This window comes from Amycolatopsis sp. NPDC006131 (assembly GCF_040614175.1).
In the GTDB taxonomy this organism is placed as follows: domain Bacteria; phylum Actinomycetota; class Actinomycetes; order Mycobacteriales; family Pseudonocardiaceae; genus Amycolatopsis_E; species Amycolatopsis_E tucumanensis.
The window spans coordinates 1-46,120 of record NZ_JBEXTX010000066.1; the positions used below are offsets into that span (position 1 = coordinate 1).

General features: G+C 70.7%; 51 protein-coding genes, 2 tRNA genes and 1 pseudogene. 21 read left to right on the top strand and 33 right to left on the bottom strand.

The features are described 5' to 3' along the window. Positions 1-137 precede the first annotated feature (137 nt). From ABZ215_RS28185 to tig, 5 genes are all read right to left on the bottom strand, one after another. On the bottom strand, positions 138-542 hold the full coding sequence (locus ABZ215_RS28185) for a hypothetical protein (protein WP_354952869.1): 405 nt from the start codon (positions 540-542) through the stop codon (positions 138-140). Between the two features lie 42 nt (positions 543-584). Continuing rightward, on the bottom strand, positions 585-1,880 hold the full coding sequence (gene clpX, locus ABZ215_RS28190; protein ID WP_020420755.1) for an ATP-dependent Clp protease ATP-binding subunit ClpX: 1,296 nt from the start codon (positions 1,878-1,880) through the stop codon (positions 585-587). Between the two features lie 226 nt (positions 1,881-2,106). Next, entirely contained in the window at positions 2,107-2,736 is a 630-nt protein-coding gene (locus ABZ215_RS28195) for an ATP-dependent Clp protease proteolytic subunit (protein ID WP_020420754.1), read from the bottom strand. A 26-nt stretch (positions 2,737-2,762) separates the two neighbouring features. Beyond that, positions 2,763-3,377, bottom strand: coding sequence for an ATP-dependent Clp protease proteolytic subunit (locus ABZ215_RS28200; RefSeq protein WP_020420753.1), 615 nt, complete (start codon positions 3,375-3,377; stop codon positions 2,763-2,765). Positions 3,378-3,517: 140 nt separating this feature from the next. Beyond that, positions 3,518-4,909, bottom strand: a complete 1,392-nt coding sequence (gene tig, locus ABZ215_RS28205; protein WP_020420752.1) for a trigger factor — start codon at positions 4,907-4,909, stop codon at positions 3,518-3,520. A 219-nt stretch (positions 4,910-5,128) separates the two neighbouring features. Between tig and ABZ215_RS28210 the strand changes: the two genes are divergently transcribed. After that, the gene (locus ABZ215_RS28210; protein ID WP_354952871.1) at positions 5,129-6,673 is read left to right on the top strand and encodes an FAD-binding oxidoreductase; all 1,545 of its coding nucleotides are present in this window, start codon (positions 5,129-5,131) and stop codon (positions 6,671-6,673) included. 4 nt (positions 6,674-6,677) lie between these two features. Here ABZ215_RS28210 and ABZ215_RS28215 read toward each other — a convergent pair whose 3' ends face one another. Further along, positions 6,678-7,007: an SRPBCC family protein gene (locus tag ABZ215_RS28215; RefSeq protein WP_020420750.1), complete on the bottom strand. Its 330-nt coding sequence runs from the start codon at positions 7,005-7,007 to the stop codon at positions 6,678-6,680. A gap of 51 nt (positions 7,008-7,058) precedes the next feature. Here ABZ215_RS28215 and ABZ215_RS28220 point away from each other — a divergent pair, with 51 nt between their 5' ends. Further along, the gene (locus tag ABZ215_RS28220; protein ID WP_354952873.1) at positions 7,059-7,466 is read left to right on the top strand and encodes a MarR family transcriptional regulator; all 408 of its coding nucleotides are present in this window, start codon (positions 7,059-7,061) and stop codon (positions 7,464-7,466) included. On the opposite strand, the gene ABZ215_RS28225 is transcribed toward ABZ215_RS28220, so the two are convergent. Continuing rightward, the gene (locus ABZ215_RS28225) at positions 7,463-8,617 is read right to left on the bottom strand and encodes an MFS transporter (RefSeq protein WP_354952875.1); all 1,155 of its coding nucleotides are present in this window, start codon (positions 8,615-8,617) and stop codon (positions 7,463-7,465) included. The two genes, ABZ215_RS28220 and ABZ215_RS28225, sit on opposite strands and share 4 nt — an antisense overlap. A 90-nt stretch (positions 8,618-8,707) precedes the next feature. Between ABZ215_RS28225 and ABZ215_RS28230 the strand changes: the two genes are divergently transcribed. Beyond that, positions 8,708-9,289, top strand: a complete 582-nt coding sequence (locus ABZ215_RS28230; protein WP_354952877.1) for an XRE family transcriptional regulator — start codon at positions 8,708-8,710, stop codon at positions 9,287-9,289. 83 nt (positions 9,290-9,372) lie between these two features. Here ABZ215_RS28230 and ABZ215_RS28235 read toward each other — a convergent pair whose 3' ends face one another. Together ABZ215_RS28235 and ABZ215_RS28240 are read right to left on the bottom strand one after the other, a co-directional pair. Next, positions 9,373-9,609 carry a PASTA domain-containing protein gene (locus tag ABZ215_RS28235; RefSeq protein WP_354952879.1) on the bottom strand — a complete coding sequence of 79 codons (237 nt, stop codon included), beginning with the start codon at positions 9,607-9,609 and terminating at the stop codon, positions 9,373-9,375. A 389-nt stretch (positions 9,610-9,998) separates the two neighbouring features. Next, a complete protein-coding gene (locus ABZ215_RS28240; protein ID WP_354952881.1) occupies positions 9,999-10,571 on the bottom strand; it encodes a hypothetical protein in 573 nt (190 codons plus the stop codon). 156 nt (positions 10,572-10,727) lie between these two features. Between ABZ215_RS28240 and ABZ215_RS28245 the strand changes: the two genes are divergently transcribed. The 4 genes from ABZ215_RS28245 to ABZ215_RS28260 all read left to right on the top strand — a co-directional run bounded on the left by ABZ215_RS28245 (position 10,728) and on the right by ABZ215_RS28260 (position 15,376). Further along, positions 10,728-12,242, top strand: a complete 1,515-nt coding sequence (locus ABZ215_RS28245) for a HAMP domain-containing sensor histidine kinase (RefSeq protein ID WP_354952883.1) — start codon at positions 10,728-10,730, stop codon at positions 12,240-12,242. Beyond that, positions 12,239-14,125 (top strand): glycosyltransferase family 39 protein, encoded by a 1,887-nt coding sequence (locus tag ABZ215_RS28250; protein ID WP_354952885.1) that lies wholly within the window; start codon positions 12,239-12,241, stop codon positions 14,123-14,125. The genes ABZ215_RS28245 and ABZ215_RS28250 overlap by 4 nt, the downstream gene beginning before the upstream one ends. Positions 14,126-14,203: 78 nt before the next feature. Further along, complete coding sequence (locus ABZ215_RS28255; RefSeq protein ID WP_354952887.1) at positions 14,204-14,923, top strand: protein phosphatase 2C domain-containing protein; 720 nt, start codon at positions 14,204-14,206, stop codon at positions 14,921-14,923. Between the two features lie 12 nt (positions 14,924-14,935). Continuing rightward, the gene (locus ABZ215_RS28260) at positions 14,936-15,376 is read left to right on the top strand and encodes a YbjN domain-containing protein (protein ID WP_020423305.1); all 441 of its coding nucleotides are present in this window, start codon (positions 14,936-14,938) and stop codon (positions 15,374-15,376) included. A gap of 5 nt (positions 15,377-15,381) precedes the next feature. On the opposite strand, the gene ABZ215_RS28265 is transcribed toward ABZ215_RS28260, so the two are convergent. From ABZ215_RS28265 to ABZ215_RS28280, 4 genes are read right to left on the bottom strand one after another with little or no spacing between them, the layout of a single operon-like run. After that, positions 15,382-16,794: a GH1 family beta-glucosidase gene (locus tag ABZ215_RS28265; RefSeq protein WP_354952889.1), complete on the bottom strand. Its 1,413-nt coding sequence runs from the start codon at positions 16,792-16,794 to the stop codon at positions 15,382-15,384. A 2-nt stretch (positions 16,795-16,796) separates the two neighbouring features. Continuing rightward, positions 16,797-17,639: a carbohydrate ABC transporter permease gene (locus ABZ215_RS28270; protein ID WP_354952891.1), complete on the bottom strand. Its 843-nt coding sequence runs from the start codon at positions 17,637-17,639 to the stop codon at positions 16,797-16,799. Continuing rightward, positions 17,636-18,616, bottom strand: a complete 981-nt coding sequence (locus ABZ215_RS28275; protein ID WP_354952893.1) for a sugar ABC transporter permease — start codon at positions 18,614-18,616, stop codon at positions 17,636-17,638. The genes ABZ215_RS28270 and ABZ215_RS28275 overlap by 4 nt, the downstream gene beginning before the upstream one ends. Positions 18,617-18,635: 19 nt before the next feature. Beyond that, the gene (locus ABZ215_RS28280; protein ID WP_354952895.1) at positions 18,636-19,925 is read right to left on the bottom strand and encodes an ABC transporter substrate-binding protein; all 1,290 of its coding nucleotides are present in this window, start codon (positions 19,923-19,925) and stop codon (positions 18,636-18,638) included. 124 nt (positions 19,926-20,049) lie between these two features. Here ABZ215_RS28280 and ABZ215_RS28285 point away from each other — a divergent pair, with 124 nt between their 5' ends. Next, positions 20,050-21,099 (top strand): LacI family DNA-binding transcriptional regulator, encoded by a 1,050-nt coding sequence (locus ABZ215_RS28285; RefSeq protein WP_354712501.1) that lies wholly within the window; start codon positions 20,050-20,052, stop codon positions 21,097-21,099. A 12-nt stretch (positions 21,100-21,111) separates the two neighbouring features. Here ABZ215_RS28285 and ABZ215_RS28290 read toward each other — a convergent pair whose 3' ends face one another. After that, positions 21,112-21,657, bottom strand: coding sequence for a CGNR zinc finger domain-containing protein (locus tag ABZ215_RS28290; protein ID WP_354952897.1), 546 nt, complete (start codon positions 21,655-21,657; stop codon positions 21,112-21,114). Between the two features lie 101 nt (positions 21,658-21,758). On the opposite strand from ABZ215_RS28290, the gene ABZ215_RS28295 reads away from it, so the two are divergent. From ABZ215_RS28295 to ABZ215_RS28310, 4 genes are read left to right on the top strand one after another with little or no spacing between them, the layout of a single operon-like run. After that, positions 21,759-22,220, top strand: coding sequence for a VOC family protein (locus ABZ215_RS28295; protein ID WP_354952899.1), 462 nt, complete (start codon positions 21,759-21,761; stop codon positions 22,218-22,220). Positions 22,221-22,255: 35 nt separating this feature from the next. Beyond that, entirely contained in the window at positions 22,256-23,167 is a 912-nt protein-coding gene (locus ABZ215_RS28300) for a pyridoxamine 5'-phosphate oxidase family protein (RefSeq protein ID WP_354952901.1), read from the top strand. A gap of 10 nt (positions 23,168-23,177) precedes the next feature. Beyond that, a complete protein-coding gene (locus ABZ215_RS28305; RefSeq protein WP_020423296.1) occupies positions 23,178-23,390 on the top strand; it encodes a ferredoxin in 213 nt (70 codons plus the stop codon). Beyond that, a complete protein-coding gene (locus ABZ215_RS28310) occupies positions 23,387-24,583 on the top strand; it encodes an FAD/NAD(P)-binding oxidoreductase (protein WP_354952903.1) in 1,197 nt (398 codons plus the stop codon). The genes ABZ215_RS28305 and ABZ215_RS28310 overlap by 4 nt, the downstream gene beginning before the upstream one ends. A gap of 122 nt (positions 24,584-24,705) precedes the next feature. Here the strand turns inward: ABZ215_RS28310 and ABZ215_RS28315 are convergent, their stop codons facing one another. Beyond that, on the bottom strand, positions 24,706-25,374 hold the full coding sequence (locus ABZ215_RS28315; RefSeq protein ID WP_354712499.1) for a QsdR family transcriptional regulator: 669 nt from the start codon (positions 25,372-25,374) through the stop codon (positions 24,706-24,708). A 124-nt stretch (positions 25,375-25,498) separates the two neighbouring features. Between ABZ215_RS28315 and ABZ215_RS28320 the strand changes: the two genes are divergently transcribed. Continuing rightward, positions 25,499-26,515 (top strand): alpha/beta fold hydrolase, encoded by a 1,017-nt coding sequence (locus ABZ215_RS28320; RefSeq protein ID WP_354952905.1) that lies wholly within the window; start codon positions 25,499-25,501, stop codon positions 26,513-26,515. A 45-nt stretch (positions 26,516-26,560) separates the two neighbouring features. Here ABZ215_RS28320 and ABZ215_RS28325 read toward each other — a convergent pair whose 3' ends face one another. Both ABZ215_RS28325 and ABZ215_RS28330 read right to left on the bottom strand, forming a co-directional pair. After that, complete coding sequence (locus tag ABZ215_RS28325) at positions 26,561-27,949, bottom strand: aldehyde dehydrogenase family protein (RefSeq protein WP_354952907.1); 1,389 nt, start codon at positions 27,947-27,949, stop codon at positions 26,561-26,563. 58 nt (positions 27,950-28,007) lie between these two features. Then, the gene (locus tag ABZ215_RS28330; RefSeq protein WP_354952909.1) at positions 28,008-28,541 is read right to left on the bottom strand and encodes a DUF1360 domain-containing protein; all 534 of its coding nucleotides are present in this window, start codon (positions 28,539-28,541) and stop codon (positions 28,008-28,010) included. 85 nt (positions 28,542-28,626) lie between these two features. Between ABZ215_RS28330 and ABZ215_RS28335 the strand changes: the two genes are divergently transcribed. Beyond that, positions 28,627-29,082 carry a GNAT family N-acetyltransferase gene (locus ABZ215_RS28335; protein WP_237339515.1) on the top strand — a complete coding sequence of 152 codons (456 nt, stop codon included), beginning with the start codon at positions 28,627-28,629 and terminating at the stop codon, positions 29,080-29,082. Positions 29,083-29,086: 4 nt separating this feature from the next. Here ABZ215_RS28335 and ABZ215_RS28340 read toward each other — a convergent pair whose 3' ends face one another. Further along, a complete protein-coding gene (locus ABZ215_RS28340; RefSeq protein WP_354952933.1) occupies positions 29,087-30,178 on the bottom strand; it encodes a serine/threonine-protein kinase in 1,092 nt (363 codons plus the stop codon). An 87-nt stretch (positions 30,179-30,265) separates the two neighbouring features. Here ABZ215_RS28340 and ABZ215_RS28345 point away from each other — a divergent pair, with 87 nt between their 5' ends. Next, entirely contained in the window at positions 30,266-31,225 is a 960-nt protein-coding gene (locus ABZ215_RS28345; protein WP_020423288.1) for an ATP-dependent DNA ligase, read from the top strand. 261 nt (positions 31,226-31,486) lie between these two features. Here the strand turns inward: ABZ215_RS28345 and ABZ215_RS28350 are convergent, their stop codons facing one another. The 8 genes from ABZ215_RS28350 to ABZ215_RS28385 form a co-directional block, all read right to left on the bottom strand. After that, a complete protein-coding gene (locus ABZ215_RS28350; RefSeq protein WP_354952911.1) occupies positions 31,487-31,642 on the bottom strand; it encodes a hypothetical protein in 156 nt (51 codons plus the stop codon). Between the two features lie 85 nt (positions 31,643-31,727). Further along, positions 31,728-32,345, bottom strand: coding sequence for a flavin reductase family protein (locus tag ABZ215_RS28355; RefSeq protein ID WP_354952913.1), 618 nt, complete (start codon positions 32,343-32,345; stop codon positions 31,728-31,730). A gap of 41 nt (positions 32,346-32,386) precedes the next feature. Beyond that, positions 32,387-32,974, bottom strand: a complete 588-nt coding sequence (locus ABZ215_RS28360; RefSeq protein ID WP_354952915.1) for an ATP/GTP-binding protein — start codon at positions 32,972-32,974, stop codon at positions 32,387-32,389. Then, positions 32,955-33,317 carry a DUF742 domain-containing protein gene (locus ABZ215_RS28365; protein ID WP_020418244.1) on the bottom strand — a complete coding sequence of 121 codons (363 nt, stop codon included), beginning with the start codon at positions 33,315-33,317 and terminating at the stop codon, positions 32,955-32,957. Before ABZ215_RS28365 ends, ABZ215_RS28360 begins: the two co-directional genes overlap by 20 nt. Next, a complete protein-coding gene (locus ABZ215_RS28370) occupies positions 33,314-33,724 on the bottom strand; it encodes a roadblock/LC7 domain-containing protein (protein WP_237339519.1) in 411 nt (136 codons plus the stop codon). The genes ABZ215_RS28365 and ABZ215_RS28370 overlap by 4 nt, the downstream gene beginning before the upstream one ends. 17 nt (positions 33,725-33,741) lie before the next feature. Continuing rightward, entirely contained in the window at positions 33,742-35,982 is a 2,241-nt protein-coding gene (locus tag ABZ215_RS28375) for an ATP-binding protein (RefSeq protein ID WP_354952917.1), read from the bottom strand. Positions 35,983-36,022: 40 nt separating this feature from the next. After that, positions 36,023-36,751 carry an MHYT domain-containing protein gene (locus ABZ215_RS28380; protein ID WP_354952919.1) on the bottom strand — a complete coding sequence of 243 codons (729 nt, stop codon included), beginning with the start codon at positions 36,749-36,751 and terminating at the stop codon, positions 36,023-36,025. Positions 36,752-37,033: 282 nt separating this feature from the next. Continuing rightward, positions 37,034-37,110, bottom strand: a tRNA-Pro gene (locus tag ABZ215_RS28385). A gap of 82 nt (positions 37,111-37,192) precedes the next feature. Here ABZ215_RS28385 and ABZ215_RS28390 point away from each other — a divergent pair. Further along, a tRNA-Gly gene (locus ABZ215_RS28390) sits at positions 37,193-37,263 on the top strand. A 91-nt stretch (positions 37,264-37,354) separates the two neighbouring features. Here ABZ215_RS28390 and ABZ215_RS28395 read toward each other — a convergent pair. Genes ABZ215_RS28395 through ABZ215_RS28405 form a run of 3 tightly spaced genes read right to left on the bottom strand, consistent with a single transcriptional unit; the run spans position 37,355 to position 39,721 of the window. Continuing rightward, positions 37,355-37,618 (bottom strand): hypothetical protein, encoded by a 264-nt coding sequence (locus ABZ215_RS28395; protein WP_354952921.1) that lies wholly within the window; start codon positions 37,616-37,618, stop codon positions 37,355-37,357. Positions 37,619-37,631: 13 nt separating this feature from the next. Then, positions 37,632-38,588, bottom strand: coding sequence for a hypothetical protein (locus ABZ215_RS28400; RefSeq protein ID WP_354952935.1), 957 nt, complete (start codon positions 38,586-38,588; stop codon positions 37,632-37,634). Beyond that, positions 38,588-39,721: a DUF262 domain-containing protein gene (locus tag ABZ215_RS28405; protein WP_354952923.1), complete on the bottom strand. Its 1,134-nt coding sequence runs from the start codon at positions 39,719-39,721 to the stop codon at positions 38,588-38,590. Before ABZ215_RS28405 ends, ABZ215_RS28400 begins: the two co-directional genes overlap by 1 nt. 292 nt (positions 39,722-40,013) lie before the next feature. On the opposite strand from ABZ215_RS28405, the gene ABZ215_RS28410 reads away from it, so the two are divergent. Together ABZ215_RS28410 and ABZ215_RS28415 are read left to right on the top strand one after the other, a co-directional pair. Further along, on the top strand, positions 40,014-40,649 hold the full coding sequence (locus ABZ215_RS28410) for a YdcF family protein (protein WP_354952925.1): 636 nt from the start codon (positions 40,014-40,016) through the stop codon (positions 40,647-40,649). An 11-nt stretch (positions 40,650-40,660) separates the two neighbouring features. Next, positions 40,661-41,134, top strand: coding sequence for an NUDIX hydrolase (locus tag ABZ215_RS28415; protein ID WP_354952927.1), 474 nt, complete (start codon positions 40,661-40,663; stop codon positions 41,132-41,134). Between the two features lie 286 nt (positions 41,135-41,420). Here ABZ215_RS28415 and ABZ215_RS28420 read toward each other — a convergent pair whose 3' ends face one another. Together ABZ215_RS28420 and ABZ215_RS28425 are read right to left on the bottom strand one after the other, a co-directional pair. Then, entirely contained in the window at positions 41,421-41,867 is a 447-nt protein-coding gene (locus ABZ215_RS28420) for a nuclear transport factor 2 family protein (protein ID WP_237339522.1), read from the bottom strand. An 11-nt stretch (positions 41,868-41,878) separates the two neighbouring features. Continuing rightward, entirely contained in the window at positions 41,879-42,748 is an 870-nt protein-coding gene (locus tag ABZ215_RS28425; RefSeq protein ID WP_020418226.1) for an LLM class F420-dependent oxidoreductase, read from the bottom strand. An 85-nt stretch (positions 42,749-42,833) separates the two neighbouring features. Here ABZ215_RS28425 and ABZ215_RS28430 point away from each other — a divergent pair, with 85 nt between their 5' ends. Together ABZ215_RS28430 and ABZ215_RS28435 are read left to right on the top strand one after the other, a co-directional pair. After that, positions 42,834-43,619: a methyltransferase domain-containing protein gene (locus ABZ215_RS28430; RefSeq protein ID WP_354952929.1), complete on the top strand. Its 786-nt coding sequence runs from the start codon at positions 42,834-42,836 to the stop codon at positions 43,617-43,619. A gap of 45 nt (positions 43,620-43,664) precedes the next feature. After that, positions 43,665-44,450 (top strand): hypothetical protein, encoded by a 786-nt coding sequence (locus ABZ215_RS28435; RefSeq protein WP_354714533.1) that lies wholly within the window; start codon positions 43,665-43,667, stop codon positions 44,448-44,450. Positions 44,451-44,495: 45 nt separating this feature from the next. Here the strand turns inward: ABZ215_RS28435 and ABZ215_RS28440 are convergent, their stop codons facing one another. Further along, complete coding sequence (locus ABZ215_RS28440) at positions 44,496-45,305, bottom strand: zinc finger domain-containing protein (protein WP_354952931.1); 810 nt, start codon at positions 45,303-45,305, stop codon at positions 44,496-44,498. After that, positions 45,305-45,775 carry a ribose-5-phosphate isomerase gene (locus ABZ215_RS28445; RefSeq protein ID WP_017987650.1) on the bottom strand — a complete coding sequence of 157 codons (471 nt, stop codon included), beginning with the start codon at positions 45,773-45,775 and terminating at the stop codon, positions 45,305-45,307. Before ABZ215_RS28445 ends, ABZ215_RS28440 begins: the two co-directional genes overlap by 1 nt. Before the next feature lie 33 nt (positions 45,776-45,808). Between ABZ215_RS28445 and ABZ215_RS28450 the strand changes: the two are divergent. Then, a pseudogene (locus ABZ215_RS28450) lies at positions 45,809-45,994 on the top strand (hypothetical protein); the annotation flags it as partial. Positions 45,995-46,120 lie beyond the last annotated feature (126 nt).

Sequence of the window (46,120 nt, forward strand, 5' to 3'; positions counted from 1 at the left end):
CAAGGCGGGAAAGCGTGCCTTGACACGGCTGGTCGGCGACTAAAGATCGGCTGTGGATCGGGGGCGGGGGAGGTCTGGTTGGGGTAGTCGCTTGCCTTTCGTTGCCGGCTTGCGTTGCGTTTCCCGGTGGTGCTGGGTCAGCTGACCCAGCGGCCCACTACCGACAGCAGCCACAGGCCGATGAGCGTCGCCGCGAAGAGGAGGCTTGACCAGCGCAACAGGGGGCGGTAGTCGCCGTCCGCGGTGCGTACCCGGCGTAGCGCGTAGAACCCGACGCCGAGCACCGGGAGCGGGATCAGGGGCAGCGCCGACAGCCGCACGGGGGCGGCTACCACGCACGCCAACGTCATCAGCCCGAGCAGCACCAGCATGACCTTGTACAGGATCGGACTGCTCAGGTACGGCGCGACCACCCGGAAGGTCAGGTCGCTGATGCCGCGCACATCGTCCCGCCCCTCCGGGACGACGGTGTCCCCGGCCGCCTCGGCCGGAGCGGTGCCCTCGCCGGCACCCGAACGGGGACCAGCCCCCTCCACGCTCATCCGGCTAGCTTAGCGAGCGTGGAGGAGCCGCCTTCACGCAGATCAGGCCGTTTTCTCGCCACGTTCGCTGCTGCGCCGCCGGGACGGCTGACGCGACACGATCGTGGGATTGACGTTCTCGCGGACCGTCTGCTCCGTGATGACGACCTTGGCGACGTCGGTGCGGCTCGGGATGTCGTACATCACCGGCTGCAGCACCTCCTCCATGATCGCGCGCAGACCACGGGCGCCGGTGCCGCGCAGCACCGCCTGGTCGGCGATGGCTTCGAGCGCCGTCTTGGTGAACTCCAGCTCGACGTTGTCCATCTCGAAGAGCTTCTTGTACTGCTTCACCAGGGCGTTGCGCGGCTCGGTGAGGATCCGGACCAGCGAGTGCTTGTCCAGGTGCGTCACGTTCGCCACGACCGGGAGACGGCCGATGAACTCCGGGATCAGCCCGAACTTGATCAGGTCCTCGGGCATGGTGTCGGAGAAGACGTCGCTCTCCTCGATCTCGGCCTTCGTGCGGATCTCGGCGCCGAAACCGAGGCCACGCTTGCCGACCCGCTCGTTGATGATCTTCTCCAGGCCCGCGAACGCGCCCGCCACGATGAACAACACGTTCGTGGTGTCGATCTGGATGAACTCCTGGTGCGGGTGCTTGCGCCCACCCTGCGGCGGCACCGACGCCGTCGTGCCCTCCAGGATCTTCAGCAGCGCCTGCTGCACACCCTCACCGGACACGTCCCGCGTGATCGACGGGTTCTCCGACTTGCGGGCGATCTTGTCGACCTCGTCGATGTAGATGATGCCCGTCTCGGCGCGCTTGACGTCGTAGTCCGCGGCCTGGATCAGCTTCAGCAGGATGTTCTCGACGTCCTCGCCGACGTACCCGGCCTCGGTGAGCGCCGTGGCGTCCGCGATCGCGAACGGCACGTTCAGCATCTTGGCCAGGGTCTGCGCGAGGTAGGTCTTGCCGCAGCCGGTGGGCCCGAGCAGCAGGATGTTCGACTTCGCCAGCTCGACCGGCTCGTCCTTGGCGTCCTTCGGACCGGTCTTGTCCTCGGACTGGATGCGCTTGTAGTGGTTGTACACCGCCACGGCGAGCGTCCGCTTCGCGTCGCTCTGGCCGATGATGTACTGGTCGAGGAACTCGTGGATGTCGAGCGGCTTGGGCAGCTCGTCGAGCTTGACGTCGCCGGCCTCGGCCAGCTCCTCCTCGATGATCTCGTTGCACAGGTCGATGCACTCATCGCAGATGTAGACGCCAGGTCCGGCGATGAGCTTCTTCACCTGTTTCTGGCTCTTCCCGCAGAAAGAACACTTCAGCAGGTCCCCGCCGTCGCCGATCCGTGCCATGACCGTTGACCTGTTCCCCTCCGGTGCGCCTGCCGGCACACCTGATCGTGTTCCTGCCCTCGCCGCCGAGCCAGCGGGAAAAATGGCCGCTGCCCCTAGACGGTACCCGCCCGGAGCGCCGCGCGGGAGGACCAGCGGGCGCCGGGCGCCCCGAGACCCTAAACCGGGGGCCGGGGCGCGCCGGGTAGGACACGCACCGGCCGGGTCAGAGTCCCGGGGCCGGGCCTCAGCCGATCTGCGTCGCCTTGCGGTACGGCAGCACCTCGTCGATGATGCCGTACTCCTTGGCCTGCTCGGCGGTCAGGATCTTGTCGCGCTCGATGTCCGCGCGGACCTCGTCGGCGGTCTTGTTCGTGTGCTTGGACAGCGTGGTCTCCATCAGGCGGCGCACCCGCTGGATCTCGTTGGCCTGGATCTCCAGGTCCGAGACCTGCCCGTAGGTGCCCTCGGTGGCCGGCTGGTGGATCAGCACACGGGCGTTGGGCAGCGCGAGCCGCTTGCCCTTGGTGCCCGCCGCCAGCAGGACCGCGGCCGCGGAGGCGGCCTGGCCCAGCGCGACGGTCTGGATGTCCGGGCGCACGAACTGCATGGTGTCGTAGATCGCCATCAGCGAGGTGAACGAGCCACCCGGCGAGTTGATGTAGATCGTGATGTCGCGGTCCGGGTCCTCGTGCTCGAGGTGCAGCAGCTGGGCCATCACGTCGTTGGCCGACGCGTCGTCCACCTGCACACCCAGGAAGATGACCCGCTCCTCGTACAGCTTGTTGTACGGGTTCGACTCCTTCATGCCGTAGCTCGTGCGCTCGACGTACGACGGCAGGATGTACCGGGACTGCGGAAGCTGGAAGTTGTTCATGAGAGCTTTCTCCTCATCAGGCCCGGTCAGCGGCTGCCGTTGCTGGACGGGAGCTGGTTCTCCCGGGTGAGGACGTGGTCGACGAAGCCGTACTCCCGCGCCTCCTCGGCGGTGAACCAGCGGTCCCGGTCGCCGTCGGCGATGATCTGCTCGACCGACTGACCGGTCTGCTCGGCGGTGATCCGGGCCAGCTCCTGCTTCCACTTGCCGAAGACCTCGGCCTGGATCGCGATGTCGGACGCGGTGCCACCGACACCGGCCGACGGCTGGTGCATCAGGATGCGCGCGTGCGGGAGCGAGTAGCGCTTCCCGGGGGCGCCCGAGGACAGCAGGAACTGCCCCATCGAGGCGGCCAGGCCCATCGCGTAGGTCGCCACGTCCGGCTCGATGAGCTGCATCGTGTCGTAGATGGCGAACCCGGCGGTCACCGAGCCGCCCGGCGAGTTGATGTAGAAGCGGATGTCCGACTCGGAGTCCTCCGCGGACAGCAGCAGGAGCTGCGCGGTGATCCGGTTCGCCACCTCGTCGTTGACCTCGGAGCCGAGGACGACGATGCGCTCCTGGAGCAGCCGCTCGTACACCGAGTCGGTCAGATTGAGGCCCGCGGTCGAGCTGCGAGCCTCTGCCTTGTGCTGCGTCACGTCTGCCTGCCTTTTCACCGCTGTGGCCCTCCCGGAGGGAGATCCACTGTGCACTGTCGAAGATGCTGAGATCTTGTAACCGACCCTAACGAACTCGGGCGGCCCGGCATGCCCGGTACCGCCCAAGTTCGCTGACAGCTTTATTTCTCGGAAGCGGCCGCGGGTTCCTCGGTGACCTCGGTCTCAGTGGCGGCCGCGGGGGCCTCGTCCTCGTCGCCGCCGAAGAGGTCGCTCAGGTCGATCTCGGCGCCGGAGGCGTCGGTGACCGTCGCCTTGCGCACGATCGACGCCAGCGCCTTGCCGCGGCGCACGTCGGCGAAGATCGCGGACAGCTGGCCCGACTGCTGGGCCCGCTGCACGTACTCGTCCGGGCTGATGCCGAAGCGCTGGGCCTGGTAGATGATCCGCTCGGTCAGCTCGGCATCACCCACCTGGACCTCCTCCGCGTCGGCGACGCTGTCCAGCAGCAGCTGGGTGCGCACCGCCTTCTCGGCCTCGGTCTGCAGCTCGGCGTGGAACTCCTCCAGGGTCTTGCCCTGGGTCTCCAGCACCTTCGCGAGGTTCTCCTCGCTGTGGTCCAGGTCGTGGATCGCGTCGTGCTTGCGGTTCTCGACCTCGGCCTCGACGACCTTCTCCGGCAGCGGGACGTCGACGGACTCCAGCAGCTCGTCCAGGATCTTGTCGCGCGCCTGCACGCCCTGCTGGACCTTCTTCATCTTGGCCAGGCGCTCGCGCAGGTCGGCCTTGAGCTCGTCGATGGTGTCGAACTCGCTCGCCAGCTGGGCGAACTCGTCGTCGGCCTCGGGGAGCTCGCGCTCCTTGACGCTCTGCACGGTCACCGACACCTCGGCGTCGCGGCCGGCGTACTCACCCGCCACCAGCTTCGTGGTGAAGGTCTTGGTCTCGCCCTCGTTCGCGCCGATGATGGCCTCGTCGATGCCGTCGACCAGCTGGCCGGAGCCGATCTCGTAGGACAGGCCGCTGGTGGCCGCCTCCTCGACCTCCTGGCCGTCGACCGTGGCCGACAGGTCGATCGACACGAAGTCGCCGTCCTGGGCGGGACGCTCGACGCCCTTCAGGGTGCCGAAGCGGGCGCGGAGGTTGTCCAGCTCGGCGTCGACCTCCTCGTCGGTGACCTCGACGTCGTCGACGCTGACCGACAGGCCGCTGAAGTCGGGGAGGGTGATCTCCGGGCGGATGTCCACCTCGGCGGTGAACTCCAGCACCTCACGGTCCTCGAGCTTGGTGACCTCGAAGTCCGGCTGGCCGAGGGTGCGCACCTCGCCGGCCCGCACCGCCTCCAGGTACTTCGCCGGGATGGCCTCGTTGACGACCTCATCGAGCACCGGCGCGCGGCCGATCCGGCTCTCCAGGACGCGAGCGGGCACCTTGCCGGGGCGGAAGCCCGGGATGCGGACCTGCTGGGCGATCTTGGAGTAGGCGCGGTCGAAGTTCGGTTTGAGTTCGTCGAACGGCACCTCGACATTGATCTTGACTCGCGTCGGGCTGAGCTGCTCGACGGTGCTCTTCAACGTGTTCTCCTCGAGCCGTGAAAACCTGGTTTTCGGGTGGTAGCCGACAAGCGGGCACGGCTGTGCCCAAAGGCCGAGTCTAGGCCAGTGACCCGACAGCACCGGCCCGGCCCTGCCTGCCAGGCGGTGCGGTACGGGCGCGTGCGCTCCGTTTACATTTACGCACGCTTTGTCTACCGTCTTGGTCCTGCCGTCCCGCCGTCCCCAGGAGCCCGGTCCGTGACAGCCGATGCCCAGGTCCAGGGCGTTCCGCAGGTCGTGGCGGAACCCCCGACGCGCCTGCCGATGGTGGTGGCGCCGACCGTCGCGCTGGCCGCCTGCGGGCTGGGCCTGTGGAGCTGGGCGACCCTGCTCGCCCTGGTCTGGCACTCACCGGCCTGGGTGACCGTGCCGCTGCACACGCTCGCCGTGGTCGCCCTGTTCACCGTGCTGCACGAGGCCGCGCACCACGCCGCGGGCAGCCTCACGTGGGTGAACGGGGCGCTCGGCCGCCTGACGGTGCCGTTCGTGTCGCCGTTCGGCGGTTTCCCCGCGGCCAGGTACGTGCACCTCACCCAGCACCGGTCCGGTTCGCCGGAGCACCTCACGCCGTGGAACACGCGTGGACCGGCGTGGACGCTGCCGCTGCGATGGGCCACCGTCGACCTCTGGTACGCGTGGCGCTACCTGTCCACGCCGGGGCGGCCGACCGCGGAGAGCGCCGAGATGCTCGGGATGCTGGTGTTCCTGCCGTGCGTGCTCGCGGCCGTGGTCGGCACCGGGCACGGGTGGGAGCTGGCGGTGGTCTACGTGGTGCCGCAGCGGCTCGCGCTCGCGCTGGTGTCGTGGTGCCACGACTGGCACCCGCGGCGGCGGCCGACCGGCTACCACCGGATGCACGCCGAGCGGCCCGGCCGTCCGTTCTACCGCTACACCGCGATCCCCCGGCCGCGGTCGCCGGAGCCGGCGGCGCCCGCCGCCGAGGCGCCGACGGAGTTCCACCCGCTGACCGTCACCGGCGTGCGCTCGCTGACCGGCGAGGCCGTCGTGGTCACCCTCGCCGTGCCGGACGATCTGCGCGAGGTCTTCCGGTTCACGCCGGGACAGCACCTCGTGCTGCGGGCCGAGGTCGACGGCGAGCCGGTGGAGCGCAGCTACGCGATCTGCGCGTGCCCGGACGAGCCGGAGCTGCGGGTGGCGATCAAGCGGGTGCCCGGCGGGCGGTTCTCCGGGTACGCCATGGGGTTGCGGCTCGGCGACCGGGTCCTGGCGCGGCCGCCGTCCGGGACGTTCACACTGCGCTCGGAACCGCGGCACGTGGTGGCCGTCGCGGCGGGGTCGGGGATCGCGCCGGTGCTGCCGGTCGTGGTGCACCTGCTCGAGAAGTCACCGCGCAGCCGGGTGACGCTGCTGTACGTGAACCGGTCCGGGGACGACACGCTGTTCGCCGACGAGCTGTCGGAGTACACGCGCCGCTTCGAAGGGCGGCTGCGGGTGACGCACTACCGGACCGACGAGCGCGACCCGAGCCTGCGGTACGCGCGGGGGACGCGGCCGTTCGACAGCATCGGCCAGGCGCTGGCGATCTCGTACGAGCGGTACCTGCCGGGCGGGCTGGACCCGGGCCGCATCCGGGGGCTGCTGGAGGCGCGCCTGCACCCGTCGAAGGTGGACGAGTGGCTGCTGTGCGCGCCGCCCGAGGTCGCCGGGCCGGTGCGGTCGGCGCTGGCCGAGCACGCCGTGCCGGACGAGGCCGTGCACGTGGAGCACTTCCACCGGCCCTGACCGGTCATTCGCAGAGCGTGCGGACGGACTCCAGTTCACCGCGCACGACCGACGCCTGCTCCGCGACGACCGTCTCCGGTGTGCCGTCCGGGAAGAACATCGTGAACTGGTACTCGGCACCCTCGCCGTTGGGGAGCACGCGGGTGTAGACGCCGGCGGCCGGGTTGTCGGCGGCGAAGAAGTCGACGGTGCCGTGTTCCCGTGACGCGCGGACGCGCACGCGTGTGCCGTCCACGCCGGGCGCCCACTTCGGCAGCTGGCTGGGGTCGGACACGAGGTCGAAGACGGTCTGGGGCGTGGCGGCGATCGAGACGGACTCGGTAATCGTAGGCATGAGCAGATCGTACGCTCTTGCTTATCGTCTTGTCACTCTACGATTCGGTGCGTGGCAGAACTCGGCGCCTCGCTGGCGCGCATCGTGCGGCGGTTGATGAAGGCGGAGGAGCCCGTGCTGCGCGCGCACGGGCTGTCGATGTGGGCGTATGCGGCGTTGTCGAGCCTCGCCGCGCAGCCGGCGACCTCGCAGCTGGCGCTGGCGAAGGCCATCGGCTACGACAAGACCCGGCTGATCGGCCTGCTTGACGAACTCGCCGAGGAGGGCCTGGTGGTGCGCGAACGCGACCCGGCGGACCGCCGCTCGCACACGGTGCGGCTCACCCCGGACGGCGAGGCCCGCCACGCCGCGGCGCGGGCCGCCATCCGCGCCGTGGAGGACGAGCTGCTCGGCCCGCTGAGCGCCGCCGAGCAGCGTTCGTTCCGCGCGATGCTGGCCCGCGTCGCGGAGGGGGCCTAACGCCGGTCCAGCAGGATCAGCGGCACGGCGGCCGCGGCGAGCGCGGCGCCGATCAGGCAGACCGAGGTGAGCGGGGCGCCCCACGTGAGCGCGGCCGCAGCCAGCGCCGGGGTGATGCTGATCCCCAGCTGGAACGCCGAGACGGTGGTGGCGCCGGCGAGGGTCGGCGCGCCGGCCGCGACGGTGAAGACGCGTCCGTAGATGGCCGGGTTCAGCACGAACGCCGACACGCCGAGCAGGAAGACCAGCGGCACCACCGCCCAGCCGTGCCCGACCGCGGCGGCCATCGCCACCGAGAGCACCACGATCGCGCCGGCGCCGGTCAGCAGCGCCAGGTGCGGGCGGCGGTCGGACACCCGGCCGGCGATCGACAGCCCGGCGAACGCCCCGATGCCGAACAGCGCGAGGATCGCCGGGACCCACACCTCGGGCACGGTGAGCATGGCCGCCAGGTAGTTGAACGTGATCATGTAGGCGGCCGTGGTCAGGATCGTGATCGCGAACAGGCCCCACAGCGCCGGTTTCCGCATGGTGGCGAGTTCACCCGGGACGCTGGGCCTGCTCGCGTGGTTCGGCGTGGCGGGGATGCCGAGCAGGCACCCGGCGATCCCGGCCACCGTCAGGGCCACCACCGCCCAGAACCCGCCGCGCCAGTCGGTGAAGTGGCTGAGCAGCGTGCCCGCGGGCCCGCCGGCGACCATCGCCACGCTGAGCCCGCTCACCACGACGCCGGAGGCCCTGGCTTTCCGGTCGGGGGTCACGAGGCTGATCGCGGTCACCGACGCGACCGCGAAGAAGCCGGCGTAGGCGATGCCGGCGACCACGCGCGTGACCACCAGGACGGGGTAGTCGCCGAGCAGCCCGGCGGCGATGCTCGCGGCGAAGACACCCTGCGCGACCACCAGGGTCGTGCGGCGCGGCCAGCGCAGGCTGAGTACCGCGAACGGCGGCCCGCCGAGCACCACCCCGAGCGCGAACGCGGTGATGAGGAACCCGGCCGAGGACAGCGTGACGTCCAGGTCCGCGGCGACCGCCGGCAGTACCCCGGCCAGCAGGAACTCCGCCGTGCCCATCGCGAACAGGCTGAAGCCGAGCAGGTACACCCCTGCGGGCAGGCGGTTCCGGGTCCGCCTGCCGACCGACATCTCCATTCGGATCACCTCCACCGCGAGGATCCGGAGATCCGCCCGGCTCCGACAACAGACGTTGCCGAAACCGGGACGCACTGGTTCACTGCGCCCGTGGAGTCGCAACCGACCGTCGGCGCCGTCATCGAGCAGATCGCTCCCCGGCTGCGGCGCGCCCGTGAGCGGAAGAACGTCAGCCTGACCGCGCTGGCGCGCGCCACCGGCATCTCGACGAGCACGTTGTCGCGGCTGGAGTCGGGTCAGCGCAAACCGAGCCTGGAGCTGCTGCTGCCGGTCACCGCCGCGCTGGGGGTGCCGCTCGACGAGATCGTCGCCGCGCCCCGGATCGTCGACCCGCGGGTGCCCCAGGAGCCGACGCGGAAGGACGGCAGGGTGCTGATCCCGCTGTCCCGGCAGCAGACCGAACCGCGGGCGTACAAGATGATCATCCCGGCGCACGACGAGCAGCCGCACCTGCGCACCCACGCGGGCCACGAGTGGCTGTACGTGCTGCGTGGACGGCTCCGCGTGCAACTGGGCGGCCAGGACTTCGTGATGGGCGCCGGGGAGGCCGCCGAGTTCGACTGCCAGATCCCGCACTGGTTCGGCGCGGCCGGCCGGGGTGCCGTGGAGGTGCTGAGCCTGTTCGGCAAGCAGGGTGAGCGCATCCACCTGCGCACGCGTGCGCGCGGCTGACGGTTAGGGCGGGGCGTCCCGGTCGACCCACACCGTGACGGTGCGCGGACGGCGCGATGGCGCGCCAGGCGCGCCGCTGGCGGTCAGGCCGGCGCGTCCCGCTCGAGCCAGACCGTCACCGTCTGCGGACGGCGCGGTGTCGTGCCGTGCGGCCCCTGGCGAGCGATGCGTCCGGCGGAAGGCGGTGCGCCGGTCTCCCCGTCGGTCACCACCACGCCGGTTTCGTCGGCCAGCGCGCGAGCCTGCGGGACCGACAGCCCCACGAACTCCGGGACCGGCCACTCGGGCTGGTAGTTCAGGTTCCGCGACGCCCCGCCCATCCGGCGATGCTAACGGCGCAGCCGCAAAGCCAGCGTCGGGCAGAGGCGGGCCGCTCGTTCGGCGTGTGGGACCAGTCCGGGTGGCACCTCGGGCTCCCGGGTGGGCGGCACCGGGTAGCCCCCCGGGTCCCGGTCCAGCGCGCCAGCGCCGTGCGCGAGGCCCGCGTCCCGGTCGGCCAGCGCGGGAAACCCCGTTGCGGCGCGCGCTCGCCCCGCCAGGTAGGCCCTATCCGCGCCGCCGTCCGTGGGACGACAAGTCCCCGCCGCGGAGCGCGGGCACCGTAGCGCTGTCCGAAGTGGACTCCCCCGTCGCTGACGCCTCGTGCACCGTGCCCGCGACCGTGGTCAGCCAGCCGGCCCGCCGCGCGCCGCCCTCCCGCGCGCCCACGTCAGTTCGAGCCCGACGTGCTGTCGTCGCGGCGCGGCAGCACGCCCTGCTGACCGCCCGGGCCGCCCGGGCCTGCCATAGCAGTGCCCTCGGTCAGCGTGTCGGCGGTCGCGGCGTCGCCGGACACCGATGCGACGACCGTGACCGTGTCGCCGGTGGCGATGCTGCTCAGGTCGGCGTTGTCGCCGACCGCGGTGTCGCTGTCGATCGTGTAGGTCTTGGTGTAGCCGTCGTCGCTCCTGGCGGTCAGCGACGTCGCGCTGACCTCGGTCACGGTGCCGATCTGCAACAGCTCGGTGGTGTAGCCGCCGTTGCCGTCGGAGACGACGTACTCGCCGTGCAGCGCGTTCACCATCGCGCTCGGCGAAGCGCCGCCGGGCATCCCCATGCCGCCCTGGCCCATCGCCGACGAATCGGTCGAACCGCTCGCCGCGTAGATCGCCACGCCACCCGCGCCCGCGACGCCGACCGCGACGGCGACCGCGGCGACGGTCTTGCGCGCGGACCACTTCCGCGGCGGCTGCTGGGCGCCCCATTCCTGGGACTGCGGGGCGGTCTGCTGTTCCGTGGTCATCGTGGGTTCCTCTCGCCGGTGCGTCGAGGACCAGCTTCGGCGGCTCCGCTGTGGACCGACTGTGGGACGGGTGAAGGATTCCTGTGCCCGGACGGACACAGCCGCCTCACAGGGACGGCACAAGCACCACACACGAACCCGACGGATCGTCGTGGCATGAACCTGCCCCACCGGCGGGCCGGGACGCGACCGCGGCGCGTCCGCCCGCTGCGGACCAAGCTGATCGCGGCGCTCGTCGCGCTGCTCGCCGTGGTGTGCCTGGTGGTGGGCGTGATCAGCGAGTTCGCGCTGAGCAGGTTCCTCACCCAGCAGGTCGACACCCAGGTGCGGGACGCGGTCGAGCGGACCCGGCACTTCGACGGGCCCGCCGGAAACGATCCGCTGCACATCCCGGGCACCGCGGAAGGCACCCTGTACGCGCAGCTCTCCGGCGGCCGGGTGCTCGAAGCGGCCACCCTCGCCCCCATCCCGGGCTCGCCGGAGAACGAGGCGCAGGCGCTGCCCGCCGCCGACGCCGCGGCCCTGCCGGCGATCCCGGTCGACGGCCACGCCCACACGATCTCGCTGTCCAGCGGCGACTACCGGGTCATCGCGACCATCGACGACGGGGTCGTGCTGGTCCTCGGCCTGCCGATGAACCAGGCCGAGGACACGCTGCTCACCGTCGGGATCATCCTCGCCGCGGTCGCCGCGATCGCCGTGCTGGGCGCGGGGTTCGTCGGGGCGTTCGTCGTGCGCCGGACCCTGCGCCCGCTGGACCGCGTGGCCGCGGCGGCGTCCAAGGTGACCGAGCTGCCGCTGGACCGCCGCGACGTCGCGTTGTCGGTGCGCGTCCCGGTCACCGACACCGACCCCTCCACCGAGGTCGGTCAGGTCGGCTACGCGCTGAACCGGATGCTCGTGCACATCGACAACGCCCTCGATGCCCGCGCGAACAGCGAGATGCGGGTGCGCCAGTTCGTCGCGGACGCCAGCCACGAGCTGCGCACGCCGCTCGCCGCGATCCGCGGGTACGCCGAGCTGACCCGGCGCAGCGGCGGCCGCGTGCCGCCGGAGATCGCGCACGCGATGAGCCGCGTCGAATCCGAGGCCGACCGCATGACGACGCTGGTCGACGACCTGCTGCTGCTCGCCCGGTTGGACGCGGGACGCCCGCTCGACGCCGGCGAGGTCGACCTGACCCGTCTGGTGGCCGACGCCGTCGGCGACGCCCACATCACCGGGCCGGGGCACCGGTGGCGGCTCGAGCTGCCGCCCGACCCGGTCGTGGTGACCGGCGACGCGCAGCGCCTGCACCAGGTGCTCGGCAACCTGCTCGCCAACGGCCGCACGCACACCCCGCCCGGCACGACGGTGACCACGCGGCTGACCGTGTCGGCGGACGGCAGCGCGGTCCTGACCGTCACCGACGACGGCCCCGGCATCGCGCCGGACCTGCTGCCGCACGTCTTCGAACGCTTCGCACGCGGCGACTCGTCACGCTCCCGCGCGGCAGGCAGCACCGGTCTCGGCATGGCCATCGTCGCCGCGGTGGTGCACGCGCACCACGGCACGGTCGGCGTGCACAGCAGACCCGGCCGCACCGAGTTCGAGGTGCGGCTGCCGCGCACAGGTTCCGCACAGGAACGCCACAAGACCGGCCAAGCTCGCGCGGTCACAGTGAACTCATGACGGCCCTCGCCGAGCGCGGCTCCGCGCCCTCGACCCCCGAACCCGCCGATCCGCACCCGCCCCGCCCGGGGTGGGTGCGCCCGGCACTGGGCGGGCTGCTGATCGCCACCGCCGTGCTCTACCTGTGGGGGCTGAGCGCGTCCGGCTGGGCCAACGCGTTCTACTCGGCCGCCGCGCAGGCCGGCGGGGAGAGCTGGAAGGCGTGGTTCTTCGGCTCCAGCGACGCCGCGAACGCGATCACCGTCGACAAGACACCCGCCGCCCTGTGGGTGATGGGCCTGTCGGTGCGGCTGTTCGGGCTCAGTTCGTGGAGCATCCTCGTGCCGCAGGCGCTGATGGGCGTCGGCTCGGTGTGGGCGCTGTTCGCTTCCGTGCGCCGCGTCTCCGGGCCGACGGCAGGACTGCTGGCAGGTGCGGTGCTCGCGCTGACCCCGGTGGCGGCGCTGATGTTCCGCTTCAACAACCCGGACGCGCTGCTGGTCCTGCTGCTCGTGCTCGGCGCGTATTGCGTGACGCGGGCGCTGGAGAAGGCGTCCCCGAAGTGGCTCGCGCTGGCCGGGGTCGCGGTCGGGTTCGGCTTCCTGGCGAAGATGCTGCAGGCGTTCCTGGTGCTCCCGGCGTTCGCGATCGCCTACCTCGTCGCCGCGCCCGCCCCGCTGGGCAAGCGGCTGCTGCACCTGCTCGGCGCGCTGGGCGCGGTGGTCGTCTCGGCGGGCTGGTACCTCGCGGTCGTCGAGCTGTGGCCGGCGGACTCGCGGCCGTTCATCGGCGGGTCGCAGAGCAACAGCATCCTCGAACTGACCCTCGGCTACAACGGCGTCGGCCGGATCACCGGCGACGAGGTCGGCAGCCTCGGCGGCGCGCAGAGCAGCGGCAGCTGGGCGCGGCTGTTCGGCAGCGAGATGGCGGGTGGGATCGCCTGGCTGCTGCCCGCCGCGGCGATCGCGCTCGGCGCGCTCGCGTGGCTGACCTGGCGCGCCCCGCGCACCGACCGGACCCGCGCCGCGACGATCCTGTGGGGCGGCTGGCTGGTCGTCACCGGCGGCGTGTTCAGTTTCATGAGCGGGATCATCCACCCCTACTACACGGTCGCGCTGGCCCCGGCGGTCGCCGCGCTCGTCGGCACCGGCGCCGTGCGGCTGTGGCGGGCGCGGACGCACCCGATCGCGTCCGGGTTGCTGTCCAGCGGGGTCGTGCTCACCGCGCTGACCGCGTACCTGTTGCTGACGCGGGAATCCACCTGGCTGCCCTGGCTGAAGTACGTGGTGCTGCTGCTCGGGGTGGCCGCCGCGGTGCTGGTGCTGGTGTCCGACCGGCTGCCGCGCGCCGGCGCCCGCGGGGTCGCGGTGCTGGCCCTGATCGCCTCGCTCCTCGGGTCCGGCGCGTACACGGTGGCGACCGTCGCCACGGCGCACTCCGGCGCAATCCCCTCGGCCGGGCCGAGCAGCGGCGGGTTCGGCGGCTTCGGCGGCCAGGGCGGCCCGCCCGGTGGTGGTCAGCGCGGCGGGATGCGCGGCGGCGTCGGCAGCCTGCTCACCACCACGACACCGAGCGCCGAGATGACCGCGCTGCTGCAAGCCGACGCGGAGAACTACACGTGGGTCGCGGCCACCGTCGGCTCCAACCCGGCGGCGAGCTACCAGCTGGCGTCCGGCTTCCCTGTGATGGCGCTGGGCGGGTTCAACGGCACCGACCCGTCCCCGACGCTGGCGCAGTTCCAGCAGTACGTGGCGGACGGGCGGATCCACTACTTCATCGGCGAGCCGACCGAGATCAACAGCACCGGCGGCAGCGACGCGGCCGAGGAGATCGCCGAGTGGGTCGCCGCGAACTTCACCGCCACGACCGTCGGCGGCACCACGGTGTACCTGCTGAGCTCATAACCTGGCTTCACGCTGATCTCAGCCTGAGCACAGGCGGGCGGTCGACAGTGGAGGTATAACAGCACGAAGGAGGCCACCATGCACCGCCTCACCACCAGCCCCGTGTGGGCCACCGCGACCACCCGCGGCCCGCGTTCGGTGAACGCCGACGCCACCGCGGCCTACACCGACCCGAGCACCGGGGAGGTCGTGTTCGCCCTCGCCGACGGCGTGGGCGACGAGCCGAGCGCCGCGCGGGCCGCCCAGGTCGCCGTCGCCACCGCCGTCCAGGTGCCCGCGTCGCAGGGGCCTGCCGCCGCGCTGGCCGCGGCGCAGCGGGCGGTCCGCGCCGAGCCGGCGGGCGACTGCGTGCTGGTGGTCGCGACGCCCGTCGACGGCGGTTACCGCGTCGGGTGGGTCGGCGACGTGCGGGCCTACGCCTGGAACGGCGACTCGCTGCGGCAGCTGACCAGGGACCACACGCTGGCGCAGTACTTCCGCGACCGCGGCCAGGTGCCCACCCCCAGGATGGAGCACCTGGTCACGACCAGCGTGCGGACGGCGCGCCCGGACGAGTTCGGCCACGCCGACGCGATGGGTCCCGCGGGGCTGCTGCTGACCAGCGACGGCGTCCACAAGGTCCTGACCCGCGCCGCGATGGCCGAGCTGCTGCGCGTACCGTCGAACAGCGCGCAGGCGCTGGTGGACGCGGCGCTGGCGGCGGGGGGCCACGACAACGCGACCGCCCTGATGGCCGACCTGGCGCCCGCCCTGCCCGACCTGACCACCACCCCGCTGCCCACGGTCACCCCCGCCTGACAGGATCTCCGGATGACCACCGAGATCGTCGTTCCCGACCAGGCCTTCGTCGAGCGGCTGCTGGAGGAGATGGGGCTGGAGTACGGCCTCGACGAGGACGGCGATCTCGGCGCCCCGTGGGAGCACTTCCGGATGTACTTCGTGTTCCGCGGCGCGGACGAGGGACGGACCTTCGCCGTGCGCACCTTCTACGACCGCCGCCACGCGATCGAGGCCAAGCCGCACCTCCTGGAACTCCTCGACGACTGGAACCGCCGCACGCTGTGGCCGAAGGTGTACAGCCACACCGGCGACGACGGTGCGGTCACGCTGGTCGGTGAGGCGATGATGCTGATCGGCGCCGGCGTCACGGTGGAGCACTTCGTGACCACCACCGCCACCTGGATCCACGCGTCCGTCGAGTTCGACACGTGGCTCGTGGAGCAGCACCGCCTGCTCACCGACGAGACGTAGCACCGTCACCCGCGGACCGGCGGCACCGCGTTGTCGCGGATCACGTCGGCGTAGAAGTGGGCGCTGCGCTTCATCGTGCGGACCTGCGTCCGGTAGTCCACGTGCACCAGCCCGAAGCGCTTCGAATACCCCTCCGCCCACTCGAAGTTGTCCAGCAGCGACCAGTACGAGAACCCCCGCAGGTCGACCCCCTGCGCGAGCGCCGCGTGCGCCGCCCGCAGGTGGGCGGCGAGGAACTCGACCCGCTCGACGTCGTCGATCCAGCCGTCCGGCCGCACGGAGTCGTCGTAGGCCGCGCCGTTTTCCGTGACGTACAACGGCACCGCCGGGTACTCGCGGTGCACCCGCACCAGCGTCTCGGTCAGCCCCTCCGGCTGCACGAACCACCCCGAGTGCGTCACCGACGCCGCCGTGTCGGGCACGAACCCGATCCCGTCCGCGCCAACCCACTCCAGCCCGCCCGGCTCGACCCCTGGCCGCAGCGTGCCGGTGACCTCGTAGCCGCGGTAGTAGTTGATCCCCATCTGGTCGATCGGCGCCCCGATCAGCGCCAGGTCCCCGTCCCGCACGCAGGCGCCGAGGCCGAACGGCTCCAGGTCCGCCAGCAGGTCCTCCGGGTACCGCCCACGCAGCACCGGGTCGAGGAACAGCCGGTTCTGCAACCCGTCCACCCGCCGCGCCGCGTCGCGGTCCGCCGCCGACGACGGGTCCTCCGCCCGCACCGGGTACAGGTTCAGCGTGATGCCCGCCTGCGCCCGCGGCGCGTGCCGCCGGATCTCGGCGAGGCCGAGGCCGTGCGCGAGCAGCAGGTGGTGCGCCGCCGCGACCGCCGCGCGCGGCTCCTGCCTGCCCGGCGCGTGGATCCCCTTGGCGTAGCCCAGAAACGCCGAGCACCACGGTTCGTTCAGCGTGGACCAGAACGGCACCCGGTCGCCCAGCCGCTCGGCGGCCGACGCGGCGAACTCGGCGAACCGGTGGGCGGTGTCGCGTGCGGCCCATCCGCCGCGCTCCTCCAGCGCCTGCGGCAGGTCGAAGTGGTAGAGCGTCGCCCACGGGGTGATCCCCCGCTCCAGCAACGAGTCCACCAGCCGCTCGTAGAAGTCCAGCCCCGCCGGGTTGACCGCGCCGCCGTCCGGGCGCACCCGGGACCAGGCCAGCGAGAACCGGTACACCCCGAGCCCGAGTTCGGCCATCAGCGCGACGTCGTCCCGGAAGCGGTGGTAGTGGTCGGCGGCAGGCTCTCCGGTGTCACCGCCCGCGACCGCGCCCGGACGACGGCAGAACGCGTCCCAGATCGAGTCGGTGCGACCGTCCACAGTGGTCGCCCCCTCGATCTGGAAGGCGGCCGTGCTGACCCCCCACGCGAACCCGGGCGGGAACTCCAGCCCGGCGGTGACCTCTTCACCCAGAACCGACATGCTCACCCTTTCACCGCGCCCTGCATGATCCCGGACACGATCTGGCGCCCGAGCAGCAGGAAGACGATCAGAACCGGAATGGTCGCCAGCGTGGTCCCGGCCAGCACCAGCGAATAGTCGACGTAGTGGCCGCTCTGCAGCTTCTCCAGCGCCACCTGCACGGTGGGGTTGCCCGCGTCGAGCACGATCAGCGGCCACAGGAAGTCGTTCCACGACATCATGAACGTGAACATCGCGAGCACCGCGGCCGCCGGGCGGATCGCGGGCAGGCAGACGTGCACGAAGGTCCCGAACACGCCGCACCCGTCCACCCGCGCGGCCTCGATCAGCTCGTACGGCACGGCGTCCACGATGTACTGGCGCATCCAGAACACCCCGAACGCGGTGACCAGGTTCGGCACGATCACCGCCTGCAGGTGCCCGGCCCAGCCGAGCTCGGACATCATGATGAACAGCGGGATCACGCCCAGCTGCGTGGGCACCGCGAGCGTCACCACGATGAACACGAACAGCCCGTTCGAGCCGCGGAACCGCATCTTGGCGAAGGCGAACCCGGCGAGTGCGGAGAACAGCACGGTCGTCAGCGTCACCGTGCCTGCCACGATCACGCTGTTGCCCAGCGCCTTCCAGAACGGCACCGCGTCGAACACGCGGACGGCGTTGGCCCAGAAGTTCCCGCCCGGCAGCAGCGGCGGCAGGTGGTCCGACAGCATGCCGGTGTCGCGGCTGGCCACCAGGAACGACCAGTAGAACGGGAACAGCGAACCCGCGACGAACGCGATCAGCGTGGCGTAGACGAAGAAGCGCGAACCGCCGCGCCCGCGCGGGAATCTCAGTGTGGTCATCGTTTCAGTCCCGTCGTCGCGGCGACCCGCCGGGTGATCAGGAAGTTGACCAGCGCGATGAGGACGATCAGCAGGAACAGCAGCCACGCGATCGCCGAGGCGTAGCCGAGGTCGAAGCCCTCGAACGCCGACTGGTACAGGTACAACGTCAGGGTCTGGAACTGGTGCTGCGAACCGCCGTTGTTCGACCCGGGCATCGCGTCGAACAACTTGGGCTCGGTGAAGATCTGCAGCCCGCCGATCGTCGAGGTCACCACCACGAAGATCAGCGTGGGCTTCAGCATCGGCAGCGTGATGGAGAAGAACCGGCGGACCGCGCCGGCCCCGTCGACCACCGCCGCCTCGTACACGTCCCGCGGCAGCGCCTGCATCGCCGCCAGCACGATCAGCGCGTTGTAGCCGGTCCAGCGCCAGTTGACCATCGTCGCGATCGCCAGGTGGCTGGCGAACCCGTTGGCCTGCCACTCCACCCGGTCCAGCCCCACCGCCTCCAGCATCGCGTTGACCAGCCCGTACCGCGGGCCGAACAGGTTCGCGAAGATGATGCCGAGCGCGACGAGGCTGGCCGAGTAGGGCAGCAGGATCCCGACCCGCCAGCTCGCCGGGAAGCGCAGCCGCAGCGACAGCAACGCCGCGAGCAGGATCGCGATCACCAGCTGCGGCCCGCTGGAGAGCACGAAGATCGAGATCGTGTTCACGACCGCGTTCCAGAATTGCGCGTCGCCCAGCAGCGTCACGAAGTTCTCCAGCCCGACGAACTTCGGGTCGTCGTCGCCGATCTCCCAGTCGAACAGCGACACGTAACCCGTGTAGAGCAGGGGGAACAGGCCGGTCAGGCCGAACACCACGAAGAACGGCGCGATGTAGAGGTACGGCGAAAACCTGACGTCCCAGCGCGACAACCGTTGCCGCAGCGTCGGTCTCACCGGTTCCGGCGGCACGTCCTGCCGCGGTGGTTTTTCGGCCACAGTGGTCATCGGCCCGTTCCCCCTGCGCTCACTTCACGATCTTCTTGGCTTCGTCGACCACCTGCTGCCAGGCCTGGCCGGGTGGTGTCCCCTGCTCGACGGCCTGCAGCGCCGGGCTGGTGACGTTCTCCTGGATCTGGCCGTCGCCGGGACCCTTGTACTGCGCGCGGGTCACCTTCTTGGCCTGCTCGGAGTAGAGCTCGCCGACCTTGGTGTCGCCGAAGTACGGCTCGGTCTGCTGCAGCAGCTGCGGCGAGGTGAGCGCCTGCGTCTGGCTCGGGAAGTTGCCGCGCGCCTGGAACGCCTTGAGCTGCTGCTCCGGCGCGGTCAGCCACGCCGCGAACTCCGCGGCCTCCTTCGGGTGCTGGCTCTGCTTGGGCACGGTCAGGTACGAGCCGCCCCAGTTGCCGCCGCCGTTGGGGAACGCGTCGGTGACCGCCCACTTGCCCGCGTTGCCGGGACCGGCGTTCTCCTCGACCACGCCGAGCATCCACGACGGGCACACCGTGGTGGCGAAGGATCCCTGCTGGAACCCGGTCTTCCACTCGTTGCCGAACGCGATGAGCTTCGCGGACTGGCCGCGCTGGATCGCGCCGGTGATGCGGTCCCAGGCCGCCTTGATGCCCGGGTTCGTCTCGATGGTGAGGTTGTCGTTGCGGTCCAGGTAACCGGTTTCGAGCTGGTTGACCATCGAGTTGTACAGCTGCGAGGACGCGTCGAACCACGCCTTGCCACCGGTGCGCTGCACGTACTGGTCGCCGGCCGCGAAGTAGGACTCCCAGGTCGCGAAAAGCGACTTGACGCCCTCCGGATCGGACGGCAGCCCGGCGGCCTGCAGCAGGTCCTTGCGGTAGCACAGGGCCAGCGGGCCGATGTCGGTGCCGTAGCCGATCAGGCGGCCGTCGGAGTCCTTGCCCGCCTCGTACTTCCAGTTCAGCCACCGGTCCGGGGTCACGTCCTTGGGACCGATCTCGGTGAGGTCGTTGAACTTGGACGACTTGTCGATGATGTCGGAGAAGTGGCCCTCCTCGACCGCGACCACGTCCTCCAGCCCGTTGCCCGCGGCCAGCTTCGTGATCAGGTTCTGGTGGTAGGGGCCGCCCTCGCCGGTCTTGTGGTGGGTGATCTTGATGTTGGGGTGCAGGCGTTCGTACTCGGTGATCAGGTCTTCGTAGCCGAATTCGGTGAAGGTGCCGATGGACAGCTCGATCCGCCCGTCGCCGGACGTCCCGGACGAGCCGCCGCCACAGGCGGCCAGGCTCGCGCCCAGCACCGCCAGCCCGATCGCGAAGCTCACGCCCTTGTGAAGATGTCGCACGTCGATTCCCTAACTCGTGGGGTTCCAGGGAGGGAGATTTTGGGAGCGCTCCCAGAACGGGCTTGAGTGTGTCCCTAGTCACCCGCCGTGTCAAGATGCGCTATTGTTGGAAGCGCTCCCATCGATGGCGGAAGGTGACCCGGTGACCGCACACGGCAACCACGACGGTCGACCGACGCTGGAGGACGTGGCCGCCTTCGCCGGGGTCTCGCGCTCGACAGCGTCCCGGGCGCTCAACGACGACCCGAACGTCAGCGCCCGCGCCCGGGAAGCGGTGCGCGCGGCGGCGGCCGATCTGGGCTATTCGCCGAACCAGGCGGCGCGGTCGCTGGTGACGCGGCGGACGGGCGCGGTGGCGGTGGTGCTGTCCGAGCCGGAGGAGGTCGTGCTCGGCGATCCGTACCGGACCGCGGTGATGCGCGCCGGGTACCGGGAGCTGGCGGCGTCCGGCGCGCAGATGGTGTTGATGTTCTGCGACGGCCGGGACGACTTGGCGCGGACGTTGCGCTTCCTGGAGGGCGGGCACGTCGACGGGGCGCTGGTGTTCGCGCCGCACCAGGCGGACCCGTTGCCGCGGGCGCTGCGGCTGCTGCGGCTGCCGGTCGTGTTCGGCGGCCCGGCGGGCGGGGTGGCGCGCGGCGTGCACGTGATCGACTTCGACAACGAGTCCGGCGCGCGGCTCGCGGTGGAGCACCTGGTTTCGCTGGGCCGCCGCCGCATCGCGACGGTCGCCGGCCCGCAGGACCAGACCGCGGCGGTCCACCGGTTGTCCGGATGGCGCAAGACGCTGGCCGACGCGGGGCTGGAGTCGGCGGGCCTGGCGGAGGAGGCGGACTTCACGCTGGACGGCGGCCGCGACGCGATGGACCGGCTGCTCGCGCGGAAACCAGACCTGGACGCGGTCTTCGTGGCGAGCGACGTGATGGCCGCGGGCGTGTTGCAGTCACTGGGCGCCGCGGGCCGCCGCGTGCCCGCCGACGTGGCGGTCGTGGGTTTCGACGACCACCCGGCGCTGGCCACCGCGATGAACCCCCCGCTGACGACGGTGCACCAGGACCCGGCCGCCCAAGTGCGCCAGATGGTCGCCACGCTGACCGCCCTGCTGGCCGGCGAAACGATCCGCCCGCGGCGGCAGGTGCTGCCGGTGTCGCTGAAACTGCGCGAATCGGCGTGAGCCGCCCCGGCCTCAGCCGGCCCCGGCTCGCTCCCGTTCGTAGTGCCGGGCGGCTTTCGCCCGGTTGCCACACCCCGCCATCGAGCACCACCGGCGCGTGCCGTTCTTGGTCGTGTCGTAGAAGTGCAGCACGCACTTCGGGTGCGCCGCGCACCGCTTGATCCGCTCCGGCTTGCCGTCGACGAGTCCCAGGTAGTCCGTCGCGGCGAGCCAGGCAGGCAGCCAGGCCGGATCATCGGTCGTGCCACGCGCCTCCGGCCCTGCTGCGCCGAGCCGGTAGCGCAGCGCCCCGCGCTCGAGGATCAGGTTGAGTTCGCGAGCGGCGTCCCGCCCGGCTTCGCCGTCGACCAGGGCCCGGAGAACTTCCCGCGTCTCACGCAGGGCTCCGCGCGTCGCCTCGTTCGCGACCGCCCGGTCCGCCAGGCCGGCCGAGTGCAGCCAGACGCCCACACCGTCGGTGGAGTCGAGCAGGTCCTCGGGGCCGTTCTCGCCGATCCAATACGTGTTCAGCAGATCGAGGCACAGCGGCTCGCCGGTCAGCGGACGGGGATCTGACATGAGCCCATTCTATCCGGTCATCGACGAATAGGTGGTTGACACTGGATCGTCTAACCGCCTAACGTCATTAAGACAGTTAGACCCCATCGAGGAGGAAGCTCATGACCACTGCCACGATCAGCGCCGTTCAGACCGGCCACGTCGGTCTGAACGTGACGGACCTGGAGCGCGCGGTGCCGTTCTACACCCGGGTTTTCGGGTTCCAGGTGCAGGCGGAAGGCGGGAACGACGAGCGGCGCTGGGCTTTCCTGGGGCGCGACGGGCGGCTGGTGCTGACCCTGTGGCAGCAGAGCGAGACGCCGTTCCCGGCGTCCTCGGCCGGGCTGCACCACCTGTCCTTCCAGGTCGACTCGATCGACGAGGTGCGAGCGGCCGAGTCGGTGCTGCGCGAACTCGGTGCCGAGTTCCGCTACGACGGAGTGGTGCCGCACGGGGAAGGCATGAGCTCCGGCGGCATCTTCTTCACCGACCCGGACGGCATCCGCCTGGAGATCTACGCGCCGAGCGGCGCCGAGACCGCGGCCGCCCCCAGCGGCGAGGCGCCCACCTGCGGCTTCTTCTGATCCGCACCCTGATTCCGCGCTGAAAGGAGGCCGCTGTGGCGGTCGACGTCTACCACGAGGGTGAACGGGCCGCCCAGCGGCGCTCCGGCCTCCTCGACCAGGGCGGGTTCTCCGCCCGCGCGATCCAGCACGCGATCCCGGCGGTGGCCCGGGATTTCCTCGCCCGGCAGGTCATGCTCGTGCTCGGCGCCACCGACGCCGAGGGCCGGGTCTGGGCCACACTCCTGTCCGGACCGCCGGGGTTCCTGCGGGCCGAGGACGACACCACGCTCGCCGTCGCGGCGCTCCCGGCGCCCGGCGACCCGTTGCGCTCCCGGCTCGGCGAACCCGCACCGGTGGGCATGCTCGCGATCGAGGCGTCCTCCCGGCGCCGCATGCGGATGAACGGCCGCAGCACACCGGTCGCCGGCGGCTTGCGGGTCGCGCTCGAGCAGGTCTACGCGAACTGCCCGAAGTACATCCAGAAGCGGGAACCGCACCCGGAGCAGGCCGCGCCCGGCGAACCGGTCACCTCGTCCGCCCTGTCGCCGGACCAGCGGGAACTCCTCAGCCGCGCCGACACGTTCTTCGTCGCCACCGCCGACCGGGACGGCGACGCCGACGCTTCGCACCGCGGCGGCAACCCAGGCTTCGTCCAGGTGCTGTCCGACACCACGCTGCGCTGGCCGGACTACGTCGGCAATGCCATGTTCAACACGCTGGGCAACCTGGAGGTCAACCCGGCCGCCGGACTGTTGTTCCAGGACTGGGCCACGGGCACGACCCTGCAGCTCACCGGATCGGCGCGCACCGACTGGGGGCCGGCCGCGGCCGGCTCCCTGCCGGGGGCGCAACGGGTCGTCGACTTCACCGTCAGCGCCGTGGTCGAGATTCCCAGCGCCAGTCGCCTCCGCTGGAGCGCACCTGCCTTCTCCCGCTTCAACCCTCCCCTCCCCACTGCCTCATAGGACGGTCACGGTGCAAGTACACGTCGACCTCGCGGTGTGCCAGAGCCACGGCCAATGTGTCTTCGGCGCGCCGGACGTCTTCTCCTTCGACGACGACGACCAGCTCCGCTATTCGCCCTCCCCACCGGAAGAACGGCGTGCGGACGTGATCCGGGCGGCGTCCGCCTGCCCGGTGCGCGCCATCACCGTCGGCCCGTCCGGCAGCGGAAGACCGGCGGCATGACCGCCGGTGACGCGGGCATCGTGGTGGTGGGTGCGTCCCTGGCGGGCCAGCGCGCGTGCGCCGCACTCCGCCGCCACGGCTACCGGGGGCGCCTGACCGTCGTCGGCGCCGAGCCGCATCTCCCCTACGACCGGCCACCGCTGTCCAAGGAGCTCCTCGCCGCGACCGCGGACGAGTCCGCGGCGGCACTGCCGGCCGCCGGGCTCGGGATCGATTGGGTGCTCGGACGGCGAGCCCGCCGGCCGGACGTGCCGGGCCGCACCGTCGAACTGGACGGCGGCGACGTCCTGCCCTACACGGGCCTGGTCGTCGCCACCGGCGCCGCGCCGAACCCCTGGCCGGGAACGCATCCGCCGGAAGTCGGGGTGTTCCGCACGCTGGACGACGCCCGGGCCCTGCGGCACCGGCTCGGCGGCGGCGATCACCTGCTGGTCGTCGGGGCCGGTTTCCTCGGTGGTGAACTGGCCGCCGCCGCCCGGGGCCGGGGGACGTCCGTCGAACTGGTCGAAGCGCAGCCGCAGCCGCTGCGCTCCGCACTGGGGCCGGTCGCCGGCGAGTTCGTCGCGGCACTGCACCGCGCGGCCGGGGTGTCCCTGCGGACGGGCACGCGGGTCGGCTCGTTCACCGGTGGCCACCGGCTGACCGGCGCGATCCTGTCGGACGGCACCCGGGTGGCGGCCGATCTCGCGGTGGTGGCACTGGGCGCGTCGCCGCGCACCGGATGGCTCGACGGCGCGGGCCTGCGCATCGACCGCGGTCTCGTCTGCGACCACCACGCACGAGCGCTCGGCATCGACGGGACGCCGGTGCCGGGCATCGTGGTGGCGGGAGACGTGGCCCGGTGGCCACACCCGTGGGCGGAGCCGGACGGCGCCGTGCTCGGCCACTGGACACACGCGGTCGAACAGGCCGAGGTGGCCGCCCGGACCCTGCTCGACCCGGCCCATCCCGCCACCTACCGCCCGGTGCCGTCGTTCTGGTCCGACCTCTACGGCGTCCGGCTCCGCGCCGTGGGTTTCCCCGCGTTCGCCGACACCGTCGAGGTCCACGAAAACGACCCGGACGGCGGCAGACTCGACATCGCCTACCGGCGGGATGGCGAGCTGGTGGGCGCGCTGACCGGCAACCGCCCCGGCCGGCTGGCCGCCTACCGCGCCCAGCTGGCCGAGGCTCTCGGCCGCGTGCCTGCCTGACCGGCCCGACCGGGGGACCATCCGATGTGGACGGCCTTCGTGACGGTCATCCCGTCGACCGGCGAGGCGCGCGACGGCCGGTGTCGCTGAAGCCGCGCGAATCAGCGTAGGCCGTTGTCCACTCAGGACTGGGCCGGGCCGAGCAGAGCCGCGACGGCGGCGGCCGCCTTGGCCGCGTCGGGTTCCTCACCGACGATCAGATCGGCGTAGATGAACGACTCCGCGATGCGGGTCATCACGTACGCCGTGTCGTGCGCGGGCAGCGGCAGCCGCAGACCGGAATCGGCCTCCTCGGCGCGGAGCAGCCCTTCGAACAGCGCGATCACGCGGGTCTGGTGCACACCGGCCCGGGTGGTGAGCAGCCGCAGCGCGCGGTCGCGCTCCCGGCGGAGGTAGGCCCGGAAGAACCCGGCGTCGATGATGGCACCGCTGAAGGCGTGGAACACCGACACGACCCGGGCCACCCCGGTCCCCTCGGCGCCGCGGACGGCGCCCTGCCAGGTCGGCAGGCACAGCGACCAGATCACCTCGGACAGCAACTCGTCGCGGTTGCCCACCCAGCGGAACAGGGTCGCCCGGTCGACCCCGAGTTCCGCGGCCAGCGCCCCCATGTCGACCCGCTCACCGGCGAGGAAGGTGCGGCGCGCGGCCCGCAGAGCCTGGCGCGGCCCGGCGTGACGACTCTCCTGTCCCGCGTAGAGCTCGCGGGACAGCCTGGTGAACGGCTCCCGGCGCGCGGACTCCAGCGCCGCGTCCGACGCCAGCCTGCTCCAGGACACGTCTGTGCTCACACCGGCACTCTACGTCGAGGGGACGCGGTCTGCAACATTTCTGAATGTGTTGCACCGACGTCGGCGCACGGTTATCGTTCCCGGCACCCCAAGTGGATCCGATGTGGACAGAAAGGCAGCAACGATGCGCCTTCACCGTGTTCTCGCGGCGGCAGCCCTGATCGCCGCAGCCATCGCCGTGCCGGCGCCCGCGGCCGCCGCACCGTCCTTCGCACCGGTGGACCGCCCCGGACCGGAGCTCACCGTGCCCGCCGCGGAGCTGGCGAAGAGCATCACCTGCACGGCGAACGCCGCCGTGGCGACCGAAGACGTGGTGCTCTTCGTGCCCGGCACGACCCTGACCCCCCAGCAGGACTTCGGCTGGAACTGGTTCCGGGCGCTGGACCGGCTCGGCAGGCCCTACTGCGCGGTGACCCTGCCGGACCAGGCGATGTCCGACGCCCAGGTCTCCGCCGAGTACGTGGTCAACGCGATCCGGCACGTGCACCGGATCAGCGGACGCCAGGTCGACGTCGTCGGCCACAGCCAGGGCGGCACCGAACCCCGCTTCGCGCTGCGGTTCTGGCCCGACCTGCGGCCGATGGTCGACGACTACGTCGGACTCGGGGCGACCAACCACGGCAGCGTCGTGATCAACGCGATGTGCCCGCCGGTCCTCGGATGCGCACCCGCGCTGTGGCAGCAGACGCTGAACTCGGCCTACACCAGGGCGATGAACTCCGGTCAGGAAACCTTCCCTGGCATCTCCTACACGGCGGTCTACACCCGCACCGACGAGTTCGTCCAGCCCAACCTCGACGACAGCGGCACCACCAGCCTCCGTGGCGGGGGCGGGCGGATCGCTAACGTGGCCGTCCAGGACGTGTGCCCGGCGAACGTGGCCGGGGAGCACCTCGCCGTCGGCACCTACGACCCGACGGCGTACGCGATCGCGATGGACGCCCTGACGCATCCCGGTCCGGCCGACCCCGCACGCGTGCCCCGCGAAACGTGCGGACAGCTGTTCATGCCCGGAGTCGATCCAGTGCGGTTCGCGACCGACTACGCGGCGCTGACCGGTGTGATCGCCGAGCAGCTCGCCCTGCACGGCCGGGTGCCGGCGGAGCCGCCGCTCAAGCCGTACGTCTTCGCCACCCGCTGACACGCGTTCCGGTCCCGCCCCCGGGGAGAGGGCGGGACCGGACGTTCACGCCCGGCCGCCGGACGGTCCGATGTGGACGACCTTCGTCACGGTCATCTCGTCGAGCAGCTCGGGCCCGTAGCCGAACCCCTCGCCGCTGGCCTTGCGCGGGTGGGCCGCCCCGGCGGGCGCGCCGCCGAAGACGTTGTTCACCTTCACCGTCCCGACGGGCAGTTCCCGCCACGCCCGCTGCGCGTGCGCCATCGACTCGGTCAGCACCGTCGCGGTGAGGCCGTACCGGTCGTCGGCCGCCTCTTCCAGCGCCTGGTCGAAGCTGTCCACCACGCGCACCGGCGCGACCGGCCCGAACGTCTCCTCGCTCAGCACCCGCATCGACGGCGTGCACCCGGCCAGCACGGTCGCCGGGTAGTGCGCGCCCGGTCCGTCCGGCAACGTCCCGCCCGCCAGCAGCGACGCGCCCTGCGCCACCGCGTCCTCGACGTGCGAGTGCACGTGCTCGCGCTGCCGTTCGTCCACCAGCGGCGCCATCGGCACCTCGGACGGTCGCTTGCGCGCCTCCGCCACCAGCGCGTCCAGGAACTCGTCGGCCACCGACCGGTGCACGTAGATCCGCTCCACCGACACGCAGATCTGCCCGGCGTTCGCGAACGCCCCCAGCGCGGCCTGCCCGGCCGCCCACTTCGGATCCACACCGGCGTCGACGATCAGCGCGTCGTTGCCGCCGTTCTCCAGCAGCACCTTCGCCCCGGTCCGGGCCGCGGCCACCGCCACCGAACGGCCGGTCGCCGTGCTGCCGACGTGCGCGATCACGTCGACGTCGGCGGACTCCGCGAGCTGCGCGCCCACCCGGCCGTCGCCGTCCACGCAGACCAGCACGTTCGCGGGCAGGTGCCGCGCGATCAGCTCGGTCAGCATCCGCCCGACGTGCGGGCACCGCTCGCTCGGCTTGTGCACGACGACGTTGCCCGTCGCCAGCGCCGCGCCGATCAGCCCGCACGCGACCGCGACCGGGTCGTTCCACGGCGTCAGCGCCACCACGAGGCCCCGCGGCCCGGGCACCATCAGGTCCGTCGCGTCCCAGCCGCCCTGCAGGCTGCGCCCGCGGTGGGCGGGCCCCAGCTCCGCGTACTGCTCCAGGGTCCCCGCGCCGGCGAGGACACCTTCGCGTGCCTCGTCCGGCAGCTTGCCGGTCTCGCGGTTGTTCATCGCGGCCAGCTCGTCGGCCCGCTCGCGCAGCTCGGCCGCCGCGGCCTTCACCGCGGCAGCCCGCTCCCCCGCCGCGGTCCGCGCCCAGCCCGCGAACGCCGCCCGCGCCGCGCGCACCGCCTCGTCGACCTCTTCCGCAGTCGCGCTCGGCACGCGTCCCACCAGCTCGCCGCTCGCGGGGTCGCGGACCTCGATGGCCGCGTCTTCCCGGGTCATCAGCTCAGTCATCGCACCTCCTGTCCGCGGTGCGAGTACCCCTGCTCCTCCTCCGCGACACCCGGCGGGCTCAGCCCTTGGCGATCTGCTGCGCCTTCGCGTAGGCCAGCTGCAGGAAATCGGCGCCGGTCAGCGCGGCCATCGCCGCCACGACCAGACGCGTGACCCGGGGCGCGAAGACGTGGCCGACGGTGAACCCGGTCACCACCCACATGTCGAGGCAGAACGGGCAGCTCAGCAGCTCGCCGAGGCTGTGCCGCAGCCCGGAGGGCTTGCGCACCTCCTCCATCACCTCGGCCGGCCCGCCGGCGTCAGCGTATCGGGTGAACGGGGCGCGCAAGGGGCTGGTGACGGCGTCCTTGCTGATCGTGCGCGCCAGTTTGTGGGTACCCATCGCCATCAGGGCGATGTCGGACACCCGCAGGTCACGGGGCAACTTCCGGCCGGTGAGCAGAGCCGCGAGCACCGCCGTCGCCACGAGCGAGGTGTACACGAGCATGACGACGAGATAGCCGCCCAGCGGACGGTCGTGGTTCCCCCGGTAGGCGTCGGCCTCCGCGCGACCCGCGGCGGCGAGGTCCCGGAGTCCGGCGTGCTGCGCCATACGCTCTCCTGATACTCGGCTGTTCGTGCGGCCACCGGGTACCCCCGAGGCCCACGGGCAACCGCCCGGCCGCGAAGGAGGAGAAATGCCGCACAAGTACCTCTTCCGACGCGCGACGCCCGACGACGCCGACGCGATCCGGGAACTCGTCCACGCCGCGTACGCGAAGTGGGTGGACCTCATCCGGCGCGAACCCCTGCCGATGCGCACGGACTACCGGCAGGCCGTCACCGCCCACCACATCGACCTGCTCTACGACGACGACCAGCTGGTCGCGTTGATCGAGATGATCCCGGCGGTGGACCACCTGCTGATCGAGAACGTCGCCGTGCGGCCGTCCGCGCAGGGCGCCGGTTACGGGCGACTGCTGATGCGGCATGCCGACCTGCTGGCCCAGTCGATGGGCCTGCCCGGCGTACGGCTCTACACGAACGCCCTGTTCACCGAGAACATCCGCTTCTACCGGCGGCTGGGTTACCGGGTGGACCGCGAGGAGCCGTTCCTCGACGGCGCGCTGGTGCACATGAGCAAGGCGGTCTGACGCCTCACTTGTCCTTGCCGGGCTTCTTGTCCGGCCCCTTGCCCTTGTCCTGGCCCTTGCCCTTGTCGTCCTTCCGGCCCTTCGCGGGAGCGGGAGCCTCCTCGCTCTGGCTCGCCGGAGCGGTTTTCGCCACCGGAGCGGGTGTTTCGCTCGTCACCGGCGGTGCGGCCACCGGCGCGGGGGCCGGCGCGGTGGGTGCGGGCACCGAGGCCGGAGCCTCCGTGGTGGAGCCGTTCAGCAGGGTGAACGCCATCGCGGCCGCGGCCGCCACGCCGGTGATCCCGGCGGCGACACCGAGGCGCCGCTTCGGCTTCAGCGGCACCAGCGGCCGGGTGACCCCGCCGAGCACGGCCGCCACCTCGCGCGCCGTCGGCCGCCCCTGCGGGTCCCGGTTCCCCATGCGCCGCAACAGGTCCGCGAAGTGCGGTGGCAGGCCCTCCGGCACCGCGGGCGGGCGCAGCAGGCGCGCCACCGCGGACTCGGTCAGCGACCCGGGGTACTCGCGCCGCCCGGACAGGCATTCCAGCAGCACCAGCCCGAGCGAGTAGACGTCCGCGGCCGGCCCGACCGGTTCCCCGCGCACCTGCTCGGGCGCCATGTACGCGGCGGTGCCCACGACGGTGCCGGTGGTGGTGAAGCGGGTGCTGTCGTGGCCCTGCGCGATGCCGAAGTCACCGAGCACCGCCCCGTCCGGCCCGAGCAGGATGTTGGCGGGCTTGACGTCGCGGTGCGTGATGCCGGCGTGGTGCACGTAGGCCAGCGCGTCCGCCAGCCGCGCGCCCAGCTCGATCGTCTCGTCCACCGCCAGCGGCCCCTCGGCGATGCGGTCCGCGAGCGTCGGGCCGTGCACCAGCCGCATCACGAAGAACGCGCGCCCGTCGCACACGCCGGAGTCGTACAGCGGCACCAGAGCCGGGTGCCGCAACCGGTCCAGGATGCGGAACTCCTGCGCCTGCCGCCGCTGCTGGGCGGGTGTCGAGCCGGCGTGGAAGAGCTTGATCGCGACTTCGCGTTCGGCGACGCGGTCCCACGCGCGGTGCACGTCGGCACTGCCACCGCCACCGATCCGCTCCTCGAGCCGGTACCGCTCACCCATGTCCACGGGGAATCGCTACCCCTGCGCGGGTGGCGGCAAACCCGGCCAGGGGTGGCCTGGACGACACGGATCGGCAAGAGTGGGGCCATGAGCAGCGCAGAGGTGCGGGACGGCGTGTCGTTGACGAACCTCGACCAGTCACTGTTCGCCGATGCCGGCGCCACGAAGCGCGATCTGGTCGACTACCTGGACGCGGTCGCCGACCGGATGATCGCGGCGCTGCGGGACCGTCCGCTGTCGGTCGTGCGGGTGCTGCGCGGCCAGGACGCGTTCATGCAGAAGAACCTGCCGAAGTACACGCCGGAGTGGGTGCCGCGGGTGAGCATGTGGGCCGAAAGCTCGCACCGGCAGGTGACCTACGCCCTGTGCGACGACCGCCGCACGCTCCTGTGGTTCGGCAACCAGCGGGCGATCGAGTACCACCCGACGCTGGGCCTCGCCGGGCACCTGGACCAGCCGACGCACCTGGTGCTCGACCTGGATCCGCCGGAGGGCTCGGCGGCCTTCGACCTGGCGGTGCGCGCGGCCCACCTGGTGCGCCGCGCGCTGGACGACTGCGGTCTGGCCGGCGCGGTGAAGACCAGCGGTTCCAAGGGGGTGCACATCTTCGTGCCGGTGCGCGGCGCCGACGCGGAGCAGGCCGCCGCGGCCACCCGGGCGCTGGCCGCGCGGGCCGAGGCGCTCGACCCGGAACTGGCGACGACGGCGTTCATCCGCGAGGACCGCGAGGGCAAGGTCTTCCTCGACTCGACCCGCGCGGGTGGCGCTACGGTCGTGTCGGTCTACAGCCCGCGGGTGCGGCCCGGTCTGCCGGTGTCGTTCCCGGTGCCGTGGAGCGACCTGGACAACGTGCACCCCGGCGACTTCACCCTGCGGGAGGCCCTGCGGCTGCTGGACTCGGGCGACCCGTGGACCGAGTCGCTGCCGGACCCGCAGGAGCTGCCGGAGGAGCTGGTCGAGCACGGCCGCACCATCCCGATCGCCCGCGTGCAGGCGATGCACGAGGGCAAACGCCGGGCCCGCGCCCGCCGCGAGCAGGGCTCCTGACTGTGGTGACTCGGGCGCGCTGATCCTGCCCGCCGCTCACCTGCCGCGGCTGCTCCCGCCGCCCGGGCGCTGGCTGCCACGCTGCCCCTGCCCCGAGCCGCAGCCCGGCCACCCAGCGCCAGCCACCACTGCTGCCCGTCCCCCGAACGGCAGCCCGGCCACCCATTCACAAGCCGCCACGCTGCCGCCCCTCCCCCGAGCAGCAGCCCGGCCACCTAGTCGCAGGCCCCGCCCTCCCCCGCGCAGCAGCCCGGCCACCAGTCACAAGCCGCCACGCTGCCGCCGCTCCCGGAACGGCAGCCCCACCATCCAGCCGCAGTCCGCCACGCAGCCGCCGCTCGCTCCCCGGAACGACAGCCCCACCACCCAGCCGCAGGCTGCGGCCCCGGCGACCCCGCGCAGCCACAAACCCCCCATACAGCCGCCCCTCCCCCAAGCAACAGCCCCACAAAGCCGCCCCTCCCCCAAACAGCAACCCCACCACCCAGGCCGCCCCAGCCACCTAGCGCGGCGTCTCCGAGCGGAAGCTGTGCCCCAGCTCCGGCCCGAGACCGAAGTAGTGCCGGAAGTTGTAGATCAGCGGCCTCCACGCGCCGGGGTCCACGTGCTGCGTCCCCGGCACCACCAGCCGCGGATCGCAGTGCACGCGCAGCACCTCCGCCTGCACCACCACGACCCCGCCGCCGCAGCCCTCCCCCACCTCGGCCACCCGCGCCTCCAGCGCGATCGGGCAGTCCGCCACCCGCGGCGGCCGGACCAGGTCCGAGTCCACGGGCCGCAGCCCGGCCGCCGCGAACTTGTCCGGCTCGTGCCGGAACGTGCCGCGTTTGTGCGCGGGCACCGGGTCCGCGCCGGTGAGCGGGGCCAGCCGCTCCACCGCCCGCCACTGCTCCGGGCCCGGCAGGTTGACCACGACGTCCCGGCGCGCGCGGAGGTTGGCCGCCGTGTGCGAGGCGGCGGACAGCCCCAGCACGACCACGTGGCCCAGCGCCCAAGCCGAGGACATCGGCGCGAGGTTGGCGCTGCCGTCGGCGTTCTCGGTCGACAGCAGCACCACGGGGGTGCCGAAGTACAGGATCTTCGGGTCGATCACGACGTGCTCGTCCGTTGCGGTGTTCACGCCGCCACGCTAGGAACCGGTCGTGTCGGTCCCGGCCGAACTCAGCGGTGCCTGCCGCGTCGCACCTGCTCCACCAGCGCGATCAGCACTTCCTTGGCCGACTCCCGGTTCCGCGCGTCGCACAGCACCACCGGGATGCCGGGGTCGAGGTCGAGCGCCGCCGCGACCTGGTTCGCGCGGTACTGGCGGGATCCGGCGAAGCAGTTCACCGCCACCACGAACGGTGTCTCCCGCCGCTCGAAGTAGTCGACCGCCGGGAAGCAGTCTTCGAGGCGGCGCGTGTCGGCGATGACGACCGCGCCGAGCGCGCCCTGCGCGATGTCGTCCCAGAAGAACCAGAACCGGTCCTGCCCCGGCGTGCCGAACAGGTACAGCGCGAGGTGCTCGTCGAACGTGATCCGGCCGAAGTCGATGGCGACCGTAGTGGTCGTCTTCTGCTCCACGCCCTCGGCGTCGTCGATCTCGGCACCGGCCTCGGTCAGGTACTCCTCCGTGCGCAACGGCTGGATTTCGCTGACGGCCCAGACCATCGTGGTCTTGCCCGCGCCGAAACCACCCGCGATGAGGATCTTCAACGCGGTGAAGGGTTTCGCAGGCGCGGGCAGTGGTTCAGAGCGCACGGAGTCCATTCAGCACTTCCCTCAGGATGCGATCGGTCGGCCCGGTGGCGGCCGGCGCCGGGCGGGTCACCTCGATGTGCCCGCCGTTCAGCAGGTCCGCCAGCAGCACCCGCGTGACGTTGAGCGGCAGGTTCGCGCGGGCCGCGATCTCCGCGACCGACAGCGTGTGCGCCTGGCACAGCTGGAGGATCACCGCCTGCTCGGGGCTCAAGGTGAGGTCGTGCTCGGGCCGCGTGCGGGCGGAGACGAGCGCGATGATGTCCAGGAAGTCGGCGGACGGCCGGGCCCGGCCCCTGGTCAGCGCGTACAGGCGGACCATGGGGCCGGACTCGTCGCCGTACCAGTCGCTCACGTGCCTGTCCGGTCCAGCCGCGGTGCGGTGTACATGTGCTCACCCACCTGCGAGACGAGCCGCGCCATCTCGTAAGCGACCAGTCCGATGTCCGTGCCTGCCTCGGCGAACACCGACAGGCAGGTCCCGCCGCCCGCCGCGATGACGAACAGGAACCCGCCGTCGAGCTCGACCATCGTCTGCCGGACCGCGCCGGCGTCGAACTGCCTGCCCGCGCCCTTCGCGAGGCTGTTCAGGGCCGACGACACCGCGGCGAGGTGCTCGCTCTCCTCGCGGGTCATCCCCGTCGAAGTGGCCATCGCCAGGCCGTCGTTGGACAGCAGCAGCGCGTTCCGGACCCGTGGCGCGTTGCCCACCAGCTCGTCCAGCAGCCAGGCGAGCTCCCTGCTGTTATCGGTGGTGTCCACCGCTACCCCTCTCGTCGTCATCCGTTGCGTCCGCGGGTGAATCCCTGCTGCAGGGCGGACATGGTGGCGCGGGCCTCGTCGGGCGACGTCCGCGGCGCCGCGGCTTCGTCCTGCGCGGATTCACGCAACCCGGGAGCGAGGTGCGCCTGTCGTTTGCGGCGCGGCAGACCGCCGGTTTCGTCGTCCTCGGCGACCACCGGTTCTGGCCGCGGCGGAGCCGGCGGGCGCGGCGGCGGACGGTGCCGTCCGTTGTCCCGTTCCCGGGCCGGCTCGGGGCGCCGCGCCGGGCGCGACCGGGCCGTGGGGACCTCGGCGTCGGCGGGCGTGGCCTCGGCGCGGGTGAGCAGCGCGGTCGGCAGCAGCACGACCGCGGTCGTGCCGCCGTAGGCCGAGCGCCGCAGCGTGACGGTGATGCCCTGGCGCCGGGCCAGGCGGCTGATCACGTAGAAACCGAGCTGCTCACCGTCGAACAGGTCGAGCTGGTGCGCCTCGGCGATCCGCCGGTTGGCCTCGGCCAGCCGCTCCGGGCCCATGCCGAGGCCGCGGTCCTCGATCTCCACGACGAACCCGGCGCCGACGGCCTCGCCGTGCACCAGGACCGTGGTGTTCGGCGGGGAGAACGAGGTGGCGTTCTCGACCAGCTCGGCGATCATGTGGGTGAGGTCGGCGACGGCGGCGCCCTGGACGCCGACGTCGGCCATCCGGTGCACCTCGACGCGCTGGAACTCCTCGACCTCGGCGACGGCCGCGCGGACGACGGTCATCAGCGGGACGGGTTTGCTCCACACGCGGCCGGGGGCGGCGCCGGACATGATGATCAGCCCTTCGGCATGGCGGCGCATGCGCGCGGCGAGGTGGTCGAGGCGGAAGAGGTCCTCCAGCTCGGCGGGTTCCTCGGTGCGCCGTTCCATCGTGTCGAGCAGGCTGAGCTGGCGGTGCACGAGCGACTGGCTGCGCCGGGCGAGCGTGACGAACACACCGGACACGCCGGTGAGCAGCTCCGCGCGTTCCGCGGCGGCGGTCAGGGCGGCGCGCTGCACGGCGTGGAGCGCGGCGCCGACCTGGCCGATCTCGCCGTCGCTCGGCGGCACCACCGGCACGTCGGCGTCCGGGTCGATCTTCTCGCCGGCCCGCAGCCTGCGCATCGCGCGCGGGAGCCGCCGGTTGGCCAGTTCGAGGGCCGAGTCGCGCAGGCCGACCAGCTCGATCACCAGGCCGCGCCCGATCCGCACGGAGATCAGCAGGGCGAGCAGCACGGCGGCGAGTCCCAGCAGGACGGTCACCGCGCTTTCGGTGAGGGCCGCGCTGCGCGCGTCGTCCGCTTCGGCGGCGGCCTCGGTCGCGGCCTCCGAGCGGACGGCGGCGAGGTCGCGCGTGACCGCGTCGAGCGAGGAGGCCCACTGGCCGGAGGTGACGGTCGCGGCGAGGGCGCGGCCCGCGGTGTCGGCCTGCACGGTGTTCTGCACGTCGGTGAGGGCGCGGTAGGAGTCGCTGGACGTGATGTCGCGGAGGGCTTCCCGCTGGGCGTCCGGCAGGTCGGACAGCAGACCGGCGGTGAGGACGCGTTGCCCGCCGAGCGCGTCGACGAAGGCGCGGTAGGTCTCGGCGTTCGCGCGCCCGGCGGCCGCGGCGCGGGCCGCGGCGTCCTGCCGGGCGAGCATCTCCCCGACGCGGCCGAGGGCGGGCACGGCCAGGGCGACCGGGATGTCGTGGACGTCGGCGAGGGCGGCCTCGACCGCGAAGGCCGTGTCGATGGCGTCGGAGTAGGCGTCGAAGGTGGCGCGCCAGTCGGCCTGGCGGGCGGTCACCGCGCCTTGGGCGCTGCCCAGCCTGGTCACGTCGGCGACGAGGTCGCCGAGGCGGCGGTCCAGGTCGGGCGCGAGGCCGGCGAGGTCGGCGGCGACCAGGGTCACGCCGTCGCGCAGCGTCGTGAGCGCGGCGCGGGTCTGGGCGTACCGCTGCTCCAGCGCGGGCAGGTCACCGGAGCCGGCGAGGTGGGCGGCGACGACCGCGCGTTCGGCCTGCAGGCCGGTGACCAGGTCGGCGACCGGGGCGGTCAGGTGGGTGTCGAACTTCTCGACCTGACGCTGGTTCCAGGCGGTCTGCACGGCCGAGACCGTGGCGAGGCCCCACAGGACCATCAGCGAGACCACCGGCACCATCAGCAGCGCGACGATCTTCGCGCGGACGGACCGCGGCGTCAGGCGGTCGACGAGCCGGGGGGCCGGCGAAATGCGGGCATGCTTTTCTCGGCGCACGGCCATGGTTCTCCAATTGCGGAATTCGTTCGCGATTCGCTCAGGTCGTCAGTTCTTTTTGCGGACCCGGGGAAAGCGCGACGAACGCGGAGGTCAGAAAGAGGTAGGAACCCAGCACGACGGTGAGCGGGAACACGAACTGCATGGGGGTGGCGCCACTGGTCACGGAATGCCCGGCGTGCACTTCGACGCTGACCGCCGCCATTCCGGTGTAGTGCATGGCGCTGACGGCGACGCCCATCACGAGTGACGCCCCCACCGCGGCGGCCTTGCCGTGGATGTTGAGGGTGGCCCAGAGCGCGGCGGTCGCGGCGGCGACCGCGATCGCGACGGACAGCGTGACGACGCCGGGGTCGTAGGAGACGTTGCCGGACAGCCGCATGGCGGCCATGCCGATGTAGTGCATCGCGGCGACGCCCAGGCCGGCGACGGCGCCGCCGACGAGCACGGCGAGGGTCTTGGAAGCGAGGTAGCCCACGGCGAACACGCCGATGCCGACGACCGCGATTGCGACCAGGAGGCTGAGCACCGTGAGCGGGACGTCGTACCGGATCTCGCTGCCCGTGACGCCGAACCCCATCATCGCGATGAAGTGCATGGTCCAGATCCCGGTGCCGATGGCCATGGCGCCGTTGACGAGCCAGTGGCGGCGGGAACGGCCGGTCGCGGAAAGCGCTCGCACCATGCAGCGGAGACCGAGTGCGCTTCCCACGCACGCCATGACGTACGACAGAACGGGCGCGATCCAGCCGAACGTCAATTCCGTCATCGAGCCCATTCTGTCCTTCGTTCACCGTTGGAAAAAAGCACCACCCCCAGGTCTGCTGGAGGACAGTAAGTGAAGGAGGAGGAAATCTCAACGGTACTGCGAAGTAGGTAACCGAGGTAAACACTTGACGCGGCGCACTGAGGTTCTGTTCATGCCTCACGAAAATCGTGTTGAACACAATTAAGGATGGCGGTGACGAAAAATAAGCGCCTGCCGGACGCGGTGCCCGCCGCCGGACACGACTCCGGCCGGCCGCCACACGGGCGACCGGCCGGTTGATGGTGGTCGGGATGACAGGATTTGAACCTGCGACCCTCCGCTCCCAAAGCGGATGCGCTACCAAGCTGCGCCACATCCCGGTTCGCCCCAGGGCCGGGGCGGTGCGATCACTCTAGCGCGAGCCGCTAGACTCGCAGACGCGCCCGTACGATGCGGGTGCATGCGGGCGTAGCTCAATGGTAGAGCCCCAGTCTTCCAAACTGGTGGTGCGGGTTCGATTCCCGTCGCCCGCTCTCACTGTCTTCGCAGGTCAAGCTATGCAACGAGCGGCGGTCCTCGGTCCTGAGGGCCGCCGCTCGCTGTTGTCGTGCCATTACCGTGCCACTAGCTCCCGCCCTGCCGGTACCGCTCGACCCGCGCGTTGAGCTCGTCGGCGATCTGCCGGTCACGGGCACTCGTCGCGTGCTGGTAGATCAGCGCCGCCCGCGCCGTGCTCTGCCCCATCCGCTGCATCAGCTCCCGCGTGGTCGCGCCGGCCTCCGCCGCCATCTGGTTGCCGGTGTGGCGGAGATCATGGAAGTGGAACCCTTCGGGCAGTCCGGCCTTGACGGCGAACTCCGCCAGCTCAGGAGATCCACCGGTTAGCACTCCAAGGTCGCTGTCAGGACGATGTTTTAAACCTGTTACCGTCCGGCAGCATATGCTCCCGAGAGAGGAACGACTCAAGCTCTGTTGATACCAGAATCTTCCTGTCCTTGATCCGGTTCCGCATTTGCACCGAGCGCTCACGCAGCAAGATGCCAATTACCTTGTCAATCGCATTCAACGGGATAGCTTGAACGATGTCTTGATTTCGAGAAGCAAATTCAAGCAAGTCGCCAGGCGCCGCGTCGGCAATTCTAAGGAGCTGCTCGATAGTTATCGCAAATCTTCGTAGGTCGGTCGGCAGATCGTCGGATGACCAGATTTCTCGGCACTGCTCAATAATTTCGTTTCGCTTGTCGAAGAGTTCATAACCGGGCTCCTCTTCGATCTCAACAACGTTCTCCATATTTTCAAGTACCGAGTCTACGATCTCCAACAGTCCACGCAAACGACCGTCTAGCCGATGCGCCTGCCACGAGAATCGATGCCCTTTGTAGATCACGTCGTGCACCGACTCTTGCAAGGCGTGTTGAATGTACGTCGTAAACTGCACTTCGCATCTCACCCAATGCAGTGACCGATGCCTTTTGAGGTACTCCTCGGGAAGAGTAAGCACCAAATGTGGTTGTCGATACTGAAACTCATAGGGCTTAGCGACCTCGTCGTTCTTGCTTGAAACGACAGGAAACGAGTCGTTGACGAGCTCCACAGCTTGCCGAACGTGTGAAGGATGGAGAAATATCGCGCGGGCAGCAACAAGGTCCTCAATCTCCCGCAACTCACCGTAGCCGCCCTTCTGAATCTTCTCGTAAGTCGAAAAAGGCGCCTTGATCCGCATTTGAATCGCCACTGGATTCAATTCTTCAAGGCAGCCAAATAGCCTCGAATGCACATGCTCTTGAGCTTGCTCCAACGCCGGCCGCAACTTTTCGAAGGACGCTGCGAATTCCAGAGGGATTCGATGATGCGACATCACTGCCCTAATATTGCACTAGAGATGACTACTGCCCTGGCTTCTCGGTTAGCTTTCTTATTAGACCCCTGTATCGCCGCGAACAAATACCTTTTTGCACGCTCAGTCCGCTGTTCAGTCAACTCGTCGTTCAACTTCCGCAAGTTAAGCGCAGCAGACTCGATGTCGATAGCGTTCCCGTCGCGGACAATCTGCGAAACAGCCGCCCAAAGCGAGTAAAAATCAGCAACGTTCGAGAATCGTGTTGACTTCAACGGAAATATCTCAGAGATCGCCTCGAGCGCCTTCCTCGTGCCGGCAAAGTTCCGATCAGCCTCTTGCTCACCGATGATCTCTAGATCGTTTTGCGCATATACTTCGTCTAGGTAATCTTTGCCCTCCTGAACCCCCATCATTGAGATTGCATAGAACTCCGAGACATACTCGACGTCCGACATTCTGCGAATTCGCGCAGGTGTCACCAAACCAACTTCAGTCCAGAATTCATCCTCGGCGAGAGCCTCGATCTTTTTGATGAAGGCTCCATCATACTTGGCATGCCGAAGTTCCTGTTTCGTGAGGCGCGCTACGTTGCGATTTAGGCGATCGAAGGCTTGATTCAGCTCAGCGGTTGATGCTTGCTTGATACTTTCGACAGTGAACACGTATTCTAGGATCGAGGTTTGAACGTTCTCGTCCAACCCCGAGAAGTATTTGTTTCCTAAGCCAAGGTCATCGAGACTGTCCGACGTTGTGAACTTGTCATCGTAAAATTCAAACAGGGCCGTAAGGCGCTGCTTACCATCTATAACGTGATATTTCGTCGGCCTTTGGGGCGCGAATTCGACTTGCAGGAATATACTAGGAGCAGGGTAGTTTCTAACCACCGAGTCGATAAAGAACTCTTGGTACTGTCGATTCCAAACGCTTCGCCTCTGATATGGAGGATCTAGATCGAGCACTTTGGAGGATCGGAGATCGAGGAACCAGCTGGCCGTTTGCATATTTGTACTACGACTCAGTCTTGTTGGATATTCAGCCAATGTGACGTCCTGCCGGGATGCACAACCGGTAGCGGTGTGTGACTTATTATTGCCTTGTGGGATAGAGTAAAGAGTGCTGATGGGCATGCCCAGCGGCCCGGTGTCCGCCACGCATGAGGAGTTCATTAGCAAGTGGCGTCAATGGCGCGCACGTAACGATCAGCGATATACCGAGAGGGCTAGCCACTCGAGAATGGTGTCAACTTCCGGCCGACTGCATATCCCACCCCCTCAAAGCAGCTAAGTTGAACGTCGTTCGCGTTAGGGCTAACGTTACCGTTTCTCGGTTACGAAATGATCACCATCGGGCGCTTCGCCGGGCCGTGGGAAACTCAGACCTAGCTTGGCAGCGCATGCGACGCCAATAGAGTCTTCGTCGCCCGAGATCGGCTTTGATGGGACTGTGGACGACCACCTGCGCGCCGACGTCGAGACGCTCTGGCGCTACCACCACTTGGACCACGAGCCGCGGCGGACGGATGTCGGGGTGGGGCTCGGGAGTCATGACCTGGGGGTCGCCGACCACACCGCCGAGCTGTACCACGCCGGCCGGTTCCCGCTGGTCGTCTTCACCGGCGCCAACGCGCCCACCACGGTCGACCTGTTCCCGCGCGGTGAGGCCGTCCACTTCGGCGAGCACGCTCGAGCCCGCGGCGTGCCGGCGGCGGCCATCCGGCTCGAGACCCGCGCCACCAACACCGGCGAGAACATCACCTTCACCCGCCGACTGCTCGCCGACCTCGACATCCGGTCCGTGACGCTCGTCTCGCGCCCCTACCAGCAGCGCCGCGCCTACGCGACCTGCCGCAAGCTGTGGCCCGACGTGGACGTCGTGTGCGCCGCTAAACCGCAAACGCTCGACGAGCACCTGCACACCATCAGCGACGAAGACCGGGTGATCAACATGCTGGTCGGCGACACGCAACGGATCACCCTCTACGCCGAGCGGGGTTTCGCGATCCCCCAACCCTTCCCGGCGAACGTCCACAGTGCCCTGCAGCGCCTCATAGCCGCGGGGTTCACCAAACGCCTGGTCTAGCCTCGCACCCCGTGGATCTGCTCCCCTTCGACGAGTACATCGCCGCCCTGCCCCGCAAGCGCATGGCGGCCGGCGTCCTGTTCCGCGACGACGCCGGGCGCGTGTTGCTCGTCGAACCCTCGTACAAGCCGTACTGGGACCTGCCGGGCGGCACCGTCGACGCCGAAGAGTCACCGTGGGCAGCCGCGACGCGAGAGGTCCGCGAAGAGCTCGGCATCGAGCGCCCCCGTGGCGATCTCCTCGTCATCGACCACCGCAAATCCGGGGATCGCCTGCCCGAGGGCCTCTACTTCGTCTTCGACGGCGGGCTCATCACCGAAGCCGAAGTCGCCGCCCTCACGCTCACCGATCCCGAGATCCTCTCGGCGCGCCTGTTCACCCGCGACGAGCTGCCCGCCAAGACCCGCCCGTCACTGGTCGCCCGGATCGACGCCGCCGTCGAAGCCCAGCGCGGTGGTCGCCCGGTCCTGCTGGACACCGAGTGACGACACGCATTCCCGGCACCGGGGCAGCTTTCGCCACGCGTGGGTTCTCTCGGACGGGATGCAGCGCCTCCCGCAGTTCGACCGCAGCCCGGTCCTCGGGTGGTAGTCGCGCGCCGGGGAGACCCAGTGGGTGGCTCCGGCGTCGCTGTCGGGGAGCCAGCCCCAGTAAACGCACAGTTCCAAAGGCGATCTGCCGTGCATGCGCGGCATCGTGGCGAACACCGGCACACGGCGAACACCAGCCACACCGCCGGTAACACACGGCTTACGAACGTGCGCCCACTGTTTACCCGCCCACCTGCCGCGCCGTCGCCATCGCCCGCTCCGTCTCCCAGAACGCCCGCATCGACCGGACCAGCCCGTCCTCGCCCACCCGGTACACGAACACGCCCTCGGTGTCGACGCGGTACCCGCCGGGCAGGTACGTCGTGATCGTCCCGACGTTCGCCACCTCGTCGCCGGCCGCGAACGAATCCTTGATCACGAACTCGAACCGCTCGACCTTCGCGATCGCCAGGTCCCAGAACGCCGCGATCCCCTCGTGGCCGTGGTGCCCGCGACCCTCCTCGTCGAACATCGACTTGCCGACCGGGTCCTCGATCACCGCGTCCGGCGCGAACAACGCCAGCCACTCGTCCTTCGCGCCGCGGCAGGTCGCGTTCATCGACCGCCACGCGGCGACCCGGGCCGGCGGCTGCTCGGCCTCGACGTCCCAGCACACCTGCACACCCATGACTCGCCCCCTCAGAACCGGGAAATGACCTCGTCGGCGAACTTGCGGATCGCGTCCTTCTTCGGTCCGACCGGATCGCCGAACCCGATGCCGTCGAACACCCACGGCTGCGTGACGATGTCGGTCACGCCGATCTCGGCCTGCTCGCGGTAGCCGTCCAGGCCGAACCGGTCGATGCACACCGCCTGGATCTCGAACGGCACGTCGGCCCGCCCGTACTCGGCACGCAGCTCCGCGAGCCGCGAGATCGTGGAGCGCAGGTCGTCGAACTTCATCATCGCCGAGGACCAGCCGTCACCGACTCGCGCGGCGCGCTTCAACGCCACCTCGGTGTGCCCGCCGATGTAGAACGGCACGTGCTCCGACGGCGCAGGACTCATCTGCAGCTTGTCGAAGTCGAAGAACTCGCCGTGGTACTCGACCATCCCGCCGTCCAGGATCAGCCGCAGCACCTCGATCGCCTCGTCCACGCGCTTGCCGCGCTTCGCGTACGGCGCGCCGCACCACTCGAACTCCTCCGGCGACCAGCCGACGCCCAGCCCGAGCCCGAACCGGTTGCCGGACAGTACCGCGACCGACCCGACCTGCCGCGCGAGCAGCACCGGGTTCCGCGAGCCGAGCTTGAGCACCGACGTGTAGAACTCGATCCGCTCCGTCACCGCGGCCATCGTCGCGACCGCCACCAGCGGGTCGGCCCACGGCGTGTCCGCGGTCCAGAACCGGCTGCCGTCCGGCGTGTACGGGTACTCGGCGGACACGTGCTCGGAGTAGAACAGCGAGTCCGGCAACGCGATCGAGGAGAAGCCGCACTCCTCGGCGGTGCGCGCTAGCTCGGTGAACTGGTCCAGGGGGTTCATCGCGACCGAGAGAGTGAACTTCATGCGACCAAGACTATAACGTGTTCTAGTTTTCGTCGAGAGCGGAACAGCTTGCGGCCGCGTTCCGCCAGCTCACAGACTGGTCACCGTGATCCAGGAATTCGCCGGCGACGTCGCCTCGGACTACGCCCGCTTCCGCCGCGGGTACCGGGCGGAGGTCTTCGACCTGCTGGCGGCGGAGTTCCCGCTCGGCCGGGTGCTCGACCTGGGCTGCGGCAACGGTCAGCTGACCGTGCCGATGGCCGCCAGGGCGGGCGCGGTGATCGGCATGGACCCCTCCCCCGACATGCTCGCGCACGCCCGCGCCGCCGAGGTCGGAAACGTCGTGTGGGTCGTCGGCGCGGACAGCGACGTGCCCGCGCTGGAGCCCCTGCTCGGCGCGGGCGGTCTCGATTTCGTCACCATCGGCCAGGCGCTGCACTGGATGGACCCCGGCCCGCTGTTCGCGGCGCTGTCCCGCCTGCTCCGGCCGGGCGGCGGCGTCGCGGTGATCGCCAACGGCACCCCGGTCTGGACGCAGCGCACCCGGTGGGCGACGGCGATCCGGCAGGTGTCCACCCGCTGGCTGGGCGCGCTGGACTTCCCCACCTGCGGCAGCAGCGACGCCGAGCGCGCGCGGTACCGGGACCTGCTCGAACGGGCCGGGTTCACGCGGGTGCGGGAACATCGCCTTGATCACACCGAGCGGCTCGGTCTCGACGAGGTCGTCGGCGCCTTCTACTCCGCGGGCGCGCTGGAAAAGCTCGACGCCGCAGGCCGGCGCGGTTTCGACGCCGACCTGCGGGCCGCGCTCCGCGAAGCCGAACCCGGCGGCGTCTTCACCGAGGAGGTGCCCGTGCGCGTCCTGTGCGCGAGCTGGGAACCATCGGCGTAGCGCCCGCGTTGTCCGGTTCAAGACACCGAACTTCCGGGAGTAGCCATGGGCACCACGATCACCGTGATCGTGCTCCTCGTCCTCATCGTGGGCGGCATCGCCTACTTCGCGAAGGCCCAGGCCGCCACGCGGCGACGCCAGCTCGACGACGCGAAGGCCGACGCCCGGCGCCTGGTCGAGCGCCTGGGTGGCCAGGTGCTGAACCTCGTGGGTTCGAACGAGCCGGCGAAGCAGGCACTGGCCGACGCGTCCGAGCGCTACAACGCGGCGGGCTCGCAGCTGGAGCAGGCGCAGACGGCCGAGCAGGCCAAGCTCGTCAAGGAGACCGCGCTCGAAGGGCTCTACTACGTGCGCGCGGCACGCGAGGCGATGGGCATGGACCCCGGCCCCAAGCTACCCGAGGAGGCCGAGCGCGAGCGCGCCGGCAAGGTCACCGAGCACCGCAGCGTGGACGTCGAGGGCAGGCACTACGAGGCGTCGCCGAACCCGGGCGACAACACGCCCTACTACTACCCGGGTGGCCGCGTGGCCGGGCGCCCGGTGCCGCAGGGCTGGTACAGCGAGCCGTGGTGGAAGCCGGCGCTCGTAGCGGGTGCGTGGGGCCTGGGCTCGATGTTCCTGTTCAGCGCGATGTTCAGCGGCATGGCAGGCATCGCCAGCGCCTCGGCGTGGGAGTCCGGCTACGACGCCGGCCAGGAGGACGCGATGGCCGACGCGGGAGCCGACGGCGGCGACATGGGTGACGCCGGCGGCGACGCGGGCGGGGACTTCGGCGGCGACATGGGCGGCGACTTCGGAGGCGACTTCGGCGGGGATTTCGGCGGCTTCTGACGCGTCACCACTCAGCGGGCCGGACACCACGTCCGGCCCGCTTTTTCACGCCGCCTGGCAGACCGGGCACCAGTAGAGGTTCCGCCCGGCCAGCTCGGTGTGGGCGATGGGCGTGCCGCAGATCAGGCACGGCTGGCCGGTGCGCCGGTAGACGTACACCTCGCCGCCGTGCCGGTCCTGCCGCGGCGCGCGGCCGGTGACCTCGGGCAGGTGCTCGTCGTCCACGGTGTCGATGCGGCCGATCCGCACGCCCTTGCGCATCAGCGCGACGAGGTCGGTCCACATCTCCTTCCACTGCACGTGGTCCAGCGCGCGGCCGGGCACCATCGGGTTGATGCGGTACCGGAACAGCACCTCCGCGCGGTACACGTTCCCGACGCCGGAGATGACCGACTGGTCCATCAGCAGCGCGGCGATCGACGTGCGGGACGCCGAGATCCGCTGCCACGCCTCGTCCGGACGGGCGTCGCGGCGCAGCGGGTCGGGGCCGAGGCGCGCCTTGATCGCGTCGACCTCGTCCGGAGTCAGCAGCTCGCACCGGGTGGGGCCGCGCAGGTCCGTCCAGTGCGTCCGGCCGGTCAGCCGCAGCCGGACCTGGCCCACCGGCGGGGTTTCCGGCAGTTTCGCCTCGGTGAACGTGCCGTACAGTCCCAAGTGGACGTGCACCGATCCGAGCGGGCCGAAGTCGTGGAACAGGTGTTTGCCGTAGGCCTCGGCCTTCAGCATGACCTGACCGTCCAAAAGGGCCGCCTCGCTCGCGAAGCGGCCCTGCGGACTGGAAACGCCCACCGGCGCGCCCGCGTACCGCCGCTGGTGCAGGCGGGCGAGCCGATGGAGGGTGTGCCCTTCGGGCATCAGGCAGGCAGCGGCGGCGGGGTGCCGGTGCGCTCGTAGTCGAGCATCTGCTGCACGCGGCGGCCGTGCCGCTCGTCCTCCGACGGCGGGGTCGACAGGAACGCGTCGACGATCGCGGTGGCTTCCTCGACGGTGTGCATGCGCGCACCGAGGCCGATGAGCTGCGCGTGGTTGTGCTGGCGGGCGAGCTCGGCGATCTCCGGCTTCCAGGCCAGCGCGGCCCGGGCGCCCTTCACCTTGTTCGCGGCGATCTGCTCGCCGTTGCCGGAACCGCCGATGACGATGCCCAGGCTGCCCTCGTCCGCCACCACTCGGCGGGCGGTCTCGATGCAGAAGGCCGGGTAGTCGTCGGCGGCGTCGTAGACGGCCGGGCCGATGTCGGTGACCTCGTGGCCCTGGCCCTTCAAGTACTCGACCAAGTGGTTCTTCAGCTCGAAGCCGGCGTGGTCTGATCCCAAGTAGACGCGCACGGGTGGAGTCTCGCATCCGGGTGGGACCCGGGCATGCTGGGGGGTGTGGACGCGTTCGCCCAGGACGGGCATGACCTGCGGTTGAGGTGGGGTGCGGAAGGGGTCGCCGGGCTGGGGCGGGAGTGCGCGGTGCTGATCGTCGTGGACGTCCTGTCGTTCAGCACGACGGTGGACCTGGTGACGGGCCGCGGCGGCCGGGTCCGTCCCCTGCGCTGGCGCGGTGGCCGGGTGCCGCGGGCGGGCGGCGGGCCCCGGGGCGCCGCGCCGGGCCCCCGCCCGCACCCCACCTCTGCCTCCCACAAATCTACTTAAAAATAAATAAAAACACAAAAAAAAAAAAAAAAA

Bases quoted from the DNA above. Each gene is read 5' to 3' on its own strand.
- ABZ215_RS28185 (WP_354952869.1), bottom strand. From the start codon at position 542: ATGAGCGTGGAGGGGGCTGGTCCCCGTTCGGGTGCCGGCGAGGGCACC.
- clpX (WP_020420755.1), bottom strand. From the start codon at position 1,880: ATGGCACGGATCGGCGACGGCGGGGACCTGCTGAAGTGTTCTTTCTGC.
- ABZ215_RS28195 (WP_020420754.1), bottom strand. From the start codon at position 2,736: ATGAACAACTTCCAGCTTCCGCAGTCCCGGTACATCCTGCCGTCGTAC.
- ABZ215_RS28215 (WP_020420750.1), bottom strand. From the start codon at position 7,007: ATGCCTACGATTACCGAGTCCGTCTCGATCGCCGCCACGCCCCAGACC.
- ABZ215_RS28225 (WP_354952875.1), bottom strand. From the start codon at position 8,617: ATGGAGATGTCGGTCGGCAGGCGGACCCGGAACCGCCTGCCCGCAGGG.
- ABZ215_RS28235 (WP_354952879.1), bottom strand. From the start codon at position 9,609: ATGGGCGGGGCGTCGCGGAACCTGAACTACCAGCCCGAGTGGCCGGTC.
- ABZ215_RS28240 (WP_354952881.1), bottom strand. From the start codon at position 10,571: ATGACCACGGAACAGCAGACCGCCCCGCAGTCCCAGGAATGGGGCGCC.
- ABZ215_RS28245 (WP_354952883.1), top strand. From the start codon at position 10,728: ATGAACCTGCCCCACCGGCGGGCCGGGACGCGACCGCGGCGCGTCCGC.
- ABZ215_RS28250 (WP_354952885.1), top strand. From the start codon at position 12,239: ATGACGGCCCTCGCCGAGCGCGGCTCCGCGCCCTCGACCCCCGAACCC.
- ABZ215_RS28255 (WP_354952887.1), top strand. From the start codon at position 14,204: ATGCACCGCCTCACCACCAGCCCCGTGTGGGCCACCGCGACCACCCGC.
- ABZ215_RS28260 (WP_020423305.1), top strand. From the start codon at position 14,936: ATGACCACCGAGATCGTCGTTCCCGACCAGGCCTTCGTCGAGCGGCTG.
- ABZ215_RS28265 (WP_354952889.1), bottom strand. From the start codon at position 16,794: ATGTCGGTTCTGGGTGAAGAGGTCACCGCCGGGCTGGAGTTCCCGCCC.
- ABZ215_RS28270 (WP_354952891.1), bottom strand. From the start codon at position 17,639: ATGACCACACTGAGATTCCCGCGCGGGCGCGGCGGTTCGCGCTTCTTC.
- ABZ215_RS28275 (WP_354952893.1), bottom strand. From the start codon at position 18,616: ATGACCACTGTGGCCGAAAAACCACCGCGGCAGGACGTGCCGCCGGAA.
- ABZ215_RS28285 (WP_354712501.1), top strand. From the start codon at position 20,050: ATGGCGGAAGGTGACCCGGTGACCGCACACGGCAACCACGACGGTCGA.
- ABZ215_RS28290 (WP_354952897.1), bottom strand. From the start codon at position 21,657: ATGTCAGATCCCCGTCCGCTGACCGGCGAGCCGCTGTGCCTCGATCTG.
- ABZ215_RS28295 (WP_354952899.1), top strand. From the start codon at position 21,759: ATGACCACTGCCACGATCAGCGCCGTTCAGACCGGCCACGTCGGTCTG.
- ABZ215_RS28310 (WP_354952903.1), top strand. From the start codon at position 23,387: ATGACCGCCGGTGACGCGGGCATCGTGGTGGTGGGTGCGTCCCTGGCG.
- ABZ215_RS28320 (WP_354952905.1), top strand. From the start codon at position 25,499: ATGCGCCTTCACCGTGTTCTCGCGGCGGCAGCCCTGATCGCCGCAGCC.
- ABZ215_RS28325 (WP_354952907.1), bottom strand. From the start codon at position 27,949: ATGACTGAGCTGATGACCCGGGAAGACGCGGCCATCGAGGTCCGCGAC.
- ABZ215_RS28330 (WP_354952909.1), bottom strand. From the start codon at position 28,541: ATGGCGCAGCACGCCGGACTCCGGGACCTCGCCGCCGCGGGTCGCGCG.
- ABZ215_RS28335 (WP_237339515.1), top strand. From the start codon at position 28,627: ATGCCGCACAAGTACCTCTTCCGACGCGCGACGCCCGACGACGCCGAC.
- ABZ215_RS28340 (WP_354952933.1), bottom strand. From the start codon at position 30,178: ATGGGTGAGCGGTACCGGCTCGAGGAGCGGATCGGTGGCGGTGGCAGT.
- ABZ215_RS28345 (WP_020423288.1), top strand. From the start codon at position 30,266: ATGAGCAGCGCAGAGGTGCGGGACGGCGTGTCGTTGACGAACCTCGAC.
- ABZ215_RS28350 (WP_354952911.1), bottom strand. From the start codon at position 31,642: ATGGGGGGTTTGTGGCTGCGCGGGGTCGCCGGGGCCGCAGCCTGCGGC.
- ABZ215_RS28360 (WP_354952915.1), bottom strand. From the start codon at position 32,974: ATGGACTCCGTGCGCTCTGAACCACTGCCCGCGCCTGCGAAACCCTTC.
- ABZ215_RS28380 (WP_354952919.1), bottom strand. From the start codon at position 36,751: ATGACGGAATTGACGTTCGGCTGGATCGCGCCCGTTCTGTCGTACGTC.
- ABZ215_RS28400 (WP_354952935.1), bottom strand. From the start codon at position 38,588: ATGTCGCATCATCGAATCCCTCTGGAATTCGCAGCGTCCTTCGAAAAG.
- ABZ215_RS28420 (WP_237339522.1), bottom strand. From the start codon at position 41,867: ATGGGTGTGCAGGTGTGCTGGGACGTCGAGGCCGAGCAGCCGCCGGCC.
- ABZ215_RS28425 (WP_020418226.1), bottom strand. From the start codon at position 42,748: ATGAAGTTCACTCTCTCGGTCGCGATGAACCCCCTGGACCAGTTCACC.
- ABZ215_RS28435 (WP_354714533.1), top strand. From the start codon at position 43,665: ATGGGCACCACGATCACCGTGATCGTGCTCCTCGTCCTCATCGTGGGC.
- ABZ215_RS28440 (WP_354952931.1), bottom strand. From the start codon at position 45,305: ATGCCCGAAGGGCACACCCTCCATCGGCTCGCCCGCCTGCACCAGCGG.